This window comes from Nocardioides sp. JQ2195 (assembly GCF_012272695.1).
In the GTDB taxonomy this organism is placed as follows: Bacteria; Actinomycetota; Actinomycetes; order Propionibacteriales; family Nocardioidaceae; genus Nocardioides.
In genome coordinates this window covers 1,763,825-1,819,888 of the sequence record NZ_CP050902.1, presented here as the reverse complement: position 1 = coordinate 1,819,888, position 56,064 = coordinate 1,763,825, and the positions used below count along the sequence as shown (strand labels likewise).

The 56,064-nt window shown below is 69.0% G+C and carries 55 protein-coding genes (2 of these 55 only partly in view); 21 read left to right on the top strand and 34 right to left on the bottom strand.

Annotated elements, in window-relative coordinates:
* The 3 genes in view from ncot_RS08650 to ncot_RS08640 are tightly spaced (each overlapping or abutting the next) and all read right to left on the bottom strand, a layout consistent with a single transcriptional unit that may run on beyond the window.
* Positions 1-386 carry the 5' portion of an SDR family NAD(P)-dependent oxidoreductase gene (locus ncot_RS08650; protein WP_168617248.1) on the bottom strand. Its footprint begins 571 nt before the window's first position, so the window shows 386 of its 957 coding nt (coding positions 1-386); its start codon is at positions 384-386; the stop codon falls past the left edge of the window.
* Positions 386-829: an SRPBCC family protein gene (locus ncot_RS08645; RefSeq protein WP_168617247.1), complete on the bottom strand. Its 444-nt coding sequence runs from the start codon at positions 827-829 to the stop codon at positions 386-388. Before ncot_RS08645 ends, ncot_RS08650 begins: the two co-directional genes overlap by 1 nt.
* Positions 826-1,320: a pyridoxamine 5'-phosphate oxidase family protein gene (locus ncot_RS08640; protein WP_168617246.1), complete on the bottom strand. Its 495-nt coding sequence runs from the start codon at positions 1,318-1,320 to the stop codon at positions 826-828. Before ncot_RS08640 ends, ncot_RS08645 begins: the two co-directional genes overlap by 4 nt.
* 207 nt (positions 1,321-1,527) lie before the next feature.
* Between ncot_RS08640 and ncot_RS08635 the strand changes: the two genes are divergently transcribed.
* Both ncot_RS08635 and ncot_RS08625 read left to right on the top strand, forming a co-directional pair.
* The gene (locus ncot_RS08635; RefSeq protein WP_168617245.1) at positions 1,528-2,178 is read left to right on the top strand and encodes a methyltransferase domain-containing protein; all 651 of its coding nucleotides are present in this window, start codon (positions 1,528-1,530) and stop codon (positions 2,176-2,178) included.
* A 294-nt stretch (positions 2,179-2,472) separates the two neighbouring features.
* A complete protein-coding gene (locus tag ncot_RS08625) occupies positions 2,473-2,721 on the top strand; it encodes a GNAT family N-acetyltransferase (RefSeq protein ID WP_168619249.1) in 249 nt (82 codons plus the stop codon).
* Between the two features lie 113 nt (positions 2,722-2,834).
* Here ncot_RS08625 and ncot_RS08620 read toward each other — a convergent pair whose 3' ends face one another.
* Positions 2,835-3,323: a GNAT family protein gene (locus tag ncot_RS08620; RefSeq protein ID WP_240938173.1), complete on the bottom strand. Its 489-nt coding sequence runs from the start codon at positions 3,321-3,323 to the stop codon at positions 2,835-2,837.
* A 146-nt stretch (positions 3,324-3,469) separates the two neighbouring features.
* Here ncot_RS08620 and ncot_RS08615 point away from each other — a divergent pair, with 146 nt between their 5' ends.
* On the top strand, positions 3,470-3,925 hold the full coding sequence (locus ncot_RS08615) for an NUDIX domain-containing protein (protein WP_168617242.1): 456 nt from the start codon (positions 3,470-3,472) through the stop codon (positions 3,923-3,925).
* A gap of 15 nt (positions 3,926-3,940) precedes the next feature.
* Here the strand turns inward: ncot_RS08615 and mraY are convergent, their stop codons facing one another.
* Both mraY and ncot_RS08605 read right to left on the bottom strand, forming a co-directional pair.
* Positions 3,941-5,026: a phospho-N-acetylmuramoyl-pentapeptide-transferase gene (gene mraY, locus ncot_RS08610; RefSeq protein ID WP_168617241.1), complete on the bottom strand. Its 1,086-nt coding sequence runs from the start codon at positions 5,024-5,026 to the stop codon at positions 3,941-3,943.
* 325 nt (positions 5,027-5,351) lie between these two features.
* Complete coding sequence (locus ncot_RS08605; protein WP_168617240.1) at positions 5,352-6,389, bottom strand: FUSC family protein; 1,038 nt, start codon at positions 6,387-6,389, stop codon at positions 5,352-5,354.
* A gap of 68 nt (positions 6,390-6,457) precedes the next feature.
* Here ncot_RS08605 and ncot_RS08600 point away from each other — a divergent pair, with 68 nt between their 5' ends.
* Together ncot_RS08600 and ncot_RS08595 are read left to right on the top strand one after the other, a co-directional pair.
* Positions 6,458-7,276 (top strand): DUF1206 domain-containing protein, encoded by an 819-nt coding sequence (locus tag ncot_RS08600; protein WP_168617239.1) that lies wholly within the window; start codon positions 6,458-6,460, stop codon positions 7,274-7,276.
* Positions 7,277-7,444: 168 nt separating this feature from the next.
* A complete protein-coding gene (locus ncot_RS08595) occupies positions 7,445-7,918 on the top strand; it encodes a nicotinamide-nucleotide amidohydrolase family protein (RefSeq protein ID WP_168617238.1) in 474 nt (157 codons plus the stop codon).
* Between the two features lie 138 nt (positions 7,919-8,056).
* On the opposite strand, the gene ncot_RS08590 is transcribed toward ncot_RS08595, so the two are convergent.
* Complete coding sequence (locus ncot_RS08590) at positions 8,057-9,673, bottom strand: acyl-CoA dehydrogenase family protein (protein WP_168617237.1); 1,617 nt, start codon at positions 9,671-9,673, stop codon at positions 8,057-8,059.
* A gap of 85 nt (positions 9,674-9,758) precedes the next feature.
* Between ncot_RS08590 and ncot_RS08585 the strand changes: the two genes are divergently transcribed.
* Positions 9,759-10,484 (top strand): PaaX family transcriptional regulator C-terminal domain-containing protein, encoded by a 726-nt coding sequence (locus ncot_RS08585; protein ID WP_168617236.1) that lies wholly within the window; start codon positions 9,759-9,761, stop codon positions 10,482-10,484.
* Between the two features lie 286 nt (positions 10,485-10,770).
* Complete coding sequence (locus tag ncot_RS08580) at positions 10,771-12,357, top strand: hypothetical protein (protein WP_168617235.1); 1,587 nt, start codon at positions 10,771-10,773, stop codon at positions 12,355-12,357.
* 107 nt (positions 12,358-12,464) lie between these two features.
* On the opposite strand, the gene ncot_RS08575 is transcribed toward ncot_RS08580, so the two are convergent.
* On the bottom strand, positions 12,465-12,875 hold the full coding sequence (locus ncot_RS08575) for a hypothetical protein (protein WP_168617234.1): 411 nt from the start codon (positions 12,873-12,875) through the stop codon (positions 12,465-12,467).
* A 211-nt stretch (positions 12,876-13,086) separates the two neighbouring features.
* Between ncot_RS08575 and ncot_RS19645 the strand changes: the two genes are divergently transcribed.
* The 3 genes from ncot_RS19645 (at position 13,087) to ncot_RS08560 (ending at position 16,511) form a co-directional block, all read left to right on the top strand.
* The gene (locus ncot_RS19645; RefSeq protein ID WP_240938137.1) at positions 13,087-14,406 is read left to right on the top strand and encodes a GrpB family protein; all 1,320 of its coding nucleotides are present in this window, start codon (positions 13,087-13,089) and stop codon (positions 14,404-14,406) included.
* A gap of 192 nt (positions 14,407-14,598) precedes the next feature.
* The gene (locus ncot_RS08565) at positions 14,599-15,678 is read left to right on the top strand and encodes a methyltransferase domain-containing protein (protein ID WP_206065250.1); all 1,080 of its coding nucleotides are present in this window, start codon (positions 14,599-14,601) and stop codon (positions 15,676-15,678) included.
* 104 nt (positions 15,679-15,782) lie between these two features.
* Complete coding sequence (locus ncot_RS08560) at positions 15,783-16,511, top strand: M15 family metallopeptidase (protein WP_240938136.1); 729 nt, start codon at positions 15,783-15,785, stop codon at positions 16,509-16,511.
* 104 nt (positions 16,512-16,615) lie between these two features.
* Here the strand turns inward: ncot_RS08560 and ncot_RS08555 are convergent, their stop codons facing one another.
* From ncot_RS08555 to ncot_RS08540, 4 genes are all read right to left on the bottom strand, one after another.
* Positions 16,616-18,097, bottom strand: a complete 1,482-nt coding sequence (locus tag ncot_RS08555) for a hypothetical protein (protein WP_168617231.1) — start codon at positions 18,095-18,097, stop codon at positions 16,616-16,618.
* Positions 18,098-18,236: 139 nt separating this feature from the next.
* The gene (locus tag ncot_RS08550; RefSeq protein ID WP_168617230.1) at positions 18,237-18,833 is read right to left on the bottom strand and encodes a lactate utilization protein C; all 597 of its coding nucleotides are present in this window, start codon (positions 18,831-18,833) and stop codon (positions 18,237-18,239) included.
* On the bottom strand, positions 18,830-20,320 hold the full coding sequence (locus tag ncot_RS08545; RefSeq protein WP_168617229.1) for a lactate utilization protein B: 1,491 nt from the start codon (positions 20,318-20,320) through the stop codon (positions 18,830-18,832). Before ncot_RS08545 ends, ncot_RS08550 begins: the two co-directional genes overlap by 4 nt.
* The gene (locus ncot_RS08540) at positions 20,317-21,126 is read right to left on the bottom strand and encodes a (Fe-S)-binding protein (protein ID WP_206065248.1); all 810 of its coding nucleotides are present in this window, start codon (positions 21,124-21,126) and stop codon (positions 20,317-20,319) included. Before ncot_RS08540 ends, ncot_RS08545 begins: the two co-directional genes overlap by 4 nt.
* A gap of 164 nt (positions 21,127-21,290) precedes the next feature.
* Here ncot_RS08540 and ncot_RS08535 point away from each other — a divergent pair, with 164 nt between their 5' ends.
* Positions 21,291-22,016: a TIGR02206 family membrane protein gene (locus ncot_RS08535; RefSeq protein ID WP_206065246.1), complete on the top strand. Its 726-nt coding sequence runs from the start codon at positions 21,291-21,293 to the stop codon at positions 22,014-22,016.
* Entirely contained in the window at positions 22,010-22,723 is a 714-nt protein-coding gene (locus ncot_RS08530; protein WP_168617228.1) for a peptidylprolyl isomerase, read from the top strand. Before ncot_RS08535 ends, ncot_RS08530 begins: the two co-directional genes overlap by 7 nt.
* Before the next feature lie 30 nt (positions 22,724-22,753).
* Here the strand turns inward: ncot_RS08530 and ncot_RS08525 are convergent, their stop codons facing one another.
* Positions 22,754-23,650 (bottom strand): oxidoreductase, encoded by an 897-nt coding sequence (locus tag ncot_RS08525; RefSeq protein ID WP_168617227.1) that lies wholly within the window; start codon positions 23,648-23,650, stop codon positions 22,754-22,756.
* Between the two features lie 58 nt (positions 23,651-23,708).
* Entirely contained in the window at positions 23,709-24,134 is a 426-nt protein-coding gene (locus ncot_RS08520) for an OsmC family protein (RefSeq protein WP_168617226.1), read from the bottom strand.
* A 64-nt stretch (positions 24,135-24,198) separates the two neighbouring features.
* Here ncot_RS08520 and ncot_RS08515 point away from each other — a divergent pair, with 64 nt between their 5' ends.
* Complete coding sequence (locus ncot_RS08515) at positions 24,199-24,507, top strand: Fe-S cluster assembly protein HesB (RefSeq protein WP_240938135.1); 309 nt, start codon at positions 24,199-24,201, stop codon at positions 24,505-24,507.
* 273 nt (positions 24,508-24,780) lie between these two features.
* Here ncot_RS08515 and ncot_RS08510 read toward each other — a convergent pair whose 3' ends face one another.
* A complete protein-coding gene (locus ncot_RS08510) occupies positions 24,781-24,927 on the bottom strand; it encodes a hypothetical protein (protein ID WP_168617225.1) in 147 nt (48 codons plus the stop codon).
* 326 nt (positions 24,928-25,253) lie between these two features.
* On the opposite strand from ncot_RS08510, the gene pepN reads away from it, so the two are divergent.
* A complete protein-coding gene (gene pepN, locus ncot_RS08505; RefSeq protein WP_168617224.1) occupies positions 25,254-27,725 on the top strand; it encodes an aminopeptidase N in 2,472 nt (823 codons plus the stop codon).
* Positions 27,726-27,796: 71 nt separating this feature from the next.
* On the opposite strand, the gene ncot_RS08500 is transcribed toward pepN, so the two are convergent.
* Complete coding sequence (locus ncot_RS08500) at positions 27,797-28,606, bottom strand: MOSC domain-containing protein (RefSeq protein ID WP_240938134.1); 810 nt, start codon at positions 28,604-28,606, stop codon at positions 27,797-27,799.
* Positions 28,607-28,685: 79 nt separating this feature from the next.
* Between ncot_RS08500 and ncot_RS08495 the strand changes: the two genes are divergently transcribed.
* The 4 genes from ncot_RS08495 to ncot_RS08480 all read left to right on the top strand — a co-directional run bounded on the left by ncot_RS08495 (position 28,686) and on the right by ncot_RS08480 (position 35,044).
* Positions 28,686-29,855: an exonuclease SbcCD subunit D gene (locus ncot_RS08495; RefSeq protein ID WP_168617223.1), complete on the top strand. Its 1,170-nt coding sequence runs from the start codon at positions 28,686-28,688 to the stop codon at positions 29,853-29,855.
* Positions 29,855-32,863, top strand: coding sequence for an SMC family ATPase (locus ncot_RS08490; protein WP_168617222.1), 3,009 nt, complete (start codon positions 29,855-29,857; stop codon positions 32,861-32,863). Before ncot_RS08495 ends, ncot_RS08490 begins: the two co-directional genes overlap by 1 nt.
* A gap of 128 nt (positions 32,864-32,991) precedes the next feature.
* On the top strand, positions 32,992-34,023 hold the full coding sequence (locus tag ncot_RS08485) for a hypothetical protein (protein ID WP_168617221.1): 1,032 nt from the start codon (positions 32,992-32,994) through the stop codon (positions 34,021-34,023).
* A gap of 106 nt (positions 34,024-34,129) precedes the next feature.
* Positions 34,130-35,044 (top strand): alpha/beta hydrolase, encoded by a 915-nt coding sequence (locus ncot_RS08480; protein WP_168617220.1) that lies wholly within the window; start codon positions 34,130-34,132, stop codon positions 35,042-35,044.
* 66 nt (positions 35,045-35,110) lie between these two features.
* Here the strand turns inward: ncot_RS08480 and ncot_RS08475 are convergent, their stop codons facing one another.
* On the bottom strand, positions 35,111-36,496 hold the full coding sequence (locus ncot_RS08475; protein ID WP_168617219.1) for a wax ester/triacylglycerol synthase family O-acyltransferase: 1,386 nt from the start codon (positions 36,494-36,496) through the stop codon (positions 35,111-35,113).
* 85 nt (positions 36,497-36,581) lie between these two features.
* Here ncot_RS08475 and ncot_RS08470 point away from each other — a divergent pair, with 85 nt between their 5' ends.
* On the top strand, positions 36,582-37,871 hold the full coding sequence (locus ncot_RS08470) for an alpha/beta hydrolase (RefSeq protein WP_206065244.1): 1,290 nt from the start codon (positions 36,582-36,584) through the stop codon (positions 37,869-37,871).
* 13 nt (positions 37,872-37,884) lie between these two features.
* Here ncot_RS08470 and ncot_RS08465 read toward each other — a convergent pair whose 3' ends face one another.
* Complete coding sequence (locus ncot_RS08465) at positions 37,885-40,002, bottom strand: acyl-CoA dehydrogenase (protein ID WP_168617218.1); 2,118 nt, start codon at positions 40,000-40,002, stop codon at positions 37,885-37,887.
* Between the two features lie 108 nt (positions 40,003-40,110).
* Between ncot_RS08465 and ncot_RS08460 the strand changes: the two genes are divergently transcribed.
* Positions 40,111-40,761: a class I SAM-dependent methyltransferase gene (locus tag ncot_RS08460; RefSeq protein WP_168617217.1), complete on the top strand. Its 651-nt coding sequence runs from the start codon at positions 40,111-40,113 to the stop codon at positions 40,759-40,761.
* Here ncot_RS08460 and ncot_RS08455 read toward each other — a convergent pair.
* The 3 genes from ncot_RS08455 to ncot_RS08445 are packed head-to-tail and all read right to left on the bottom strand — an operon-like array spanning position 40,726 to position 43,823.
* A complete protein-coding gene (locus ncot_RS08455) occupies positions 40,726-41,832 on the bottom strand; it encodes a prenyltransferase (protein WP_168617216.1) in 1,107 nt (368 codons plus the stop codon). The two genes, ncot_RS08460 and ncot_RS08455, sit on opposite strands and share 36 nt — an antisense overlap.
* Positions 41,822-42,580, bottom strand: coding sequence for a class I SAM-dependent methyltransferase (locus ncot_RS08450; RefSeq protein ID WP_168617215.1), 759 nt, complete (start codon positions 42,578-42,580; stop codon positions 41,822-41,824). Before ncot_RS08450 ends, ncot_RS08455 begins: the two co-directional genes overlap by 11 nt.
* A gap of 4 nt (positions 42,581-42,584) precedes the next feature.
* Positions 42,585-43,823, bottom strand: coding sequence for a glycosyltransferase family 4 protein (locus tag ncot_RS08445; protein ID WP_168617214.1), 1,239 nt, complete (start codon positions 43,821-43,823; stop codon positions 42,585-42,587).
* 198 nt (positions 43,824-44,021) lie between these two features.
* Here ncot_RS08445 and kstR point away from each other — a divergent pair, with 198 nt between their 5' ends.
* Positions 44,022-44,627 carry a cholesterol catabolism transcriptional regulator KstR gene (gene kstR, locus ncot_RS08440; RefSeq protein WP_168617213.1) on the top strand — a complete coding sequence of 202 codons (606 nt, stop codon included), beginning with the start codon at positions 44,022-44,024 and terminating at the stop codon, positions 44,625-44,627.
* A 102-nt stretch (positions 44,628-44,729) separates the two neighbouring features.
* Here kstR and ncot_RS08435 read toward each other — a convergent pair whose 3' ends face one another.
* The 13 genes from ncot_RS08435 to ncot_RS08375 all read right to left on the bottom strand — a co-directional run.
* Positions 44,730-45,485: a glucose 1-dehydrogenase gene (locus ncot_RS08435; RefSeq protein ID WP_168617212.1), complete on the bottom strand. Its 756-nt coding sequence runs from the start codon at positions 45,483-45,485 to the stop codon at positions 44,730-44,732.
* 82 nt (positions 45,486-45,567) lie between these two features.
* A complete protein-coding gene (locus tag ncot_RS08430) occupies positions 45,568-46,470 on the bottom strand; it encodes a 3-oxoacyl-ACP reductase (RefSeq protein WP_168617211.1) in 903 nt (300 codons plus the stop codon).
* A gap of 5 nt (positions 46,471-46,475) precedes the next feature.
* On the bottom strand, positions 46,476-46,670 hold the full coding sequence (locus ncot_RS08425; RefSeq protein ID WP_168617210.1) for a ferredoxin: 195 nt from the start codon (positions 46,668-46,670) through the stop codon (positions 46,476-46,478).
* A gap of 6 nt (positions 46,671-46,676) precedes the next feature.
* A complete protein-coding gene (locus ncot_RS08420; RefSeq protein WP_240938133.1) occupies positions 46,677-47,171 on the bottom strand; it encodes a pyridoxamine 5'-phosphate oxidase family protein in 495 nt (164 codons plus the stop codon).
* Positions 47,171-48,166 carry an NAD(P)/FAD-dependent oxidoreductase gene (locus ncot_RS08415; protein WP_168617209.1) on the bottom strand — a complete coding sequence of 332 codons (996 nt, stop codon included), beginning with the start codon at positions 48,164-48,166 and terminating at the stop codon, positions 47,171-47,173. Before ncot_RS08415 ends, ncot_RS08420 begins: the two co-directional genes overlap by 1 nt.
* Before the next feature lie 152 nt (positions 48,167-48,318).
* A complete protein-coding gene (locus tag ncot_RS08410) occupies positions 48,319-49,143 on the bottom strand; it encodes a hypothetical protein (RefSeq protein WP_168617208.1) in 825 nt (274 codons plus the stop codon).
* The gene (locus ncot_RS08405) at positions 49,140-49,724 is read right to left on the bottom strand and encodes a hypothetical protein (RefSeq protein WP_168617207.1); all 585 of its coding nucleotides are present in this window, start codon (positions 49,722-49,724) and stop codon (positions 49,140-49,142) included. Before ncot_RS08405 ends, ncot_RS08410 begins: the two co-directional genes overlap by 4 nt.
* Entirely contained in the window at positions 49,721-50,995 is a 1,275-nt protein-coding gene (locus tag ncot_RS08400) for an MlaD family protein (protein WP_168617206.1), read from the bottom strand. The genes ncot_RS08405 and ncot_RS08400 overlap by 4 nt, the downstream gene beginning before the upstream one ends.
* Positions 50,995-52,356 carry an MCE family protein gene (locus ncot_RS08395; protein WP_168617205.1) on the bottom strand — a complete coding sequence of 454 codons (1,362 nt, stop codon included), beginning with the start codon at positions 52,354-52,356 and terminating at the stop codon, positions 50,995-50,997. Before ncot_RS08395 ends, ncot_RS08400 begins: the two co-directional genes overlap by 1 nt.
* Positions 52,356-53,546 carry an MCE family protein gene (locus ncot_RS08390; protein ID WP_168617204.1) on the bottom strand — a complete coding sequence of 397 codons (1,191 nt, stop codon included), beginning with the start codon at positions 53,544-53,546 and terminating at the stop codon, positions 52,356-52,358. Before ncot_RS08390 ends, ncot_RS08395 begins: the two co-directional genes overlap by 1 nt.
* A 1-nt stretch (position 53,547) precedes the next feature.
* Positions 53,548-54,531 carry an MCE family protein gene (locus tag ncot_RS08385; RefSeq protein ID WP_168617203.1) on the bottom strand — a complete coding sequence of 328 codons (984 nt, stop codon included), beginning with the start codon at positions 54,529-54,531 and terminating at the stop codon, positions 53,548-53,550.
* Entirely contained in the window at positions 54,531-55,598 is a 1,068-nt protein-coding gene (locus ncot_RS08380; protein WP_168617202.1) for an MCE family protein, read from the bottom strand. Before ncot_RS08380 ends, ncot_RS08385 begins: the two co-directional genes overlap by 1 nt.
* Positions 55,595-56,064, bottom strand: the end of a protein-coding gene (locus tag ncot_RS08375; RefSeq protein WP_168617201.1) for an MCE family protein. Its footprint extends 874 nt past the window's final position; the window shows 470 of its 1,344 coding nt (coding positions 875-1,344); its start codon lies off the right edge, out of view; it ends in the stop codon at positions 55,595-55,597. The genes ncot_RS08380 and ncot_RS08375 overlap by 4 nt, the downstream gene beginning before the upstream one ends.

Sequence of the window (56,064 nt, the reverse complement as noted above, 5' to 3'; positions counted from 1 at the left end):
ATCACCGCATGAATGCGCGAGACCTCAACCTGTGCGGCGAAGCGGCGTACGTCGTCGAGGTCCGCCAGGTCGCAGCGGGCGAGCCGCAGGTCGGCACCCGGCACCTCAGCCACCACGCGTTCACGGACGGCGGCGCCCTTCACCTCGTCGCGCACGATCATGTGCACGCTGGCACCCAACCGCGCCAACGACTGGACGCAACCGATCCCCAGACCGGAGCTGGCGCCGGTCACCAGCACATGCTTCCCCGCCAGGCAGCCCGGCTCGGGATCAGCCGGCCAACCGGGCAGTCGGCGCCGCACGGCGATCCCGATCCTGCTGTACCCCGGAACGAGGGTGCGGTCCATGACCGTGTCGAGTGCGCGGCCGGGCAGCGGGATCGTCATCAGTCCTCCACCAGGTGGTCGAGGCTGGCGCGCAGTTGTCGGATGGTCTTCTCCGCCAGACGGGGGAGGTAGGCCGCGACCAGTGGGGCTGCGAGCCTCGCTGCCCCACGGAAGGCGAACTCGGCGTGGTAGGTCACTTCGGCACCTTCTGCATGTGCTCTGACACCGAGCACGTCGTGTCCCTCGAACTGCTCATTTCGTCCGACGAGGTGGATCCGGGTCGGGCGCTCCAGCTCCGCGACGGTGTACTCGATCTCGGTCTCACGACCGAGGAAGACGGACACGTTCCGGTAGGTGCTGCCGACACCGCCGTCGCCGTTGGACAACGTGCAGGACTTGGTTCCGGGGTCCCACTCCTCAGCGTTGGTGAAGTCGGCGAGGTAGTCGTGGACGCGCTCCGGTGCGGCCTTGGTGATGAAGGTCCGCGTGACCGACGGCCTCATTCTCCGCCCATCTCCACCGTGCCCGAGTGCCCAGCCGGGCGGTCTCCGGTGATCTTGCTGCGTACGAAGGACAGCGCCGACGTGACCCGTCCACCCGGGGTGTCCCAGAACTGTGCGGAGACCGGTTCCACCCTGAGCAGGCGCACGTCAGGAGATTCCGCTCCCTCGGGGTACCAGGCTTCGACCATGGGGTTCCACAGATCGGCGATCTTGTCCCTGTCATCGAGCACGACGCCGCTTCCCGCCACCGAGAGCCACGTGGAGCTGTCACCGAAGGCCAGGTTGACGCGGATGTCCCTGATGAGGTTGGTGGCGCTCTCACTGGTGCCGTCGATGAAGCACCAGACGTCGCCGTCGTCGTCGATCCGCTGAGGAGTCATCGGATGGGAGTGCAGCTCTCCTTCAGGGGCGAAGGTGGTCAGCATGCAGAAACGCTGGTCGCGCATCATCTCGACGATGGTGCTCTGGTCCGCGGGCGTGTGCGTCGTCATGAGTTCTCCTCGTCGTCGCTTCGTGGTCGGGCGGTGGACGACCAGTCTGCTCGCCATGGCGCGAGCCACTGGGCGCTCCCGCCAGCGGTACCCACGACCGCCCAGCACAGCCCGACGTGGATCGGACGCGGTTCCCCGACAGCGCGCGACCGCTACGCGTCGATGGCTACGGCGTGTCTCGCAAGAGACGTGCCCTAGTGTGCGGTCATGAACGTGCCTCCGGGAGACCTCGATGCGGTACGCGAGTCCTATGACCGGGTTGCCGACAACTACGTGGATCTCCTGCAGACACAGGGAATGGGCGATGTGCGCACCCACCCCTGGTTGAAGGGATGCGTCGACGCATTCGCAACGCAGGTGCGTGGACTGGGTCCCGTGCTCGACGTCGGATGTGGTCCGGGCCAGGTGACGGCGTACCTGCGCGACCTGGGTGTCGAAGCCTCAGGTGTGGACCTGTCTCCGCGCATGGTCGAGCACGCCCGGCGACTGCATCCCGACTGTTCATTCGCGGTGGCCGCGGCGACCGAGCTCGACCTCGAGCCCGAGTCGCTCGGCGGCATCCTGGGCTGGTGGTCACTCTTCAACCTGCCGCGCGAGTTGCTGCCCTCCGTGCTCACGTCCTTCCATGACGCGCTGGTGCCTGGGGGAGAGGTGCTGGTGGCCACGCACGTGGGCGACGACGACGTGCCCAGGACCGAGGCGTATGGCGGAGTTCCGGTGTCATGGACGACGCACAGATGGCAGCCCGATCAACTCGCGACCTTGCTGGAGCAGGCAGGATTCACCCTCGTCGCAGAGTTGCGGCTACCAGCCGACGGACAGCAGGGACCGGGCGTCGTACTGGCCGGACGACGCTGAAGCCGCCTACGGTGGGGGACTGGCCGGACGACGCTGAAGCCGCCTACGGTGGGGGACTGGCATTCGGATCACGACGCTTCGGTCGAAGCATCGGCCGCGCGATGATGCGAGCGGCCCAGGAGTCCCTGCGCAAGAAGCGTGAGAAGCAACAGTGACGCGAGACGGAACGGCGTCGCGGAGAACAGCCCGCCGACAAGAATTGACTCCGGAAACTCGGCGACTTTCACGTTATGTCAAGTTGAATTACACTGATGTCATGTCGGCTCTGACGGCAGCCGGCACCTCCAGGCTGACATTTCGACGCATGACATCTGCACCTGGCAGCAGGTCGACGGCAAGGAGGACCTGGAGGTCGGCTATCACATTCTGCCGGAGTACCAAGGATGCGGCTTCGCCACAGAGGCCGCTGGGGCAAGCCTCGAACTGGCAAGACGGTCACCAGTGGCGGCATGGACTACCTGGTGCACGGCATACGCCTGCAGTGAGGCGTGCACCAGCGCTCAGAAAGGGGTTCTGGGCCAGACTCGGAAGAGTCGCCGATAACGTACATTATGTCAATTAGCAGTCTGGGTATTGCGCCAGCCGAATCATCCGGTCTGGCCTGGCCCCCTACCCCGCCGACAATCCACGACTGGGCGCTGACGTGCCCGGCCTCGTCAGTCCGACGACGAGTGCCAGTCCGAGCGCAGAATGGAATAGAGATGACCGTCGCGGTAGGACCCGTCGCGCCACTGGGCGCCACGGGTGGTGCCTTCTCGGGTGAAGCCGGCCTTCTCCAGAGCGCGTTGCTCCGCAAGGTTCTCCACATCCGTGTGTGCCTCGACCCGGTTGACGGCCGTGTGTCTGAAGAACAGGTCAACCATCTCCCGTTGCGCGGCCGTGCCCAGTCCTTGACCGCGCGCCCGTGGCGACAGCCAGATCCCGATCATCGGGTTGCGTGACTGCACGTTCGGCCCCCACCTCTGCCACACCCACGACACGTCTCCGACAACCTCGCCGCCGCCGTCGAGGACACCGAAGGCGCCCTGCTCGTTGAGGTCCGAGGGAGGGACCGACTGCCGTGACGGTCGGGGTCCGAAGTAGTCGAAGCCGTCGTCGTCGCCAGTGAGCACGGACAGGTCGGCCTCGGTCAACGGGCGAAGCATGGAAGTCACCGTTCCAACCTATCCGCGGCTGGTTGCCTCGGACCACCCTCAAGAACTCCTCACGCGAAGGACTTTCGCGGGGAACCGGTCCCGTGGTGTCGAACGGCGCGTCTTCGGGCAGGAGACCACGCACTAATCTCGGTCGCATGGCACCAGGAGTCCGCGTCGCCGTACGCATCGTCCTCCTCGACCCCCATGGCCGTGTGCTCCTGTTCGAGGGCAGGGACCTGTCTGACCCTGATGACGCCGTCCGCTTCTGGTTCACCGCCGGCGGTGGTGTCGACGAGGACGAGACCCTCGAGCAGGCCGCCCATCGCGAGCTGCTGGAGGAGACCGGCATGACGGGCCTGCAGCTGGCCGGCCCGTTCCACCGACGGGAGGTGGACTTCCTCAACCACGGCACTCCCCTGCGCCAGGTCGAGCACTTCTTCGCGGCCCGGACGATGGACACGTCCCTTGAGGACCGTGCATGGACCGAGCTGGAGCTGGAGGCGATGACCACATGGCGTTGGTGGAGCACGGACGAGCTCATGAGGGCAGGGATCGTCCACTTCCCCGAGGAACTCGTCGACCTCGTGCACCGCGCAGACTCCCTCGTCTGAGGGACCGGGCGCGGATCAGCCCAGGCTCCCCAGCCAGTCGCCGTAGAAGATCCCCAGGGCTGCTGCCGCGCAGACTCCGGCAATGATCCAGAAGCGGATCACGATCGTCACCTGCTCCCACCCGAGCAGCTCGAAGTGATGATGCAAGGGCGTCATCCTGAAGACTCTCCTGCCCACGCCGGTGGTTCGCCTGGTGAACTTGAACCACGACACCTGGATCATCACCGAGGCGGTGACGGCGACGTACAACCCGCCCAGGACGACGAGGAGGAGCTCGGTCCGGGTCACCAGGGCGAATCCGGCCATCGCAGCCCCGAGCGCGAGGGACCCGGTGTCCCCCATGATGATCCTCGCCGGCGAGGCGTTCCACCACAGGAACCCGAAGCAGGCGCCGGTGAGGGCGGACGCAACCGTGGCCAGGTCGAGCGGCGAGGCCACTGCGTAGCAGAGACCGTTCACATCGGAGGCGGCTCCGCACAGGTGGTTGTTCTGCCACAGGCCGACGATGGTGTAGGCCCCGAACACCATCGCCGCGCTCCCCGCGAGCAGCCCGTCGAGTCCGTCGATGAGATTCGTGGCGTTGCTGGTCCCACTCACCATGAACCAGACGATGATCATCACGATCACCCAGGGCAGGGCTGGGCCGACGTCGCGGACGAGCGACAACCTGTGCGAGACCACGTCCTCCCCTCCCCCGTGGCTGGGTCGGAGAGCGAGGAAGCCGAAGACCAGGGCGACAGCGGTCTGCCCCAACAGCTTGGCCTTGCTCCGAAGGCCAAGACTGCGCTGCATCCTGACCTTGATGAAGTCGTCGACGAATCCGACCGTGGCCATGCCCACGAGCAGGAAGAGCACCAGGACGCCCGCGCGTGACGGTTGCTCCCAGGTCACCAGCTTGGCAACTGCATAGCCGGCGACCACGGCGACCACGATCGCGGCGCCGCCCATGGTCGGGGTGCCTCGCTTCACGTGGTGCGTCGTCGGGCCGTCGTCCCGGATCAACTGGCCCAGGCCCCACGCAGCGAACTTCGTGATCGCCCATCGGGTCAGGAACAACGACAGGACGAGCGAGCATGCCCCGCTCAACAAGATGGCCTTCAACCCGAGCCCGTACCGATCGTGTCAGGGCGTGCCTTCCAGACCGTTGGGGTCAAGGTCGAGCTCGCCGCGGGCAGAACCGTGACAGAAAACCATTTCGACAGGTGCCTGGCAAAGGCATCGACCCGTGTCGCGGCCGAACCTGCGCGTCCGATCTCAGAGGAGAGAGTTCGGTGCGAAAGTCGGCCGCCTGTCGACCGATTCCAACGCCGCCACAGACCCTGCTGAGGGCGCCTTCGGTGACTCGACGAGGATCGAGCTCTCGGTCCGGTCCCGAGGGAGCGTCGGGCGAAGGAGGCCCCCTCCGCGCCAACCCACAGGGTCTCACTCATCCGCGGGCGCCGAGCTCCTCACGGATGCGGCGCAGGTCTTCCATCAGCGAGCCCACCAGGATCCAGCGCATGCCCTTCGGGGCTTGGAACACGAGTGGCGCGGTCAACGCCGGGGCTGTCTCCGCGAACGTCTCGTAACGAGTGGCCAGGGTGATCCGCAGCTCACGCCGCGTGTCATGGGCGGCGCGACGGAGCTCCTCGGCGATCGCCTGGACCGCGGGCTCGTTGCTGACGCTGTCGTCGTACTGGTCGACGTAGGCCCGCGTCATGCCGAGGACCTGGGTGACGATGAGGCTCAGGTTCTCGACGCTGTCGCGCATCGCGGCCAGGTCCTCGCGGTGGTGACGACCACGTGGGTTGAGCGCCAGTGAGTCCTCGGCCTGGTCGAGTGCCTCGTCCGTGGCCTCGCACAGCGCATGCAGCTGACGGGCCTCGGTCATCAGCTCGCGCAGCTCACGCGACGAGTGCTTCCTCGTCAGTGCGTGCGCCAATCGCTCCAGGGATACGGCGATCTCCTCCCCCAGCGCGTCCAGTGCCCGGTGGGCCGGCACCAGCGCGACCGGTGGAACCAGGACGAGGTGGACGATGATGCCGATGACGGCGCCGAGGAACGTCTCCAGGATCCGGTACGTCGCATAGCCCGACGACGAGGACCCGATGGCCAGCACCAGCAACGCGCTGATGGCGACCTGGTTGGCCGACCCGGTCGTCATGCGCAGGCCCCAAGCGAGGGCAAGTGAGGCGGAGACCGCCAACAGGACCACCCACGAGGCACCACCGAACGCGATCGACAGACCCGAGGCGAGCACCACTCCCGCGATCACTCCGACACTTCGCTCGATGCCCTTGAACAAGGACTGGTTGAGGCTCGGTTGCACCACCAACATCGCGGCGATCGCGGCGAACACCGGAGGCGGCCCGTCGGGGATGGCCAGCCCGGCGACGATCCACGCCAGCATGGTGGCCAGCGCGGTCTTCACCATCTGGAGGAGGGGCGCCCGTTCGGAGGCGCGAAAGGCGTCCGTGAATCGCATGTCGTCAGCGTAGGGCCAGACCGGGCGTTCGGGCCGCGCACGCCACGGCCCGCGCCTAGACTCTCGCCATGACGACTGGAGGGGCGCGCGCCACGGCACGCGCGGTCGATGACCACCCGGCTCTCGACCACGTGGCGCGCCTTGGCCTGGTCACCTTCGGGGTCGTGCACCTGGTGCTGGGCTGGCTCGCCATCTCGCTCGCCTTCGGGGACCGCGAGGGCAAGGCCGACAGCAGTGGCGCGATCCGGCAGCTCGCCGAGCAACCGTTCGGCACGGTCATCGTCTGGGCCGTCGCGATCGGCATGGTGCTGCTGGTCGTGTGGCAACTGATCGAGGCGTTGGTCGGACATCGTCGCCACGACGGCATCACGCGGCTGCGCAAGCGCCTGACCAGTCTCGGCAAGGCCATCGTCTATGCGGCGGTCGCGACGAGTGCGTTCCGGGTGGCCGCGGGCGCGGGGTCCTCGAAGGAGAACGGCACGGACTCGGCCAGCGCCCGACTGATGGACCTGCCAGTCGGTCAGCTCCTCGCCGGTCTCGTCGCCCTGGGTGTCGCCGGCGTCGGAGCCTTCCTGATCTTCAAGGGCTTCACCGATCGCTTCCTCGAAGACATCGAGGCCGACGGCACCCGCGGGCACACCGGCACCGTCTATGTCTGGCTCGGAAGGATCGGCCATGTCGCGAAGGGCGCTGCCGTCCTGGGCGTGGCTGCCCTCTTCGGCTATGCGGCAGTGAGCCATGAGCCGAAGAAGTCGGGAGGCCTCGACCAGGCCCTCCGCGTCGTGCTGGATCAACCCTTCGGTCCTGTCCTGACGGGCTTCTTCGGTGCGGGCTTCGCTGCATTCGGCCTGTTCTGCTTCGCCTGGGCACGCCACATCGACCGCTGACCCTCCGGCGCAGCCCTTGGGCGGGCAGGCCCCCCGCTCTCACATGAGCGCGACGCCTCCGCACGTTCGAGCGGTTCTCGTCGCCGGGGAACCACGCAGACGCGCAGAGGCACGTGGCGCGAGCGATGTCCGCCCGGCCGGCGAGAACCGTGGACCTACGATCACCCCATGACCACCCTCGACGAACGCCTGGCCGCTGCCCTGCTCGCGCGCGAGGCCACCGTGGCCACGGCGGAGTCCTGCACCGCAGGCCTCGTCGCGGGTCGTCTGGCCGACAGACCGGGCTCCTCGGCCTACCTGATCGGCGGGTTCGTCACCTATGCCAACGAGGCCAAGACCGCCGAGGTCGGTGTCCCGGAGGACCTGCTCGCACGGGTCGGCGCGGTGAGCGAGGAGGTCGCCGTCGCGATGGCCCAGGGCGCACGCGCGCGGCTCGGGACGACGTACGGCGTCTCCACGACCGGCGTGGCCGGACCCGGCGGCGGTACGCCGGACAAGCCGGTCGGCCTGGTCCACGTCGCGGTGGCCTCCGCGGGCGCCGTCCGGCATCGCCGGCTGCAGCTCGACGGCAACCGGGCCCAGGTGCGCGCCGACTCCGTCACCGCGTCACTGGAGCTCCTCCTCGAAGCCCTCGGCGACTGACCGTCGGCACCAGCTCATCGCTCCGCGGAGCGATAGCGTTCATTTGGACAGGAAGTTCAGTGCGCCGTGGGTGCGGCCGAACGCCCACGGCGGAGAACGGGCCTCAACTTCCTGCTCAAATGAGCGCCTGCGGGCAGGTCAGGCGCGAGCGAGGATCGGGTCCAGGTCGAGACGCGGCGGCAACGTGCCGAACGCACCGCCCCAATCGCGATCGAGACGTGAGGCACAGAACGCGTCGGAGACCGCGGCCGGCGCATGCCGCACCAACTGGCTGCCCTGGAAGACCAACGCCATCTGCTCGACGATGCGCCGGGCCCGCATCTCGAGGTCGTCGAAGGAGGTGAACTCCTTCTTCAACCGGGCCACGGCCTCGTCATAACGGGTGTCGGCACCGCTGGCCAGCTCGGCCTCGGCGAAGAACGCGTCCAAGGTGTGCGGTTCCTTGCCGACCGCACGCAGCGCATCGAGGGCGGCGACGTTGCCGGAGCCCTCCCAGATGGAGAGCAGGGGCATCTCGCGATAGATCCGGGGCAGCCCGGAGTCCTCGATGTAGCCGTTGCCGCCGAGACACTCGAGGGCCTCCCCCGCAGCCATCGGCGCGCGCTTGCAGACGTAGTACTTCGTCACCGCCACGGCGATCCGTCGCAGCGCTGCCTCACCTTCGTCGCCACGGATCGCGCGGTCGTTGGCGCCGGCCAGTCGGAGCATGGCGGTCGTGGCCGCTTCGGACTCGACGGTGAGGTCGGCCAACACGTTGCGCATCAGTGGTTGATCGACCAGCGCCCTGCCGAAGGCCTCGCGGTGGCGGGTGTGGTGGGCAGCCTGCACGAGGGCCGAGCGCATGCCCATCGACGATCCGATGATGCAGTCGAGGCGGGTCATGTTGACCATCTCGACGATGGTGCGCACACCGCGCCCCTCCTCCCCCACGAGCCAGCCGACGGCGCCGTCGTACTCGATCTCGGAGGACGCGTTGGACCTGTTGCCCATCTTGTCCTTGAGCCGCATCAGGTGCAGCGGGTTGAGCTCTCCACCGGGCAGCACGCGCGGCACCAGGAAGCACGAGAGGCCGCCGGGCGCCTGAGCCAGGGTCAGGAACAGGTCGCTCATCGGAGCCGAGGTGAACCACTTGTGGCCGACCAGCTCGTAGGCACCGTCGCCGACCGGCGTTGCGGTCGTGGTGTTCGCGCGTACGTCGGAACCGCCCTGCTTCTCGGTCATCGACATGCCGGCGATCAGGCCGCGCTTGGTGGAGGGATCGCGCAACCCGAAGTCGTACTCGCGGTTCGTGAGCAGGGGCTCGAAGGTTGCGGCCAGCTCGGAGTTGGCGCGCAGGGCCGGCACGGCTGCATACGTCATCGAGATCGGGCACCCGTGGCCGGCGTCGACGTTCCACACCATGAACTTCGCCGCGCGCGCCACGTGGGCACCGGGACGTTCGTCGGCCCACGGCGCGGCGTGCAGCCCGTGACCGACGGCGACCTTCATCAGCTCGTGGTAGGCCGGGGTGTACTCGACCTCATCGACCCGGTGACCGAACCGGTCGTGGGTGTGCAGGATCGGCTTGTCCCGCTCGGCGACGCGCGCCCACTCCTGGGCCTGTGCCGAGCTGGCCAGCCTGCCCAGCTCGGCGATCTCCCCCATCGCCCAGCCGGCACCCTGACGCTCGATGCCCTCGCGCAGGGCGGCGTCGTCGCTGGTGTCGTGGCCCTCCAGGAGAGGTGCCTGGTTGAAGACGTCGTGGGTCGCGGTCATCTCGTTCACCTTCCGTTGGATCCACCTCCACATTACAGTTCATACAACAGTTGTGTCGACATCTGTAGCGTGCCAGTCTTCTCGCATGCCACGCCCTGCCACCCCCTCGACCACTGCGGCCCCGCTGCTCTCGGCCCGGTCGGTGGTGCTGAGCATGCTCCTGGGCTCGCACCCGGACCGACTCTCGTCGGCGCAGCTGACCCGGGCCGGCACGTTCTTCGACATACCGGTCCCCACCCTGCGGGTCGCGTTGACCAGGGCTGTCTCGTCGGGTGACCTGCTGCGCGAGGACGGTGACTACGTCCTCGGCCAGCGGCTGCTGGCCCGGCAACGACGACAGGACGAGGCGGTCGAGGACGCCGAAGGCGACTGGGCCGGTGACTGGGAGATGGCCGTCGTGGTGGTGACCGGTCGACCCGGGTCGGAACGCGCGGCTCTCCGGGACACCCTTGCCGCGGCCCGGCTCGCGGAGCTGCGCGAAGGCGTCTGGACCCGGCCCGACAACCTGCGCCGCCCCCCGGTCAATGATCCGGTGCTGAGCACCTTCTCGGCTCGCCCCGACGATCCCGCGGCGTTGACCGACCAGCTCTGGGACCTGACTGACTGGGCCTCACGAGGTCGCGCACTGCTGGAACGACTGACCCAGAGGGACAGCCCGGCACGGCGTCTGGCCACGGCTGCCGAGCTGGTGCGTCACCTGACCACCGATCCGTTGCTGCCGGTCTCGCTGTTGCCTGCCGACTGGCCGGGACGCGAGCTGAGGACGGCGTACGCCGCCTACCAGGCCGAGCTGCGCGAGCTGACCCACTAGCGGCAGCCACTCCATCGTCCATGCGAAGCAGGCCCACCCCGACCACATGGAGTTCGGCGATGCGCCGCCGGTTCTCGGTGCGAGGAGATCCTCGACGAGTCGCTGGCTGGTCCGCAACCGACGCGGGCAAAGCTCGCTGACCGGATCCTCGGCCCACCACCGAGCCAGACCTGTGCGGCCGCGGCGACCTCGCGCGGTGGAACCATTTTCCGCAGTTGTCCGCATGCTGAGACCAGGGGGTGGTTTCCGGGCTGCGTTGTCGGTGGTCAGGTGTTGGGTCGAGGACATGACGACAGCGATGGCAGGTCTCGGCACCGGTGAGACGCTCACTGTGGTCGATGCTGCCGTGGCTGCGCGTCGCGGTGCCGAGGTGAGCGTGCTGCACAGCGCGGCCCACTGGGCGGACCTGCACGGCGACCACGAGGGCGTCACCCGTGGGCATGGTGCCACCGATGAGCCCGGTGCGCGGCGGGAGCACCCAGTGTTCCGGCGCTGGGGCGGTGAGGGCACTCCGGTGGTGGCACAGTTCGCCACGGCCGAGCTGGCGGTGTCCTTGGGGGTGCACCCGGAGTCGGCGCGCAGGCTGATTGCCGATGCCCTCGACCTGCGTCACCGGTTGAGCCCGTTGTGGCAGCTGACGTGCACCACCACCACGGTCGAGGTGTGGGTGCTGCGCCGCATCGCCGCGCTCACCCGTCACCTCACGCCCCAGTCGGCTCACCTGATCGCCACCGACCTGGTCGACCTGGTCGGGTCGCTGCCGACCGGCCGTCTGCTCGAGCGGCTCGAAGCACTGGTGCTGCTCGCCGAGACCGCCGAGGCCGAAGCAGCCGCGGATGCGGGGTCCGGCGACTCCGGCCCTGAAGGCTCCGGCACTGAAGGCTCCGGGGGTGATGGTGCCGGGGGTGGGTCCTCCTCCGGGGACGAGCGCGACGAGCCGGACCCGCGTTTCGTGACGTTCAATCCCTCCACCCGGCGCGGCTTCAAGGGCCTGTATGCCAAGCTCACCGCGGCCGAGGCCATCGTGGGTGATGCCCAGGTCCAGCGGCTGGCCGAGAAGTTGCTGGCCACCGACCTGGCCGCCGGTGTTCCCCGCCGACACCTCGACTCCATCTCGGTGGCCCGGTCCCGGGCGTTGGGCCTGCTGATCGGCAGCCCGGAGTCCGCGCTGGCCATCCTGGCCGACTCGACCGAGCCGGTGCCGTCGCGTGCCAGGGCCACCACCATCGTCCACCTGCACCTGTCCGAGGATGCGGTGCAGGCGATGGCCCGGGCGAGCACGAGCGGCACCGTTGCTGGGGGTGTGGCCAAGATCGAGGGCCACGGCCCGACCACCCTGGCCGAGGCACTGGCGGTGCTGCGGCTGACCGAGGTGAGCATCCGACCGGTGCTCGACCCCTGGGCAACCCGACCGGTCGACTCCTACGCGTTCACCGGGGCCCTTCGTGAGGCCGTGCTGACCCGGTCGCCCGCCGATTGCTACCCGCACGCGGTCAACACCACCCACCACATGGACATCGACCACACCATCCCCTACGACCCGCACGGCCCGCCGGGCCAGACCCGGATCGACAACGCCGGCCCGATGAGCCGACACCACCACCGCATCAAGACCGCCGGAGTCCTGGCCCTGCGACAACCCGTGCCCGACCTCTACGTCTGGCGCACCCGACATCACCGCTACCGACTGGTCGACCAGACCGGCACCCACCACCTGCCCGCGTGGCTCGGCGCACTGGTCTTCTCCGACCACCACGACGACCACGAGCTCGCCATCGACCTGCTCACCACCGGTGACGACCACGGCCTCGGAGCAGACCTCGGCCTCGTCCACCCCAACCAGCCACCGACCTCCTTCACACTCACGGCCTGATCGCACGACCTGCGACACGAGACGTCAGTGCTGGCCACCGGCCGGCGCTCAGCTCCCCCTCGACCACACACGACCCGAGCTCGGTCAGACAGGTGGGGCTCGCCGCGTCACGCGATGGTGAGCGTGATCGTCGTCCCTGCATCCATGGTCGTGGTGGTCAGCTCGAGCGGCACACCGTTCTCGAGCTCGAACTCGTCGTCCGCATCGTCGAACCCGTCGTCCTTCCGCATCAGGTCCTGGTCGGTCTCGATCCACATGCCCTCGTCATGAACCTCGGAGACCCTGACCACGACGTCGTCCCCGATCACGGGCACGCTGAACGTGTCCCCCTGCGAGACGCTGACCCGGGTGTTCTCCGGGTCGGGCTGTTCCTTGCTCCAACCCGACCAGTCCTGGCTGACGACCTCGAGCGTCACCGGTCCGACCCGTTCCTCGACGTCCGTCCGGCCACCCGCGCAGGCGCCGACGAGGAGGCCGGCCACGGCCAGGAGGGTCACGACCACGCTGTGCTTGTTCATGCCCGTGGGACGCACCAGCCTCGGATCCGGTTCCCGATGGCCCGGACCCGGGTGCCGGGATCCGGTTCCCCGGACCGGGTGCCGGGGCGCGGTTCCGGGAGCGGTGCCCAGCAGCGGTTCCGGGAAGCGGTGCCGGGAAGACCGACCCGCGCCCGGGCACCGATCAGCGACTGACAGGATGACGAGCGCACGTCGATCGAGAGCTGAGGCCATGTCCTACTTCCAACGCCTGGGACCGAGCACCTTTCGCGCCACCGAGCACGTCAGCGGCGCCTGGGACATCGAGACCCAACACATCGCCCCGGCGCTCGGCCTGCTCGCCCACGCCCTCGAGCTCGACCACGCGGCGCGTCGGCCCGGTGACAGGCTGCGCATCAACCGGCTCTCCTACGACATCCTCGGCACACTGCCGGTCGACGTCGTCGACATCGAGATCGAGGTGCTCCGACCCGGGCGCACCATCGAGCTGGTCCAGGCCACGCTGTCCCACGATGGCCGCGCTGGCGTCATCCTCCGGGCCTGGTTCCTCCAGCCCGGATCCACCGCCGACATCGCCGGTGGGGCACTCCCCGGCCTCCCCGGACCTGACGAGATGGCGCCCTGGGATGCGGGCGCCGTCTGGCAGGGCGGCTTCATCGCATCCGCCGACGTCAGGCGCGACCCGATCGAACCCGGTCGCGGGCGCTACTGGGTGCGCACTCCCCTGGCACTGGTCGAAGGGGAGGTCACGAGCCGGTTGGCCGCCTTCGCCGGACTCTTCGACATCGCCAACGGCATGAACGTTCGCGCGGACCCTGGTGAGGTCGCGTTCCCGAACGTCGACCTGACGGCCCACCTCTTCCGCCAGCCGCGCGGTGAGTGGGTCGGCTTCGACACCACGGTTTCCTTCGGCGTCACGGGAGTCGGGCTGACCAGCAGCACGCTCCACGACGTGCACGGTCCGATCGGCACCCTCGCCCAGGTGTTGACCGTGCGCCCGAACGCCGCGACCCCGATCGAGGTCGTGGCCCACGACGACTCGTGGTCCGACCAGTTCGAGTGCGTCGCTGCCGAGCTGCACGCCGGACTCGAAGGCATCGCCAGCGAGGTCGAGCACGTCGGCTCCACCTCGGTGCCGGGTCTGGCTGCAAAACCGGTCCTCGACATCGACGTGGTCGTCGACGCGGACGACGTGTCGCGAGCGATCCGGGCCATGGAGGACCTCGGCTATCAGCACCGCGGCGACCTCGGGGTGAAGGATCGTGAGGCCTTCTTCGCTCCCGATGCGGATCCGCGTCGCAACGTCTATCTGTGTACGGCCGGCACCCTCGGCGTGCGCAACCACCTGGCCGTGCGTGACGTGCTCCGCCGGCGAGCTGACCTGCGTGATGCGTATGCCGCGGTGAAGCGGCAGCTCGCGGACCACCCGGACATGGACATCGAGACCTACACAGCGCGCAAGTCGCTGGTCCTCCAGGAGGTCCTGGCCGAGTCGGACCTGACGGCCGAGGAGCTGCGAGAGATCCATCGGCTCAACGACCCTGACGCCTGAGCCGCGCCCTGCCTCGCGGCGGGCTGCTCTCGGCACGTCGTCTCGTGCCTCGCCGCCACCCGACCGACGAACGCGGGGCCTGCTCGGGTAGCGAGCGCCACAGACGGCGCGGCGTCCCGGGGCACGTCCCCGTATCGTGTGCGCGTGCAGTGTGGCTACTTCGACGCGGGTGTGTGCCGATCGTGCACCCACATGGGTGAACCGTATGGCGACCAGGTGGCGCGCAAGCAGCAGGAAGTCGCTGCGGCACTGGGTCCGGGCATCACCTGGGACCTGCCCACCGTGGGCCCGGAGGCGGGCTTCCGCAACAAGGCCAAGCTCGTGGTCGGCGGGAGTCGCGGCGAGCCCACGCTGGGCATCCTCGACGGCCACCTGCGTGGCGTCGACCTGACCGGTTGCGGGCTCTACGAACCCGGGCTCGCCGACATCGTGCACCGACTCCCGACCCTGGTCGCCGACCTCCAGCTCACGCCGTACGACGTGGCGAGCCGCAACGGCGAGCTCAAGCACCTGCTGGTGACCCACTCACCCGACGGCGACGCGATGCTGCGCTTCGTGCTCCGCTCTCCCGGGCAGCTGCGACGCATCGACCTCGGCGCCATCCGCCAGCACCTGCCGGAGGCACGCGTGGTCAGCGTGAACCTCCAGCCCGAGCACAAGGCAGTGCTGGAGGGCCCGGACGAGCAGATCCTCACCGACCACGACACCCTGCCGATGCGGGTCAACGACGTCACCCTGCACCTGCGGCCGCAGAGCTTCTTCCAGACCAACACGGCCATCGCGGCCGCGCTCTACGCCCGCGCCCGCACCTGGGTCGAGGGGTTGCAGCCGGCCACCGTGCTCGACCTCTACTGCGGCGTCGGCGGTTTCGGACTGCATGCGCTCGGCCACGGTGCCCAGCACGTGGTCGGCGTCGAGTCGTCGTCGGAAGCCGTTCGCAGTGCCGAGCTCAGCGCCACGGCGCTCGCTGCGGCGGGCACCAGCGAGTGGCTCGCCGGCGATGCCACCCAGCACCTGATCGAGACCACCCCCGATCTCGTGGTGATGAACCCGCCCCGGCGCGGCATCGGCCCCGAGCTCTGCCGGCGGCTCGAGGACGGCGGACCGGCGCACCTCGTCTACTCCAGCTGCAACGTCGCCACGCTTGCCCGCGACCTCGCCGCGATGCCGGCGTACGCCGTCACGGCCGCGGGCCTGTTCGACATGTTCCCGCAGACCCGCCACCACGAGGTGATGGTGCTGCTGGAGCGGCGCGGTGTCCCGCGCACCTGACCGTTCACCCACCGGGTCTTCACAAGTGGCCCGGGAACCGCTGGGATGGGCGGAAGGGCCCTCGGGCCGTTCTCGGGAACAGGAGAGATCCCATGCTCACACGCATGTCCAGTCTGGTCGCGGCCCTCGTGCTGGCGATCTCCAGCATCGCCCTCCTCGGCGCTGCACCAGCCAACGCTGACGCCTGCTACACGTGGGACCGCACCCTGCGTTCCGGCAGCAGCGGCTCCGACGTCGCCGAGCTCCAGGAACGCGTTGCCGGCTGGGCCGGCTACGGAGTCAACATGGCCATCGACGGAAGCTACGGACCCCAGACCACGCAGGCGGTGAAGAACTTCCAGGCTGCCTACGGACTGAGTGCCGACGGTGTCGCCGGACCCAACACGTTCGCCCAGATCCATGCCCTGCAGGACGCGGACTGCTCGCCCCTGCACTTCAGCTGGGCCGAGGTCGACGGGGGATGCGGCGCGGGCGGCTACAGCGGCGGTTCGGTGAGCGCGACCACCGTGAGGACCAACCTGCTGCGCTCGATGTGGCGTGCCGAGGCACTGCGTCACCGCATGGGCGACAAGCCGGTGCGGGTCACGTCGGGCTTCCGCTCCCAGTCCTGTGACCGGGCCGTCGGCGGCTCCGGCACCGGCCAGCACACCTACGGTCGCGCGATCGACATCGTGCCCGTCAACGGCAACAACACGTTCTGCAACATGGCCAGGACCGCCCGCTACATCGGCTACGGCGCGATCTTCGGTCCCGGCTATCCCGGGCACAACGACCACGTGCACGTCGACATCCGCTCCGGTCGCACGTGGAGCGCACCGAGCTGCGGCATCTGACCCACCCCAGTCGACCTGGGCGAGCGTGGAGCCCGGCGGACCGTCGCGTCCGCGAGCGACGGCCCTCCGGTGTTCACGCCCGCACAACCCGGGCGAGTCGACGCTCAGCGGGGTGCGGACCAACCCATGGTCCAGGCGCCGGAACCTGACCACGCGTCGATCCAGTAGCGGTAGTAGCCGCTGTCGCCCTGGTAGTCGATCGCCTCGTCCGAGGTCTCGGTCGCGCTCTTCTGCACGGTCACCCAGCTCGAGCCGTTCCACTTCTGGAAGTAGAGATCGAAGTCGGTGCCGTCCGGACCCGCCAGGCAGGCAGTGTGCCGGCCGGCATACCGGCTCCAGTAGTAGTTGCCGTCCGGGACCCGGGCGTCCCCGCCCTGGTCGAGGCGACCGGTCTGGGAGTTCCCGAAGCCGGTGCACTGCTCCGGGTCGGGGTCCGGGTCGGGGCCAGGGTCGTCGCCATCACTGCGCTCGAGGAAGACGCTGTCGGCCATGTTCCAGTAGTTCGCCAAGTAGGAGCCGGCCGGCGGGCTGGTGTTGAAGTAGTCGTTGTTGCCGCAGTCGAGCAGGCTCTCCTGGCTCGCCGCGCAGACGAAGCGCATCGGCGGGTAGTAGGGCGAGTCGGAGTAGCACATCACGTCGTACTCGTCGGTGCAGTGCGCACCGCCAGTGGAGCTCGGGGCGTTGTTGTTGACCGCGCCCAGGTTGTGGCCGAGCTCGTGGGCGATCACCTGCGGACCCCAGCAACCCGCGTCAGTCCGGGCGAAGCTCGGCCCGAAGTTGGAGTGGTTGTCCGCAGTCTTGCGGGTGTCGCCGGCGAACTCACCGATGCCGCAGTAGACGTTGGCATCACCGAAGACGGTGTACTTCCGATCGGTGCGGTCGAAGCCCCGGTTGCGCAGCTCGTCGATCATCCAGCCGAAGTCGCCCATCGCACCGCTGCTGACCTGGACCGGCGTGACCGTCGGGACGCAGTCCTCGTCCGTCACGAAACGGATGTGCCGCTCTCCCCCGGTCTTGGCGGCAGAGTCGTTGTAGATGTCGTCCATACCCCGGGCCCACGTCTGGAACGACGCGAGGTACTGCTGGTAGCGGCTGGTGCCCGAGTAGACGTAGAGCACCTGCACCCGGTTGCCGTCCGTGCCGTTGCCGAAGCAGTTCACCGCGGTCGCCGCCGACTGGGTGTCCAACCCGGCCACGGGCTGGACATCACGTCGTACGTCGTGACCGGCGGGGGGCGCGTCGGGTCCGTGCGAGCACGCACCCTTGCCCTTGACGGCGTAGAGACCCTTGCAGGCTCCGGACCTGGCCACCGTCAAGCTCGCGTAGACCATCCCGCGCGAGGGTTGCGCCTGCGGCTTCGAGGTGATCGAGCCGTGGCTGTGCGGGTCGGACCCAGCACCGTGGTCGTGCGTCGAGTGATCGTGCACGCGGTTGGGCACGGTGTCACTCGTCAGGGCCGTGCGGGCCGTCTCCCACCTGGCCATCTCGGCATGGCCGTTGCTCATCCCGAACGTGGCCGCGCCGACCGCCAGCAGTGCCGATGCCCCGGCCAGCGCGATGCGCAACTGTCTCCTCACGCCAGCCATGGCGCCTCCTCGGTGTCCGCGGCCTCCCTGGGCGGTGGCCACCGACGGCAAGGTAGTCAGCCGACGCCCGGTTGCGCAGCGCCGGGAGCGCGGATCGAGCAGTTAACTTTTGACTGGTTCTCCCAACGTGGGTTGGGGATCACTCCACCAGCAGCACGTGGAGCGTGCGTGGGCCGTGCACACCCTCGACCCGCGACAGCTCGATGTCGCTCGTGGCACTGGGGCCGCTGATCCAGGTCTGTGGCTGGAGCGGGTCGAGCATCCCGACCGCTTCGTTCACACCGGCCACGACCTGATCGGCGTGGATCACACAGACATGGAGGTCGGGCACCAGCGACAGCGCCCGACGCCCTTGGCCCGGACCGTGGCTGAGCACCACGGTTCCGGTCTCCGCGATGCCGACCGAGGAGGTGGTCACCACCGCGTCCACGTCGTTCAGCTCCGCGGCCGACTTCGCGTTGTCGGGCTCGCCGCCGGGCACCGACCACGGGAAGCCGTCAGGAACCACGACCCGGAGGACTCCGTCGAGCAGTCGCTCGAGCTCGCGGGGCACCTCCGCCTCGGTGCACCGGGTGACGGTGGCGCGGTAGTCCTCGACCCGTTCGACGAACTGGGCGAGCAGGTCCTCCCCGGCCAGCTCGGGCGCACGACGGTAGTCGCGGGGCGGCTCGGCCACCTCGGGCGCGTCGCTCACCGCTTCGCGGACCCTGGCCAGGATGTCGTCACGGGCGCTCACGACTCGTCCTCCCCTCCGTCGGTCCGCGACCACCAGTCACGGAAGGACTCCGTCGCCGGCACCGGCACGTCGCGGGCCTGCGACCACGCGCTTCCTGCGCCGGGCATCGGGATGCTGCCGAGGACCCGTCGATCACCCTGCCTGCGGCCACCGGGCAAGCGGTTCAGCAGTCGGCCGGCGAACGCGGCTGCGCGCTCGGACCGCGCCGTACGCGCGGATGACGAGAGCACCCAGCCGGCACCTCGCATCGCCACTGCCTCGGGCTTCGGCACGCCGCCGCGATGTGCATCGACCACCTGACCACGGAGCTCGACCAGCACGGAAGGTATGTCGATGCGCACCGGGCAGGCCTCGAAGCAGGCACCACACAGGGACGAGGCATAGGGCAGCGAATCGGTCTGCTCGTCGACACCGGTGCCCTTCAGCAGCGGGTTGAGGATCGCACCGATCGGCCCGGGATAGACGGAGCCGTAGGCATGGCCGCCGGTGCGTTCGTAGACCGGACAGACGTTGAGGCAGGCCGAGCACCGGATGCACCGCAACGCCTGGCGGCCCATCTCGTCGGCTAGGGCCCGGGTGCGGCCGTTGTCGAGGAGCACCACGTGCACCTCCTGGGGACCGTCGCCGGGCACCGCACCGGTCCAGGTCGAGGTGTAGGGATTCATTCGCTCCCCGGTCGAGGAGCGCGGCAACAGCTGCAGGAACACCTCGAGGTCCTGCCAGGTCGGCACCACCTTCTCGATGCCGACCACCGACACCAGGACCTCGGGCAGGGTCAGGCACATGCGACCGTTCCCCTCGGACTCGACGACCACCAGGGTGCCCGTCTCGGCCACCGCGAAGTTGGCGCCGGAGACCGCCATCCTCGCGCGCAGGAACTTCTCGCGCAGGTGCAGCCGTGCGGCCCCGGCGAGGTCCGCCGGGTCGTCGCTCAACGGGTCGGGTGCCGGCCGGCCGACCTCTCCCATCGCCGAGCGGAAGATCTCCCGGATCTCCGAGCGGTTGCGGTGGATCGCGGGCACCAGGATGTGGGAGGGCAGGTCGTCGCCCAGCTGCACGATCAGCTCGGCCAGGTCGGTCTCCCACGCGGAGATGCCCTCCGCCTCGAGCGCCTCGTTGAGGCCGATCTCCTGGGTGGCCATCGACTTCACCTTCACGACCTCGTCGACGTCGTGGGCGCGAGCCACGTCGGCGACGATCCGACAGGCTTCCTCGGCGTCGCGTGCCCAGTGCACCGTGGCCCCACGCTCCTGGAGCGCGGCCTCGAGCGCGACCAGGTGGTCGTCGAGGTGGCGCAGCGTCTGGTCCTTGATCGCGGCACCCGCCAGGCGCAGTGCCTCCCAGTCGTCGACCTCGGCGACCACCGCAGCCCGCTTGTCACGGATCGTGCCCGTGGCGTGGGCCAGGTTGTGCCGTTGCTGGGTGTTCTCCAGTGCCCTGCGGGCGGCTTCCGGAAAGGCGGGCATGCCGACGAAGGTCGCACTCATGGCAGCATCTCCTCGGTCTTCGCCGGGCCGGCGTCCCCGGTCTGCCCGGCGTCGCCCTCCGTGCTGGCCAGGACGTCGGCCAGGTGCATCACCCGGATCCCGGATCGCTGTCTCGAGAGGATCCCCCCGATGTGCATGAGGCACGAGTTGTCACCGGCCACCAGAACCTCCGCCCCCGTGTCCAGCACGTGACGGGCCTTGTCGGAGCCCATCGCCACCGAGGTGTCGGCGTTCTTGACCGCGAACGTCCCACCGAAGCCGCAACACTGCTCCGCCGCCGGCAGCTCGACCAACCGGAGGCCCCGCACCGCGCCGAGGAGGCGGGTCGGTCGGTCACCGACCCCCAGCATCCGCAGGGAGTGGCAGGTCGGGTGATAGGTCACCTGGTGCGGGAAGTAGGCGCCCACGTCGACCACGCCGAGCACGTCGACGAGGAACTCACTGAGCTCGACGACTCGTGGCGCGACCTCCTCCACTGCCCGGACCAGACCCGGGTCACCGGATCGACGGGCCACGATCTGGTGCTGGTGACGAGCGCTGCCGGTGCAGGACCCGCTCGGCGTGACCACGTAGTCGTAGCCGGCGAACGCATCCACGAAGTTGCGCACCATCGGCACCGCCTCGTCGAAGTAGCCGGTGTTGACCATCGGTTGTCCGCAACAGGTCTGGGCCGGTGGGAACTCCACCTCGACACCGAGACGACGCAACAACCGCACCACGGACTTCCCCGTGTCGGGGAACATCGCGTCATTGATGCAGGTGATCATCAGTCCGACCCGCACCCCGGCCGCCTCCTGGGTGTCCATGTGGCGACACTACGACTCCGCGTCGTGGGGTGCACGCACCGAGACTGCGAGACGCCGGACGTCCCGCCGGGTCCAGTGGAGCGGTCAGCTGAGCACCAGCTGGGTGGTCGAGTTGAGTACCTGTACGCAGGTGGTCGCGGTCAGCAGTGGGCACGCTGGATGTCATGACCTTGATGACTGCCTCCACCTTCGTGACCATCGGTCCGTCTCACGTGGCGATGCTGGCCCTGTTCGTCGCCGGCATCTGGCCGGTCGTCGCACTCGGGCGTGCCCAGCGTGGCGCAGCGGACCCGCGGCGGGCCAGCCGGTGGTTCGCCGTCGCGATCATGGCCTTCACCGTTCCGATGCAGATCGTCGACTTCATGCCGGGGCAGTATGCCTTCGACACCACCCTTCCCCTGCAGCTGTGCGACTTCGCCTGGATCGCCGCGGTGGTCGCGCTGCTGACCCACCACCGGTTCTTCGTGGCCCTCACCTACTTCTGGGGACTCGTGCTGACCACCCAGGGCCTGTTGACCCCTTGGCTGACCGCCGACTTCCCGAACCCGAAGTACATCGGTTTCTGGGGCATGCACATCCTCATTGTGTGGGCCGCCATCCACCTGACCTGGGGCCTGGGCCTGCGGCCCGCCTGGCGCGACTACGCCAGCACGGTGGCCGCCACCGCGACCTGGGCCGTCTCGGTCTTCACGTTCAACGCCGTCACCGGCACCAACTACGGCTTCCTGAACCGCAAGCCCAGCACCGGCTCCTTGCTCGACCACCTCGGTCCGTGGCCGTCGTACGTCGTGCTGGAGGTGCTGATCGTGGCCTCCGTGTGGGCGTTGATGACCTGGCCATGGGTCGCCCGGGGCCAGCGCGACGGGGCGGCTAGCATCGCCGCATGCTGAAGCGAAGCCTGGCCCTGGCCACCGCACTGACCCTCTTCTCCTTCGCCGCGTGCTCGAACGACGACGGGGGCGGCAACGACGACGTGACGGCCGAGAACTCCGCCACCTCGGCGGCGCCGGCGGAGTCGACCTCACCGGAGGCAGCAGCCGGCGCGGGCTCGTGCTCGTACCCAGCGGACGGATCGCCTGCCAAGGAGGCGACGCCGCCACCGGCGACGGCACCGAGGGCCGCTCGCATCCCCGTCACCCTCGAGACCAGCGTCGGCGACCTCAAGGCTTCGCTCGACGCGAGGCGCACCCCCTGCACGGTCAACTCGTTCCTGTCGCTGGCCGACCAGGACTACTTCGACGACACCGAGTGCCACCGACTCACCACGGAGGGCATCCATGTCCTCCAGTGCGGAGACCCCACCGGCACGGGGATGGGTGGTCCCGGTTATCGCTTCGACGACGAGCTCACCGGCAAGGAGACCTACCCGGCCGGCACCCTGGCCATGGCCAACGCCGGGCCGGGCACGAACGGGTCACAGTTCTTCATGGTCTACAAGGACTCCCCGCTGCCGGCGGCATACACCGTGTTCGGCAAGGTCGACGTCGCCAGCATCCGCATCCTCCAGAAGGTGGCGGCCAAGGGGTCCGACAATGCCAACGGTCCCGGGGACGGCTCCCCGAACACGAAGGTCGTCATCGACGAGGTCGACGACTGAGCGCTGCGGCCAGACACACGGCGGCCAGACTCACAGCGGCCAGTCGACGCCCGTGAGCGACTCGGACCGCCGCCACAGCGCCGCAGCCAGGTCGGAGTCGTTCGCCCGCGGCGAGCGTCCGACCAGCGTGGGATGCCCGAAGAGCTCACCCGGGCCGCTCGGGCCGACGTAGCTGTTGCCGGGCAGGTCCTCGGTCGCGGCGAAGAGGATCGGCAGCGCACCCTGCGACGGCTTCATCCCGAACAGTGCGTTGCCGAGGTTGCTCAGCCCGGTGAAGGCCCGGCTCCCGGTGCCACCCTGGATGCCGGTCGCGGTGTAGCCGGGATGGGCGGCGGTGGCCCGCAGTGACGACCCGCAGTCGTCCAGTCGTCGTTGCAGCTCCGCCACGAACAGCAGGTTCGCCAGCTTCGACTGCGCGTAGGCGCCGTACGCCGAGTAGCCGCGCCGCTCGAAGTCGAGGTCGTCGACGTCGAGGTCCCCGCTGCGGTGGGACGCCGAGCTGACCACGACCACCCGGTCGGTCAGCCGCGGCAGCACGAGGTTGGACAGGGCGAAGTGGCCCAAGTGGTTGGTGCCGATCTGGGACTCGAACCCGTCGACGGTCCGACGCTCCGGCACCGCCATGATCCCCGCGTTGTTGACCAGCACGTCGACACGGTCGAGCTCCTCGGCGAAGGTGCGCACCGACCCCAGGTCGGAGACGTCCAGCAGGCGCACCTCGACCCGGCCACGCGCACCGGTTCGGCGTACCCGCTCGGCGGCAGCCTCGCCGCGCGCCACGTCGCGCACCGCCATCACCACCTCGGCGCCGGCGACGGCGAGCGCGCGGGTCACCTCGAGGCCCAGACCGCCGGTGGCGCCCGTGACCACGAAGCAGCGCCCGTCCTGGGCGGCCATCCGGTCGCGGGTCCATGCAGTTCGCGGCATGGCGGGATCGTAGGCGACAGGCGGTCCCGCGCCGTCGTCGCGGGCCACCCGACTGGGATCAGGCCCGGTGGTACTCCACCTCGGTGGGCAGCGCGACCGTGCGGCTGACCGTGCACAGCCGGTCGCGTGACATCTCGATGGAACGCGGCAGGAACTCGCGAGCCGCGTCGCCCGCGTCGCCTTCCGGGAACACCACGTTGAAGGTGATCTGGACATTGGTCAGGTGGTTGCCGTCGTCGTCGCGGACCTTGTCGGCCGAGCAGTGCACGTCGAACGACTCAGGCTGGGCGCGCTTGCCGGTGATCGCGTCGACGTCGATCGCGCTGCAGCCGGCAATCGCCGCCAGGAGGAGCTCCACCGGGGTGAAGTCAGGGTCCTCGCCCGACCCGATCGGCAGCACGCCGCCTCGCTTGTTGGTGGCCTTGTAGCGCGCATCCCCGATGCGGGTCAGGTCGATGCTGCGCAGGGTCTCCGAATCGCTCATGCCCCGAGCCTGCCAGATGGCTGCGTTTGCGTCAGCGCCCCGGCCGCGCAAGGGTGGGTGAGTCATGCACGCAATCGACGAAGGAGAGCACATGCTCAACCTGACCGAGAATGCCAGCACGATCGTCAAGGACATCGCCGACCAGGGCGGTCCCGAGACCGCGGGACTCCGCATCAGCAGCGACGACTCCTCCGAGCAGGCCTTCGCCGTGAACGCTGCGGCCCAGGCCGAGCCGGGTGACCAGGTCGTCGAACAGGATGGCGCGACCATCTTTCTCGACGAGAACGCCGCGCTCCAGCTCGACGACAAGGTGCTCGATGCCGCCGTCGACCAGCAGGGTGGCGTCCAGTTCGCCCTGGCCCAGCAGGCCTGAGCGCAACGGTCCGCCGAGGCGGCACGAACTGAACAGTTCGTGCCGCCTTGCCGTTTCCGGGTGCCCGCGCGTCAGGCACCGGTCAGGGTCGAGAGCAACCTTCTGGTCGGTCCTCGCACGAAACCCAGCCCGAATGTCGTTCTCGGCGGTGCGGCGGAACCGGCCGCCCCTCTCGGCCACCGACCACGACCCGTCGCTGACAACAACCCGGCCCAAGAGACGCAAAAGGGCCCGGGGAGCTGACTCCCGGGGCCCGATGGGTGCGCTGCTGGCTCAGAAACCACGCAGGCGACGACGCTCCCGACGTGCCTCCGCGCGGGCCTGCTTCAGCTCGCGACGGTATGCCGCGTCCTCACCCTGGTGGGTCCGTCCGGCGACGATGCCCTGGGCGATGTACTGGCCGATGTACTGGTCCTGCATGGTGGCTCTCGGTTCCTCTCGCGTCGTCGTTGACGCTGCTCGATCGGTAATGTGCAGCTCAGGCGAGCTGCCTCTTACATTCTAGGGCGTCCCGAACACCCCTCCTGACCGTTTCGAGGGTGATCTCGGGCACCATTCACGGGCACTCGGCGTCGTCGCCCTCCACACGGTCTCGCTGGTCGGGCGCACGCCCTCCTCGACGAGGTCAGGGCTCGCAAGGCCGACACCACTGCCGTCCCGCCACGGCGCCGGCACCGTGATCGGTCGCGGGGAGCTCCCCTTTCCCCGGGTACCCGGGGCAAGGACTCAACTCGTAGGGTGCTGGCGTGGACTCCCCCCATCGCAGCCTCCAGCTGACCGAAGCCCGTGCCCGGTTCGACCTGCTCGACGTCACGGCGTACGACGTGGTGCTCGACCTGGCCGGTGACGAGAAGACGTTCACGTCGCTGACCACCATCGACTTCACCAGCCGCGGCGGCGAGACCTTCGTCGACCTGAAGGCGAGTCACGTCAACCGGATCACCTTCAACGGCCGCCACGTCGACCCGGACCTGGTCGTCCGCGGACGACTGCCGTTGGTCACCGACACCGGTGAGAACCGGCTCGTCGTCGATGCCGTGATGCCGTTCCGCAACGATGGCGAGGGCCTGCACCGCAGTGTGGACCCGGCCGACGGGCGCCACTACGTCTACGGCATGTCGTTCATGGACGCGGCGCCGACGATCTTCGCCTGCTTCGACCAGCCCGACCTGAAGGCGCCCTACACCTTCCACGTCACGGCGCCGAAGGACTGGACCGTCATCGGCAACGCCCCCGGCACGCGCGTGGAGACCGGTCCCGAGTCGTCCACGTGGGAACTCGAGCAGACGCAGCCGCTGTCGACGTACTTCGTCACGCTGGTCGCGGGTCCTTACCACGTGATCCACGACGAGCACGCCGGCATTCCGCTCTCGCTGAGCTCGCGCCGGTCGATCGCGAAGGCCCTCGATGAGGACGCCGACGAGCTCTTCACGATGACCAAGCAGTGCTTCGACGAGTTCCACCGCCTGTTCGGGATCCGCTACCCGTTCGGCAACTACCACCAGGCCTTCGTCCCCGAGTTCAACGCGGGTGCCATGGAGAACCCCGGCTGCGTGACGTTCCGCGACCCGCTGCTGTTCACCAGCAGGGTCACCCGCGGCGAGCGGATCCAGCGGGCCACCACCGTCGCCCACGAGATGGCCCACCAGTGGTTCGGCAACATCACCACACCGAAGTGGTGGGACGACCTGTGGCTCAACGAGTCCTTCGCCGAGTACATGGGCAACCGGGTCGCTGCCGATGTCACGCAGTACGACGACGCGTGGATCCATGCCGGTTATGCCCGTCGGCAATGGGGTCTGGTCGCCGACCAGCGTCCGAGCACGCACCCGGTGGCCGGCAACGGTGCGGTCGACGCCACCGCAGCCCTGCAGGACTTCGACGGCATCTCCTACGCCAAGGGCTCCACCATCCTGCGTCAGCTCAACACCCGCCTGGGTGACGAGGTGTTCTTCGGCGGCGTGATCGACCACTTCGAGCGCAACCGGTTCGGGAACGCGACGATGCACGACCTCTTCGCCTCCTGGGAGCGCGCGGGCGCCGGCGACCTCTCCGCGTTCACCGACACCTGGCTGCGCACGACCGGCGCCGACACCCTGACGCTCGACCGCGACGCGGGCGTCGTACGCCGTACTCCCCCGGCCGGTCAGACCGCGGCCCGGGACCACGCGATCCGGTTGGCCGTCGGCACGACCGGGGGTTGGCAGCTGCGCGACCTGGTCCTCGACCGCGAGGAGACGCCGGTCGAGGTTCCGGCCGGCGCACCCGTCGTCCTCGATCCCGATCTCGTCACCTGGGCCCTGCCGATGCCCGACGACCTCTCCCTCTCCGGCTTCCAGGAGACCATCGGTGCCACGGACGACCCGGCCATCCGACTGGGGATCTGGAACGCGGTGCGCTCGGGCTTCCACAACGCGCGCATCGACCCCGAGGACGTGATCCGCCTCGCCGAGCAGTCGCTCCCGAGCGAGACCAACGACGATGCGCTCCGGATGACCCTGCCCTTCCTCAACGGGCAGGTCACCGCCGTGAGCAGTGATCCGGTGGCGACGAGCGGGCGTGTCCATGCGGCCTGCCGCGCCCTGCTCGAGAGGGCAGCCGCGGGCAGCACCACCCAGCTGGCGGCCTTCCAGGGGGCAGTGGCGTCGAGCCACGACGTCGCCGACCTGCGCGGATGGTTGGCCGGCACGGCCCTGCCCGCAGGCCTCGAGGTCGATGCCGACCTGCGCTGGCGCCTGTTGATCCGGGTCGCCACCCTCGGCGGGACCGATCGACCGGCCCTCGACAAGGAGCTGCAGCACGACCCGAGCACCAAGGCCCGGGTCGACCACGCTGCCGCGGTGTCCAGCCTGCCCGACCACGAGGCGAAGGCCTGGGCCTGGTCCCACTTCGACGGCACCGAGGCCGCCGCCAACTACGAGCTCCTGGCCTGCGGCACCGGCCTCTGGCGCGCCGGCCAGGAGGAGTTCACCGCGCCGTACGTCGAGCGCTACTTCGCCGAGCTCCCCGATGCCGGGTCGGTCCACTCGGGATGGGTGCTCGGCAACGTGACGGAGTTCTTCTTCCCGATCTCCTCGCTCGAGGAGTCGACGGTCGAGCGGGCCAAGGCGCTCATCGAGCGGGACGGGCTGGACCTCACCATCCGTCGCAACCTCGTCGACATGACCGACTCCCTCGAGCGTCTCCTGGCGATTCGCCGGGCCTTCCCCCCGCGCTGATCCCCCGCGCAGATCCGCCCGATAGTCCCCAACGTCTCGCAGGTGATCCGGTCGAATCCACCTGCCAGACGTTAGGGAGTATCCAAGAGGGTGACCGGGTCGCCGGGCCGGATCGTGCCAGGGCGTACGACGGCCGCGTCGACCGCGAGGAACGGCTCGCCCGCCTCGTTGCACGGACGGAAGCCGGCCAGCGCCTTGAGGATCGGGGTGTCGGCACGGCCGGTCAGCGGGTGCTGGTTCGGCACGCCGCAGCGGCCGATGCGACCGTTCACGCGGACCACGACCTCACCCACGACCAGCTCCCGTCCGAGCCAGCCGTCCTCGACCCACGGCTCCGCTGTCTCGATGACCAGGGTGCTTCGGAACCGCTCCGGCTGGAGCACCGGCTCGGGACGCCCCATCCGCTCGGCGAGGTCCTGCAGCGAGGCGGTCCCGACCACGCTCACCGGCGCTCCGTAGACCACGGCGCCGCGTGCCGCCCTGGCGAGGAACACCGGTCGCCCGATCCGCTCGGCCAGCAGCCGCGCCGGCTCCCCGTCGTACGGCGTGACGAGGGCCGGGCGCCCCCAGTAGTCGACCTCGACCGGGGGGCCGCTGGCGGAGACCCGCCCGGAGACGAGGCGTCCGTCGGCGAGCGCCACGCGGAGGGACTCGCCGTCGGCCTCGATCGACAGCTCCATCAACGGGTTCGCGACAGTGCGCACGACCTGCAGTCGGGCCGCGTCCACCAGGCACCAGACCCGGTCACCCAGGGGCCCGTGGGCATCGAGGGTGACCTCGTCCAGGGACAGGTGCCGGGTGCCCTTGATCGCGGCCAGGCCGACGCGACGCACGACCATCGGTGGGATGGCTGCAGGATCGGGCTCTGGCGGCGTGCTCATTCCCGAAGAATAGGCGCCGAACCGGCATCGCGGGCGTGGGAGGCCAAGGACTGTCGGTGGTCCGTTCTAGGTTCTTCCTGTGCGCATCCTCCACACCTCCGACTGGCATCTCGGGCGTTCCTTCCACCGCGAAGGCATGCTCGAGCACCAAGCTGCGTACGTCGACCACCTGGTCGAGGTCGTCGAGTCGGAGAAGGTCGACCTGGTGGTGGTCGCCGGAGACATCTACGACCGGGCGTTGCCGCCGGTCGACGCCGTCCGCCTCGCCAACGAGACGTTCACCCGGATCGCGCGCTCCCGGGCGAAGCTCGTGGTCACCAGCGGCAACCACGACTCCGCACAACGACTCGGCTTCGGGGCGGAGCTGATGGATGCTGCCGGCGTCTTCGTCCGCACCAGCTCCTTGTCGATCGGCGCGCCGATCATGCTCGACGACGAGCACGGACCGGTGGCGGTCCACGGCCTCCCCTACCTCGACCCCGACCTGGTCCGTGAGCCGTGGGGCCTGGCCGAGCGCAGCCACGAGGCCGCGCTCACCGAGGCGATGCGGCGGGTCCGGGCCGACCTGGCCACCCAGCCCAAGGGCACCCGCTCCATCGTCATGGCCCACGCGTTCGTTGCCGGCACCAAGCCGGTCACACCCAGCGAGTCCGAGCGCGACATCAGCGTCGGTGGTGTCAGCATCGTGCCGACCGATGTGTTCGACGGCATCGACTACGTCGCCCTCGGCCACCTGCACGGTCGCCACACGCTGAGCGAGTCCATCCGCTACAGCGGCTCACCGTTGGCCTACTCGTTCTCCGAGACCGGGCACCGCAAGGGTTCGTGGTTGGTCGAGCTCGACGCCAGCGGTGTGTCCGCCGCCGCGTTCATCGACGCACCGGTCCCCCGCGCCCTCGCGCAGATCCGTGGCGACATCGAGTCGCTGCTGACCCGCACCGACCTCGACTCCCATGAGTCGGCCTGGGTGCAGGCGACGCTGACCGACGACGTCCGTCCGGTGCGCGCGATGGAGCGGCTGCGCGAGCGGTTCCCCCACACCCTGGTGCTGGCGTTCGAGCCGGCCAACGGACGCACGGCGCGACTGCCGTCCACCCGCCCCGCCGCCGGCACGTCAGACCACGCCATCGCCGTCGACTTCCTCGCCGAGATGCGCGGCCGTCCGGCGAGCCACGAAGAGGCCGCGCTGTTGCGCGACGCGTGTGACTCCTGCAGTCCCGACCACGACCTCGACCGGGTGGTGAGCTGATGCGGCTCCACCACCTCGAGGTCACCGCGTTCGGGCCCTTCGCCGACACCTCCTCCGTCGACTTCGACGACCTGTCCTCGGCCGGGCTCTTCCTGCTGAGCGGCCCCACCGGCTCCGGCAAGACCTCCATCCTCGACGCGGTCTGCTTCGCCTTGTACGGCGACGTCCCCGGCGACCGGAACACCGCCAAGAGGTTCCGTTGCGACACCGCGGCCCCGGGGGTGGCGCCTCGGGTGCGGCTCGAGGCAACCCTGGCCGGACGCCGCTTCCGACTGACCCGATCACCCGCATGGAGCCGTCCCAAGAAGCGCGGCACCGGCACCACGACCGAGAACGCATCCGTGCTGGTCGAGGAGCGCATCGAGGGCGAGTGGGTCAGTCAGTCGACCCGCCTCGACGAGTCCGGTCACCTCGTCACGGGACTGCTCGGCATGACCATGCCGCAGTTCTGCCAGGTCGCGATGCTGCCCCAGGGTCGGTTCCAGATGTTCCTGAGGGCCAAGTCAGAAGATCGCCACAAGCTGCTCCAGCAGCTCTTCAGCACCCAGCGCTTCGAGGACATCGAGCGGTGGATCCGGGACCACGCCCGACGGCTCCACCGGCAGAGCCAGGAGCTGCAGGGTGCGGCCGCCCGCGTCGTCAGCAGGATCCTCGAGGCCACCGGAGAGGGCCTCCCGGAGGCATGGTCGAGCGACGACCTGACCCCGCAGATGGACAACGACGAGCTCACTGCATGGGTGACCTCACTCGTCGCCGTGCAGCAGGAGCAGGCAGCTGTCGCGAGCACCGCACTCGACGAGGCCGAGCGGGCGGAGCAGGTGGCCCGTGAACGGCGCGACGCGGGGCACCGCACCGCAGACCTGCAGGCTCGGGGGGCCAGCGCCCGAGCAGAGGTGCAGGCCCTCACCGAGGCCGACGACCAGCAGCGGGAGCGTCGTCTCCGGCTCTCCTCGGCCCGTCGAGCCGCCCCGGTCGTGCCGCTCCACCGCCTCGTCCGGGCCTCAGCCCAGCAGCGCGACCGTGCCGTCGAGCAGGCCCGGACCGCACGCGCTGGTGTCGACGAGCTGCTCGGTCTGCACGACGCGACTGACGAAGCCCTGCGCCACCTGGTCCGCGACCTGGTGGCCGCAAGGACCCTGGCGATGAATGCGCTCCCCCGTGAGACCGAGCTCATCGGCCTCCGTCGGCGCATCGATCGCGGGCGCACGGAGCTGCAGGACCTGTCCGCCCAGGAGGCCCGGGACCTGGCAAGCACCGAGGAGCTGCCGCCCAGGATCGACGAGCTGCGCGCCCGACTGGGCCAGGCCCGTGAGGCCGCCGCACACGCCGAGCGGCTGTCCGGCGACGTGGCCGGCCTCGACCTCCGCCTGAGCGCCCGTGCGCGCGCGGACGGTCTCCGGGTCGAGCTCGAGCGGGCCACCGAGCAGCGCCGCGTTGCCGTCGACACGTGCCAGGGCCTCAAGGAGACGTGGCTCGAGCTCACCGAAGCACGCATCCGCGGCATGGCGGCCGAGATCGCCACCGAGCTGGCCGTCGGCGCCTCGTGCCCCGTCTGCGGCTCCGCCGAGCACCCGCACAAGGCCGAGCCTGCCGCGGGCGCACCCACGGCCGAGTCCGAGAAGGCCGCTCGCAAGGCGTTGGAGGATGCCGAACCGGCCCGAGTCGCCCTGGAGGACAAGGTCCGCGAGCTTACCGCGACCCTCGAGCACGCAGAGAGCGACGCCGGCGACGAGCCCGCCGACGAGCTGCGAGCCCAGCGCGCCGAGCTGGAGGCCCAGCGCGCCGCAACTGCCCGGGTCGGGCGCACCACGGGTGAGCTCGAGTCGTCGCTGACCCTCGCCGAGCGCACCCTCCAGTCGGCGACCGAGAACCTCGCCGCCACCCGCATCAGGCTGGCCGAGACCCGGACCCGCCTGGAGGCCGACCAGGCCGCCGCCCGGGAGATCGACGACGACCTGCGTGGGCTGCTCGACGGCACGGGCCACGACCACCTCAGCCAGCTGATCGCCCACCACCAGCAGGCGATCGAGGTCTGCGAGACCGCGGTGCGCCTCGACGCCGAGGTCGCGGCAGCCACCGAGCGTGCAGACGAGTCCCGGGCTGCACTCGACGGCTGGCTGGACGAGCACGCGTTCACCGACCTGGGGACCGCGCTCGACGCCGTGCTCACCGATGCCGCGTTCCAGTCCCTCGAGCAGGAGGCGTCGCGCCACGAGACCCGGCTCGCCGCTGCTCGAGCCGTGCTGGCCGAGGCCGACGTCGCAGCGGCGCTCGAGCTCCCCGCACCCGACCTGGCCGTCCTCGACCAGGAGACCACCCGATCCCGCAACGAGCTCGGCAGCGCGCGGACGCAGGCCCAGGTTGCCCGCACCCGCGCCGCCCGGCTCTCCGCCTTGTCCGACGGGCTCGCCACGGCTCTCGCGAGCTGGCGTCCGGTGCACACGTCCCACGCGGTCGCCGCTGAGCTGGCCGCCTTCGTGGAGGGCAAGTCGGCCGACAACGAGCTGCGCATGCGACTGTCGGCCTATGTCCTGGCCTGGCGCCTCACCCAGGTCGTGGCCGCGGCCAACGAACGACTGCTGCGCATGAGCGACCAGCGCTACACGCTCGAGCACACCGGCCGTCGTGGCGCCGGGGAGAGCCGCGGTGGGTTGAGCCTGCTCGTCCTCGACGAGTGGTCGGGCGAGCTCCGCGACCCTGCCACGCTGAGCGGTGGCGAGACGTTCGTCGTCTCGCTCGCCCTCGCCCTGGGCCTGGCCGACGTGGTCACCCAGGAGGCCGGTGGCGTCGAGCTCGACACGCTCTTCGTCGACGAGGGCTTCGGCTCCCTCGACTCGCAGACCCTCGACGACGTGATGGACACCCTCGACGCGCTCCGCGACGGTGGCCGAGTGGTCGGCGTGGTCAGTCACGTCGCCGAGATGCGCAGCCGGATCCCCACCCAGCTCCGGGTCGGCAAGGACCGGGGCTCGGGTTCCTCCACGGCGGTCGTCCGCGACGCCTCCTGATCGTCGACCGTGCCCGAAATGGGGCATTTTGCGCGCTCGGCCACCGTGGCGTCCGAGTCCCTCATAGATTCAGGCACCGGCGAGAGTCGCCGCACTCGGGAACCAGCGTGCACAAGGGGATCTCCTCCATGAACTCACACCACGGGGCCCGACGCAGGGCCGTAGCCATCATCGGAACGCTGGCCACGGGCGCTGCCCTGGCCCTCACCTCAACGCAACCGTCCGTCGCCGAGTCGGCGTCGGCCCCGGGCAGCTCCGCTCGTGCCGCCGCCATCTCCTCGACAAGCTTCTACGCCACCGGCATGGCGAGGACGTCGTCGGGCAAGAAGCTGCGGGTGAGCCTGAGCGCCTACAAGTCGACCAGCGCGTCCTTCAGCATCTCGCTCTCCGCCCCCGGGGAATACCACTCATGGTCGTTCCGGGCGCCGAGGTCCGCGGTGAAGATCAACTCCAAGGGTGCCGGCGTGGTCAAGCTGACCTCGACGCAGACAGGCGGCCTGGGCAAGGTCAAGCTCCGGCTGAAGCCGGACGGGAAGTTCAAGGCCGCCAAGTGCGGCGGCAAGGTCTACTCGAAGTCGCGCAACGTCAAGCTCTCCGGCCCGTTCTTCTTCAACACGAAGACGAAGGCCTGGGGCAAGGTCGGCAGGAAGACAGGGAGCTTCTCCTTCAAGGACACCCGGCGGGTCAGCTTCTCCTACAACGTCGACTGTCCCGATCCGGAGTACCAGAACCCCTGCTTCACCAGTCTCAGCTGGTCGGCGTACAAGTCATCGGCCAGCTCCTTCGTCAGCATCAGCGGCAGCAAGTCCGGCAGCACCACCAGGGTCAGCGCCAGTCGCAGCGTCGCGCTGAAGCCGAACGGCGCCTATCGCTACGACTCGGTGTCCAAGAAGGCCAAGGCGCCGGTCCTCACGGTGGCTCCGGACGACAACGCCAAGATCAAGGTCTACGGAACCGGCGGCTCGGCCACGGGGAGCTCCAGCTTCCCGTCCACGCCCTCCACGAGCGCCTGCGACAACGGGACCCAGCACCGGGTGACCTGGTTCGGCACCTTCACCAACGGGAGCCCGTCGCTCGTGGTCAAGGCCCAGGTCTTCGGCAACTTCAAGCTCGGCAACACGGCGAGCATCTCCTTCGGCAGGAGCTGGCGCACTGACTGACGCCCCCTCGGAGCCGGCCGGCGCTGCGTCGGCCGGCTCCCGCGCGCCCAACCCGCGACGGAGCCTGATTCTGTAACCTGTTCCACCTGAGGACAGGAGAGCACGGATGTTCACCACACCCCGCCAGCTGGTCCGCACCCTCGTCCCGATGCCCGGGGCGAACGTCCCCGAGGGCCGCATGGTCGAGCTGCCCGGTCGCGGCAGCACGTTCGTCACCGACACCCCGGGCCCGACCCCGGACTCCCCCGTCGTCGTCCTCCTCCACGCTGTCGGCACCACGGGCCTGCTCACCTGGTTTCCGTCCGTCGCACCCTTGGCCGAGAAGTACCGCGTGATCACTCTCGACCAGCGCTGGCACGGCCGCGGCGTCCAGTCCGAGGAGTTCTCACTGCGCGACTGTGCCGATGACGCCGTCGCCCTCCTCGGTGTGCTGGGCGTGCAGCAGGCGATCTTCGCCGGCTTCTCGCTCGGGTCGATCGTGGCCCAACGAGTCTGGCGCCAGCACCCTCGACGCGTGGCCGGACTGGTGCTGTGCGCGACCACGGACCGCTTCCGGTCCACGATCACCGAGCGCCTGTTCCACGAAACGATGGAGCTCTCCATGGGTGGTCTGCGAGGCATCGCCCGGTCGAGGGCAGGCAACACCGCGGCACGGGTCGCCGGCCGAGTGCTCGACATCGATCCACCTGACGTCCACGAGTGGGCGCTCTCCGAGCTCGGCTCCACCAACCCATGGGCGGTCGCCCAGGCCGTCGCAGCCCTCGGCCGTCATCACTCGCGCCCCTGGCTCGGGCGCATCGACGCACCCACGGCCGTGGTGGTCACCCTCCACGACAAGGTGATCCCGCCTGCCCGCCAGCTCGACCTGGCCCGCAGGATCCCTGGTGCGACCGTCCACGACATCCCGGCAGGGCACGCCAGCTGCGTGCTCGAGGCCGAGGTCTTCGTCCCGGCCCTCGTCGAGGCGTGCGTCACCGTCTCGGCCCGCGTCCACGACGTCCCGCGCACGGCCAGGCGTTGACGCCCGAGCCGGACCTCCCTCAGTCGACCCGTCCAGCCCTCTGCGAGCCCGGATGCTGCGTGGGACTCAGAGGGCAGAGCTGCGGAGCCGCTCGAGCTCGCGGGGGAACTGGGAGACCAGTGCATCGACGTCGCTCACGGACTCCGAGCAGGCGATCACACCGACGTGCAGGCGGCCGTCGTTCGACATCACGGTGATGTTCACACCGGCTCCGTGGAAGACCGGTCCGAGCGGATAGAGGCCGTCGACCCGGGCTCCGGCGAGATAGATCGGGATCGGCGGTCCGGGCACGTTCGAGATGACCAGGTTGTGCACCACCGGATGCTTCTCGGCGAGCCGCAGCCCCGCGTAGGCCCGCACGGCGAGACCGAACGTGCGCGGGGCGGCGAACTCGGCCCAGTCCTGCAGGGCGTCGGCACTGATCGCCTGGTGGTGCTCCTTCGCATGGCGGTTGCTCAACGACATCGCCTGCAGGCGCTCGAGCGGGTCCTCGACGTCAGTGCCCAGCCGGGCGAAGAGGGCCGAGACCTTGTTGGCACCCGACGAGCGCTTGCTCTTGCCGCGCACCGAGACCGGCACACTGGCCACCAGCGAGGTGGCGGGCAGCTCTCCCCGGTCGGCGAGGTAGGAACGCAACGCTCCTCCGGCGAGCGTGAGCACGACGTCGTTGACGGTCGCACCCGTCGCGGTCTTGAGCTCCTTGACCTCGTCCAGGTCGAGGTCGGTGAAGCCGATCGAGCGGTGGCCCGTGATGGTGCCGTTGAACGAGGTGCGCGGAGCACTGAAGGGGGCGGCCATGGCGATGCCCTGGCGCGCCCGGTCCACGGTCTTGGACACCAGCTGGGCCGACGGCTGCAGCAACCTGGTGATCGCGAACGGCTTGGTCGCGTTGGACAGCACGCCCCGGCCGAGCAGCTCCAGCCCGCCGGGCGTCCGGGCGTGCGGCTTCGGATCGGTCGCCGCCAAGGGCTCCGCATCCGGCTCGAGGCTGCACAGGTGGGAGATCAGGTTCGATCCGGACGCGCCGTCCACGGTCGCGTGGTGCATCTTGGAGAACACCACCACCTTGTCGCCGTACCCCTCGATCACCCACATCTCCCACAGGGGCCGACTGCGATTCATGGTCAGGCCGGCGAGGTGCCCGCACAGCTCCACGAGTTCGTCGTACCCACCCGGGCTGGGCAGGGCCAGACGGTGCAGGTGGTTGTCGATGTCGAAGTGGTGGTCGTGGACCCAGACGGGGTGGTCGAGGTCCAGCGGCACCCGGCGCAGCCGACGGGTGAACTCCGGGACGTCGATGACCCGGTCGCGCAACGTCTCGCGCAGGCCGGCGTACGTGTAGCCGCCCGGGATCGTGCTCGGCTCGAGGACGATCAGCCCGCACACGTGCATGAGCTGCGCGGGCGTCTCCAGATAGAGAAAGCTCGCGTCGAGGCCACTGAGTCGTTCCATGCCGACATTCTAGACCTAGAATTGGAACACGTTCTAGTTTGGCCGGCCGTCCCGGTCGCTCAAGGCCCCGGCTAGCATCGTCGTCGTGGCCTTCCTACGTCGTCAACTCGTGACCGCAGCTCTCACCGTCAACGCCATCCGGCCCCTCCCCGGGCTGCGCGCGGGGATCCCGTCCTTCGCGGCCGGCTGGATGACCAACGAGCTGGCCCCACACCTGCTGGCACTGACCGCAGCCGACACCGTGGCCCATCTCGGACCCAAGCGCGGCAACAAGGCCGGCCTGGCCGTGGCCGCGCTCAGCATGGCCGGTCTGGGCTACCTCGTGCGTACGGCGAACCAGGTCCAGAAGGGCGTGGAGGAGGCGCTCTCCGAGGGCATCGGCGTGGACTACGTCGAGCGCCTCGACGCCGCCCCGACCCCGGCCGAGCTGGCCACCGACTGGCGGTCGTTGGTCAACCCGTTCAAGCTGCTCAACCCCGAGGTCGAGGTGATCCGTGACATCGCCTACACCGACGCCGGGCGGCGCGGGAAGCTCGACATCTACCGGGCGAAGGGACAGGAGCTCAGCGATGCCCCGGTGCTGCTGCAGGTCCACGGTGGCGGCTGGACCATCGGGGACAAGCGCGAGCAGGGCCTGCCGTTGATGATGGAGCTGGCCGCCAAGGGATGGATCTGCGTGGCGATCAACTATCGCCTCTCACCCAGGAACGCATTCCCGGCCCACATCATCGACGTCAAGAAGTCGATCGCCTGGATCCGGGAGAACATCGCCGCCTACGGGGGCGACCGGGACTACCTCGCGATCACCGGTGGCTCCGCAGGTGGGCATCTCGCTGCCCTGGCCGCCCTGACCCCCCACGTCAAGGAGTTCCAGCCCGGCTTCGAGGACGTCGACACCAGCGTCCAGGTCGCGGTCCCCCACTACGGCCTCTACGACTTCGCCGGTGCCACCGGTCTCAGGTCGATGATCCTGATGCGTGACAAGTTCTTGGCACCGAGGATCATGCAGAAGCGTTGGAAGGACGACCCCGAGGCCTTCGAGGCTGCCTCGCCGATCCTGCAGATCACCCCCGAGGCACCTGACTTCTTCGTCATGCACGGCACCAACGACACGCTGGTGCCCGTCGAGCAGGCCCGACTGTTCGTGGCCAGGCTGCGCGAGATCTCGAAGAGCTCGGTCGTCTACGCCGAGCTCCCGGTCGCTCAGCATGCCTACGAGATCTTCAAGTCGATCCGCGCCGGCCACGTCACCAAGGCCGTCGACCGGTACCTGCACTGGCACTGGAACGGCTACCGCCAGGGCGTGGAACCCTCCGACGTCGACGCCGACCAGCTGATCGACAGGGCGCAGGACGACGCCGACACCTCGAGCTGACTCACCCCGCAGGTCACCGAGGCAGTCCGAGGATCCGCTCCGCCGCGACGTTGCGCAGGATCTGTGTGGTGCCCCCGGCGATCGAGAGGCAACGGGTCAGCAGCATCTCGTGCACGGCGTCCTCCGCCAGCTCACCACCGAGCACCACCCGGTCACCGAGCAGGTCCACGACCAGCTCCGACGCGTCCTGACGGTTCCGCACGGTGAGCAGCTTCGCGACGCTCGACTCGGCCCCCGGGCCCTGTCCGGCGAGCGACCGGAACGTCGTGCGCAGTCCGAGCAGGGTGCACACCGTGGACATCGCCACAGCCTGGCCCACCCGCGCCCGTTGGGGCCCACCCAGGTCCGCGGCCAGGCCGATGGCGCGCTCGACACTCAGGTCGAGCTTGCTCCCGGCCATCGCCACCCGCTCGTTGGAGAGGGTCGTGCGAGCCAGGCGCCAGCCGTTGTCGACCTCACCGACCACCAGGTCGTCGGGAACGAAGACATCCTCGAGGAACACCTCGTTGAACAGGGCGTCGCCGGTCATCTCCCGCAACGGACGGACGTCGATCCCGTCGGCGGTCATGTCGACCAGGAAGTAGGTGATCCCCTGGTGCTGGGGGACGTCCGGATTCGTCCGGGCCAGGCAGATCGCCCAGTGCGCGTCCTGGGCGAGCGAGGTCCAGACCTTCTGCCCGGTCAGTCGCCAACCACCGTCGACCCTCACGGCACGGGTGCGCAACGAGGCGAGGTCCGAACCGGCACCCGGCTCGCTGAACAGCTGGCACCAGACGAGCTCACCCATCAAGGTCGGCCGGACGAACCGCTCGCGTTGCGCGTCGGTGCCGTGGGCCAGGATCGTCGGCACGGCCCAGGCTCCGATCTTGATGTCGGCCCGGGTGACCCCCGCTGCGGCCAGCTCCTGGTCGATGACGAGCTGCTCGAGGGGCGCAGCGGCCAGGCCGTAGGGTGCCGGCCAGTGCGGCATGAAGAGCCCACTGTCGACCAGCGCCCTGCGTTGCGACCGGGCGTCGAGCCCGGCGAGCTCGTCCAACCGGGGACGGAGCCGTTCACGGACCGCCGCGTCCTTCCCCGCGAAGTCGAGCCGCACCGATCGGCGTACGCCGTCGCCGGCAGCCGCAGCCAGGGCGGTGGCGAACCCGTCAGCGCCCCCGAAGAGGGCGCGCAAGGAAGCCGCGCGGCGCAGGTGGAGGTGCGCGTCGTGCTCGAAGGTGAAACCGATCCCGCCGAGGACCTGGATGCAGTCCTGAGCGACCCGGACGGCACCGTCGAACGCGATCGTGCCGGCCACATCGGCGGCGAAGGACCACTGGCCGTCGTCTCCGAAGGCCACCGAGGCCGCGTCCCAGGCGACGGCAGTGACGGCCTCCGAGGTCTCGAGCATGCCCGCGCAGAGCTGCTTGACCGCTTGGAAGGAGCCGATCTTCGCGCCGAACTGCTCGCGGACCCCGGCGTGCTCCACCGCGGTCCGCAGGCACCAGCGTGAGATGCCGGACGCCTCGGCGGCGGCCAGGGTCACCGCCGTACGCCGCACCAGGGTGGCCGAGAGGTGGGCCACCTCCACGACGTCCGCGAGGGGTACCTCGGTCAGGGTCACCGTGCCGAACCGGCGGGAGAGGTCCGGACCTGTCGCAGCCGTCACCTCGACGCTGGAGGTGGGCACGACGAACCACCGGTCCTCGGCCCCGACGAGCAGGTGGGTGACCGAGGGCGCGTCCCACACCACGTCCACCCGTCCCCCCAGGCACTGGCCGACGACCCGGAGCGACGGGAGCAGCCCCACGCCGACCGACATCTCGCCCGACGACAACGCAGTGGCGACCTCCGGCACGTCACGCAGGACGCAGGCGGCGACCGACGTCGCGAGCAACGGGCCGGGCAGCATCTCGTGGGCGCAGGCCTCGAGGGCCACCGCGACGTCGAGCACGGACCCCCCGCCGCCGCCGTGCTCCTCGGGGATCGCGATGCCGATGAGGCCCATGTCGCCGATCGCCGCCCAGGTCTCCTCGAAGCGGGCCGTGGCGTCGCCCTCGGCAGCACGAACCTGGTCGGCGGCGCCGAGCGAGGCGCCCCACTTGCGCAGGGTCGAGGCGAGCTCGACGTGGTCCGCGGTGATGCCGATCGACACAGCGACTCCTTGAAAGGGAACGGGATGGTGGGCGACCAGGTCGGGAGGGCGACCTCGTGCCGACCTAGAACGTGTTCCAATATTGCCATGAATAGGCTCTCCGGTGTGATGCCCATCGACCTTCTGGACCATGCCCTCGCCGCCAAGGGCTTCATGCCCGAGGACGAAGGCCTCCTCCTGCACCGGATCGCCCGCCAGCAGCTGCCGACCGGGCCAGCGCTCGAGGTCGGCACCTATTGCGGCAAGTCCGCGATCTATCTCGGCGCCGCCGCGCGCGAGGTGGGCGGCACGGTCTTCACGGTCGACCACCACCGTGGCTCCGAGGAAAACCAGGCCGGATGGGAGCACCACGACCCCGAGACGGTGGACCCCGAGCTCAACGAGATGGACACGCTGCCGTTCTTCCGACGCGCCGTGCGCCGTGCCGGCCTCGAGGACGTCGTGGTGGCCGTGATCGGCCGCTCGACGACCGTCGCGCAGCACTGGCGCACTCCCCTGTCGATGCTGTTCATCGATGGGGGCCACGCCGAGGAACATGCCCAGAACGACTACACGGGCTGGGCGAAGTGGGTCCAGCCGGGCGGCATGCTGGTCATCCACGACGTCTTCCCCGACCCGGCGGACGGCGGGCAGCCGCCGTACCACGTCTTCCTGCGCGCTCTCGAGAGCGGCGCCTTCACCGAGGTGGAGGCCCTGGGCTCGATGCGTGTCCTGGAGCGGACCTCAGGAGAGGCCGGAGCGCTCCAGGGCGTCGGCTGAGGCGCAGCCGCACTCCAGGGCGATCTCACGGAAGTGCGGTCCGAAGGTCGCCCCGCGCATGATGTCCGAACCGCCGGTGCCGTGCCCCAGGGCGTCGACCGCAAGGATCACCGCCGCCGCTGTGTACGTCGTGTGCTCCGGCGGCCAGTTCACCTTGTCCGGGAACACGTAGCCGGTCCAGTACTTCCCGTCGTCGGACCGGAGGTGCTGCATGTCGGCCAGCAGCTGCAGGGCACGGTCACGATCGCCGAGGGCGTCGAGCGCCATCACCAGCTCGCAGGTCTCCGCGCCGGTGACCCACGGGTTCTTGCTGACGCACCGGATCCCGAGGCGGTCCTCGACGAAGGTGTCCCAGCGCGCATCGATCAGGGCCTTGCCGTCCTCGCCGCGCACGGCGCCACCCAGGACCGGGTAGTACCAGTCCATCGAGAACTCGGACTTGTCGAGGAACTCACCGCGGTGCTGCCGCAACGCGTGGCCGAGCCGACCGCCGGCCAGTTCCCACTCCGGCTGGGGATCGTCCATCAGGTCCGCGAGCGCCACGCCGGCGCGCAGTGCCTGGTAGATGCTGGAGGAACCGGCAAGCAGCGCCTCTTCGTTGACCTTCGCCGGCACCCCGTCGGCCCACTCCTGCGACCAGGAGATCCCACCGAAGGGAAGCTGCAACGACACCACGTAGTCGAGGGCGCGCTGCACCACCGGCCAGAAACGGCGCACGAACCTGACCTCACGCCGGACCAGCCAGTGGTGCCACACACCGACTGCGAGATAGGCGCACATGTTCGTCTCACCGCTCGCGTCCTCCACCGAGCCGGCGACGATCTTCATCGGCCAGGAGCCGTCCTCGCGCTGCCACTCGAGGCACCACTCGTAGGCTCGCTCGGCCGCCTCGACCTGGCCACCGACCAGCAGGGCCATCGCGCCCTCGACGTGGTTCCACACGTCGACGTGCTCGCCCACGGTCCACGGGATCGCGCCGTCCGCCTCCTGCATGGCCGCGATCGACGCGGCCGTCTCGGCGACCTCGGCGGCACTGAGGATGCCGTGGACTGCGGGGACCTCAGGCAGCATCCGGCTTGGTGAAGTAGAGGACCATGCTCTTGCCGATCACCGGGTTGAGCACCTTCTCGGCGAGGCGGGTCGCGACGCTCCAGCGTGGCGTCCTCATGATGTCCCACACCAGCACCTGGTGGTAGGCCCTGACCAGCGGGTGCTGGTCGTTGTCCACGCCGACCGCGCACTTGATCCACCAGTACGGCGAGTGCAGCCCGTGGGCGTAGCCCTTGCCGTCGAAGATCATCGCGACGCCGGGTTCACCGTCGTTGTCACGACCACCCTTGGTCACCTTGTCGATCAGCTCGTGGTCGGTGTAGATGCGGATGTGGCCCCCGGTCGCGTTGTGGTAGTCGTCGGAGAGCCTCCAGTTGATCACCTCGGGGAGCCAGCGCGGCACCGAGACGGCCAGTGTGCCACCGGGACGCAGGACCCGGATGAGCTCCTTGATCGCCTCGACGTCCGCGGTGATGTGCTCGAGGATCTCGGCGGCCACGATGCGGTCGAACTCACCGTCGGCGAAGGGCAGCGCCAGCGCGTCGCCCTCCTTGATGTCGGCCTCGGCTCCCTCGGGCACCTCGCCGGCATCCTTCATCGCGGCGAAGAGCTCGCGCACGTTGGCCAGCTCGTCGCCGTCGCGGTCGAAGGCGATGACATCGGCGCCACGGCGGTACATCTCGAACGCGTGACGCCCGGCGCCGGCCCCCATGTCGAGGACCCGCTCGCCGGGACGCAGCCCGAGGCGGTCGAAATCAACGGTCAGCATCGCTTCACCTGGCACCTTCGTGGTTGTCGATCACTTCTTCGTACGCCGCGGCGGTGGCCTTGGCGACCGCACGCCAGCTGAACTTCTCGAGGACTCGTTCACGACCGGCACGTCCCATCCGCGCTCGACGCTCGGGGTCGTCCAGCAGGGCAGCGATCGCCGCGCGCAGCTCCTCGACGTTGCCCGGCTCCACCAGGTCGGCACAGAGACCGTCGGGGCCGACCACCTCGGGGATGGCACCGGCGCGGCTGACCACGAGCGGTGTCTCGCAGGCCATCAGCTCCGCCGTCGGCAACGAGAAGCCCTCGTAGAGCGACGGGACCACGGCGAGCTCGGCCGAGCCCATCACCTCGACGAGCTCGGCGTCGGAGATGCCGTTCACGAAGCTCACGGCATCGCCGATGGCGAGCTTGTCGATGAGTTTCTCCGTGCGTCCACCGGACTCCGGCTTGGTGACCATGACCAGCTCCAGGTCACGCTCGGTGCGCAGCTTCGCGAAGGCCTCGAGCAACGTGTGCACGCCCTTGATCGGGGCGTCGGCGCTGGCCATCGCAACGATGCGGCCGGGGACGCGTGGCTTGGTCGGCGGCGCGAAGACGTCGTCGGCGCCGAGCGGGATCACCTCGATCCTGCCGGGGTCGACACCGAAGTCCGTGACGATGTCGCGCGCCGAGGACTCCGAGGGCGAGAGGATCTTCACCGCACGCCGGGCCACCTTGCCCTGCATCTTGAGGAAGGCGTACCACCGGTGCAGGCTCAGCTTCTTGCGCCAGTTGGGCGCAGCCGCCAGGTCGAGCTTGCGGTCGAAGGTGATCGGGTGGTGCAGGGTGGTGATCAGGGGAATCCCGGCATCCATGATGTCGACCATCCCGTGGGCCAGCACCTGGTTGTCGTGGACGATGTCGAAGTCGTCGCGACGCGCCTTGATCAGCTTGGCCACGCGCATGCCGAAGGTCTTCGGCTCGGGGAACCCGGCCGTGCACATGGTCAGGAACTCCTCGACATCGATCAGGTCCCGGAACTCCTTGAGCTTGGGGATCCGGAAGGGGTCGGGCTCGCGGTAGAGGTCGAGGCTCGGCACCTTGGTCAGCTTCACCCCGTCGTCGAGCTCGGGGTAGGGCTGGCCGGAGAACACCTCGACGTCGTGGCCGAGTGCCACCAGCTCGCGGCTGAGGTGTCGGATGTAGACACCCTGGCCACCGCAGTGGGGCTTGCTTCGATAGGACAGCAGTGCCACTCGCATCACTGTCACCTTCTTCCTGTTCGGCCTGTCCCACGACGCGCGTAGTGGAACGTGTTCCTATTATGGTCCACGAGGCAGTAGCGTATGCGTTGAGTCCAACGCCGAGCGCACCGGTTTCGTTTCCGATCAACCGGCACGGTTCCCCCAAGTTACCCGTGGGTTGCCTCACGCGAGTATCCCTGACGAGAGAGGAAAGCCATGAATGCACTGAACTCCCTCACCCAGGAAGAGCTCGGATCCGCAGCCCAACGCGACCGTCGCAAGCGCATCCTGGACGCCACCATCGCCCTCGCCTCGCGCGGCGGTTTCGATGCGGTGCAGATGCGCGCGGTCGCCGAGCAGGCCGATGTCGCCCTCGGCACCCTCTACCGCTACTTCCCCTCCAAGATCCACCTGCTGGTCTCGGCGTTGGGTCGCGAGTTCGAGCGTTCCCAGGCGGCGACGTCGGGCAAGCCGATCCCGGGTGACTCCGCCGAGGCGCGGGTCAACTTCGTGCTCGGCCGCACCACCAAGATCCTGCAGAAGGACCCCAACCTCACCGAGGCACTGACTCGCGCCTTCATGTTCGCCGACGCCAGTGTCTCCGCCGAGATCGAGCACGTCGGCATGATGCTCACCAGCGTCCTCACCGAGGCGATGAGGGCCAGCAGCGACCACACCGAGCCCACCGAGGAGGAGATCGCCATCGCCCGTGTCATCGGCGACGTCTGGCTCTCCTCCCTGGTCGGCTGGGTCACCGGCCGCTCGTCGGCGACCGACGTGGAGAAGTCGATGTCGGTCGCCGTGCGCCTGCTCCTGCGCTGACAACCCCAGCGCGCCGAGTCGGCACGTGTTGACGACCCAGCACGCCGAGTCGGCACGTGTTGACGCCTCGACGCGTCAACACGTGCCGACTCGGCGTTGGGACTAGCCGCCGAAGGCGTGGGTGGCCGTGACGCCACCGTCGATGGCGATCTCGGCCCCGGTCACGTAGCCGCTCTCGTCACTGGCCAGGTAGACGTACAACGGCGCGATGTCCTCGGGGGTTCCGACCCGTCGCATCGGCACCTTGCTGGCGCCGTACTCCATGGCCGCGTCACCGCCGTGCTCGCGGGTCATTCCGGTGTCGATCATGCCGGGATGCACCGAGTTCACCCGGACGCCGCGGCCGCCGAGCTCGAGCGCCGCCGCCTTGGTCATGCCGCGGATGGCGAACTTGGTCCCGGTGTACGCCGCCAGGCTGCCCATCCCGGCAAGCCCCTCGACGGAGGACGCGTTGACGATGGAACCCTGCTTGTTCCTGCGCATCGTCGGAGCCACCGCGCGCATGCCGAGGAAGGTGCCACGCTGGTTGATGCGCACGAGCAGGTCGAACTCGTCGAGCGCCATCGTGTGCAGCTCACCGAAGCGCAGCACGCCGGCGTTGTTGACGAGCACGTTGACGTCGCCGAACGTGGTGCTGGTGAAGTCGACGATCGAGTTCCACGACTCCTCGTCGCTCACGTCGTGACGTTGGAAGCGCGCCGCATCGCCGAGCTCCGCGGCCAGCTCCTCACCGGCCTCCTCCGCGATGTCCCCGATGACGACCTGTGCGCCCTCGGCCACGAAGGCGCGCGCAATGGCCGCGCCCTGTCCTTGCGAACCGCCGGTGACGATCGCGATCTTGCCGGCCAGTCGGCCCATGGTGAATCCTCTCGAGCAGGGTGAGTCGGCGGCGTGGGTCACGCCGCCAGGAGAACGTCCCGGAGCCGGGACCAGTGCGGGGTCAGACGGACAGCTTCATCACGGAGTCGGCGGAGAAGCTGAGAGAAGGATCCCGATCCACGAAGTAGCCACCGAGCTGCTTCGACAGGTCCTCGAGGTCCCAGGTCGCCCCGCTGGCATCGAAGCGTTGCTCCACCACCGGCGGGGCCAGCAGCGCCACCATGCCGCCGTAGACCACGAACACCTGGCCGTTGATGGCCTCGGCAGCGGGCGAGGCCAGGAAGGCGACCACGGGGGCCACGTGGTCGGGCGAGTAGGGATCGACGTCCTTGCCCGACTCGTCCTCACCGAAGACCGCCTCGGTCATCGCCGTCCGGGCTCGCGGGCAGATGGCGTTGGCGCGGACACCCAACCTGGCCAGGCCGCGGGCAGCCGAGAGGGTCAACGCGCTGATCCCGGCCTTGGCCGCGGCGTAGTTGGCCTGGCCGGGCGATCCGGAGAGGAACGCCTCGGACGAGGTGTTGACGATGCGTCCGTAGACCGGTCCACCCGTCTCCTTCGACCGGGCTCGCCAGTGCGACGCCGCGTTCCGGGTGAGCAGGAAGTGGCCACGCAGGTGCACCTTGATCACCAGGTCCCACTCGTCGTCGCCGAGGTTGAACAGCATCCGGTCCCGGGTGATCCCGGCGTTGTTGACGACCGCGTCCAGGCTGCCGAACTCCTCCAGGGCGGTGGAGACCATCAGGTCCGCGGTGGCCCGCTCCCCCACGTCGCCGGCCGCGATGCGCGCTTCTCCCCCGAAGCCACGGATCTCCTCCGCCACCTCCTCGGCCGCCCCGGGGAGGTCGTTGAGCACGACGCGGGCGCCGGCTCGCGCCAGGGCGACGGCTTCGGCCCGCCCCAGGCCGGCTCCCGCACCGGTGACGACGGCGACGCGGCCGTCCAGGTCGAGGTCGTGCGACATGCGGTTCAGTCCTCCACGATCGAGATGGCCGACCGGGGGCAGGACGCGACGGCGCGCTCGATGTTGCCGCGGTTCTCGTCGGTCACGTCGTCCTGCAACACCTGGAGGTAGTCGTCGTCGTCCAGCTGGAACGTGTCGGGAGCCAGTGCCTCACAGAGCGCGTTGGACTCACAGAGATCGAAGTCGACCTTGACCTTCATGACATTTCATCCTTCCTTCGGTGCTGACGATTGCTCGAGCATCTTGCGGTGGTCCCACGAGCTGACCTGCTCGGGAGTCACGATGACTGCGACCCGCTTGGCCGCCTGGCGGCGTACTTCCCGGGCGCCCAGGTCGCCCAGCTGGTCGAACGAGGACGCGCCGACCATGCGGGTGGCCACGGCGGCACCGATCTCGAAGATCCGCCCGGGTTCGCGGACCAGCTCCGCGGTTCCCTTGATCGAGGCACCGCGCAGCTCGAAGTAGTCGGTGCCGTCCTCGACCAGGCAGGTGATCCGTGGATCACGTTCGAGGTTGCGGATCTTCTGCGACCGGCCGTAGGTCCAGAACGCGATCCGGCCGTCGTCGAGGACCACGTAGAACAGCGTGGTGAGGTGGGCGGTGCCGTCGGTCCCGACGGTGGCGACCTGCACCTTCACGTTCTCGCCCAGGAACGCCGCCAGCTCGGCGTCGTCGAGGCGAATGGCGTCGCGACCTGACATCAGCTTCCTTCACTTGAGTGGCCCGGGAACACGTGGGCAGACGGGTCGATGGCGACAGCGGCGTTGTTGACCGCGGTCGCGGCCTCGCCGAAGCCGACGGCGATCAGTCGCACCTTGCCGGGGTACTCGGTGATGTCCCCGGCGGCGAAGACCCGGGGCAGGTTGGTCCGCATCGCGGAGTCCACCACGACGTGTCGCTTCTCGAGCTGGAGGCCCCACTCCTTCATCGGCCCCAGGTCCGCGATGAAGCCCAGCGCGGCGACGACTGCCTGGGCGGGCCGCGTGGTGGCCTCGCCGTCCACGGTGACCTCGACCTCCTCGAGGCAGTCCTGGCCTCGCAACGCGCTCACCTCTGCCCTGGTGATGATCTCGACGCTGGACTGCCTGACTCGCTCCACGCTGCGCTCGTGGGCACGGAACGCGTCACGACGGTGCACCAGGGTGACGGACTTCGCGATCGGCTCGAGATGGATCGCCCAGTCGAAGGCGCTGTCCCCGCCGCCGACGATCACGACGTCCTTGTCGGCGTAGGGGGCGAAGCTGGGCACGAAGAACTCAACTCCACGGCCCGTCCATCCGTCGGCGGCCGGCAGTGCCCTGGGGCTGAACTTGCCGATGCCGGCGGTGATCAGCACGGCCGCCCCCCGGACAGTGGTCCCGTCGTCGAGCCCGACCGTGACGACGTCGCCGTCGACGGAGAGGCTCACCGCGCTTCGTCCCAGGACGTACGTCGGGTTGGCGGTGTTCGCCTGCTCGACGAGCCCCGTCACGAGGTCGCGACCCTTCACGTGGGGGAAGCCGGCCACGTCGAGGATCGCCTTCTCGGGATACATCGCGCTGATCTGGCCCCCGAGCTCGGGCAGCGAGTCGATCATCGCGACCCTCAGCCCGCGAAACCCTGCGTAGTAGGCGCTGAACAGGCCGGTCGGCCCCGCGCCGATGATGATCAGATCGGTCTCGACGGTGGCGACGGAGGAGGTCTCAGTGGGCGACATGGCCTGATCCTTCCCTTCCCGGCGCACAGATCTCAAGCAACACGTCCAGCCATCCTGCTGGAACGTGTTCTAGTTTTCCGCAGAATCGTCGGAACGGGAAGTCCGCGTCCACGATCCGAACCCGCCGGGAGGACCGGCTCGACCGACAGGGGTCAGAGTGCCTTGAGCTCGTCGATCAGCCATCCGCTGTCGCTGCGCACCATCCGGACCATGACCCGGACCGGATAGATCTCGGGGCCGGTCCGCTGCTTGCCCTCACCCTTGTAGACGTACTGGTTGAGGAACAACAACGTGGCGACCTCGTCGGGTGTCGCTTCCACGACCGAGGTGCCGACCACCGCGAAGTCATACTCGGCCTTGCTCTTCAGGAAGAGGTCACGACTGTCCTTCGTGGTGCTGGCGTACTCCTTCTCGAAGTTGTCGGTGATCAGCTTCCGGGCATCCTCGAGGTTCTGGTCGTAGTCCTTCCAGGACACGTTCAGGATCTCGGTGACGCTCTTCATCGCGACGTCGTTGGCATCACGCCAGTCGGCCATCGGCACGATGATCGGGTCGTCGTGGACCACGTAGTCCTCCTCGAAGGAGAGCACGTGCTGCCGGTCGTCACCACCGCTGTAGCGGGACCAGGCCCAGACGCCGGACTCGACCACGCCGACCACCAGCAGGGCGACCAGCAGGCCCAGCAGCACCCGAGTCGTGCGGGGACTGCTCAACGCTCCCGGCTCGCGGTCGACCGCGTCCTCAGCGCGCCGCGGTCGTCGACCGGTGGCCGGCGTGCTCGCAGCTGGGGCGGCTTCCGCCGGTGCACGGTCAGGCGCCTGCACGGCTCCCGCGGTCCGCACCGGGCGAGCCTGCTCGCCCTGCTCCGGGTCGGGACGAACGGAACGTCCTGCCACGCGACGCGGGGCGGTCGAGGGACTGCGCGATCCCGCAACCGGGCGCCGCGACTGCTTCTTGTCGTCTGTCATGTCGTTCACCCCACGAACTGGACGTCGTTGACCAACCACTGGTCATCGGTCTTGGTGAGGTCGAGCTGGAGTCGCAGGTTGCGTTCCACCTTCTTGTTCTTCGTGCTCTTGTTGCGCACCGTTCCGTTGGTGGCCACCAGCACCCGGGCCGTGTAGTCCGAGGCCGCGACGACACCGGCCGACAGGACGGTGCCCTCCATGACGGAGTGGTTGCGCTTCATCAACGTGCGCAGACCCTTCTCCGACTTGCCGTACTGCTTGGCGAAGGCGCCGGTCGACTTCTCCTCGACCGAGGTGATGGCTTCGTCGATCTCCCGGTAGTCGAGGTTGACGAACGCCGTCGCGTGTCCGGTGGCCGCGGCCAGGATGGCGCGGTAGACCCCGGGTGCGATGTCCTCCTTCGTCGGTTCGGATGCCTCGTGCGAGGAGGCGATGCCGTCCACGCGCTGCTGCACCTCGGGCCACACGACGAGCACGCCGGTGAGCACGGTCGCGAAAGCGAGCACCAGCACGCCGGCGTACAGCGCCACGTTGGTGCGCAGCCGGTCCGGGGCCGCGGTGTCGCCCATGGTCTTGTGTTCTTCAGTCACTGTTGTGCCACCGGCCCCACGAGGAGCCACTTCCAGGAGTCGTCGCCGAGAATGGAGAGATTCTTCGGCGAGTGTACGGAGACGGGGTTGCCGTCCTGGTCGACGGCGCCGTCGGTCAGTCCCGTCATCGGGTCGTAGGCGCCGCGGTAGGCACGCCCGGTCGAGTTCGACCCGGCGCCCTTCTCGGGTGAGAACTGGCTGCCGCGCTGCACGGACTTGCCCGGGTTGGCACACCTGGCCGGGTAGATGGCACTGTCGGACAGGTCGTTGCCCTGTCGCCACTCCCCGACCGGCTTGTAGCCCGCGCCATGACACGGACCGGGCGTCTGGGCCAGCTGGATGTTGACGTGGCCCCACCCGTCGCCGGGGGTTCCGGTGAAGCCTCCTGCCACCGCCAGGGGGAACGAGACCAGCAGCGTCTCGATCCCGCCCAGGTGGTTGACCGCGACCTGGTTCGTGGTGATCAGGTTCGCCAGCAGGATGGGCAGGGTCGGCTCGAGGTCCTTGAGCAGGGCGTCGATCTCGCGCACCGCTCCCGGAGTGGTCTGCAGGACGGTGCGCACGTCCTTGTCACTGGTGCGGAGAGTGTCGGTCAGGGCGGCCAGGTCCCGGCTGAACGCCTTGATGTTCTCCCCCTGGCCCTGTTGGGTCCGGAGCACGGTCAGGCCCTGGTCGAGCAACCTGATCGTGTCGTCGGTGTGCGCAGCCGCCTCGTCGATGAACCTGGTGCCACCGTCGAGCAGCTCCTGCAGCGGGCGTCCCGTGTCGTGGAAGAGGACGCCGAGCTCCTTGACCACCGACGACAGGTGCTTCTTGTCCACCGACGACACGAACTCGTCGAGCGCGATCAGGACCTCGTCCTCGCCCACGGGCAGCGACTCGGGCCCACCGCTGAAGGTGTAGCCGTCCTCGGCGTACGGCGGTCGCTCGCTCTCGGGCTGGAAGTCGACGTACTGCTCTCCCACGGCGGACAGGTTGTGGACGTAGAACGCGGATCCCTCGGGGATCTCCGTGCCCTCCTCGAGGGCCATGTCCAGCTTCAGGCCGTCACGGGTCACGTGCATGCCCGAGACCTTCCCCACCTTCTTGCCCCGGTAGGTCACCTCGCTGCCCACGAACACTCCGGCCGAGTCAGGCAGGGTGGCATGGACCGTGAGTCCCCGGCCGAGGACCTTGTCGACGAAGCCCAGGTAGTTGGCGGTCACATAGACGATGCCCACTGCGCTCAGGATGCAGAACGCGACGAGACGGACCTTCACTCCGCGGGTCATCAGGCCAGCCCCTTCCCGTAGAGATCGGCGTCGCGCGTCCCGAAGGGACTCGTCGCAGCCTGTCGCAAGCCGGACAGGGCCGACAGGCCGGGGAGGTCGGGCAGGCTCGGCAGGCCCGGGAGACCGAGCAGGTCGGTCAGGTCGGCCAACGAGGGAAGCTGGTCACCGGGGAGCAGTCGCAGGATCCGGCACACGTCCTTGGTCTCGTTCTCCTGCTTCTTGCAGGCTGCCCGGAGCTCGCGGAAGAGGTCCAGGTTGGTCAGGAACTTGAGGCACGCCGGGCTGGTCAGGTCACCACTGCCCAGGCACTTGCCGAGGGCCTTCACCAGTTCACCCGGGTCCGGCAGTGAGATGACCGGCGCATCGGTGAGGTAGTTGTCGAGGTTGATGTCCAAGCGGATCTCGGTGTTCCCGTAGTCACCCTTGACGATGTCCTGGGCCTCGTCGGGGAAGGGGAAGCTGAGCATCAGCGACAGCCCGGCCGGCAGTGACTTGCCCGCCTCGTTCAGCTTGGTCATGATCGGCTTGAGCGACCGCAGAGAGGCAACCAGGTCATCCTTGGTCGCACCGATCACGCGTGTCCCGACCCGTCCCAGCTCGTCGAGCCCACCCAGCATCTTGACGAGCTCGTCGTGCTGGTCGGCGATCACCTTGACCGCCGGTCCCATCGTGTCGAGGGCCTCGCCGATCACGTCGCGCTCGTCGTTGAGGGTGCTGGCGAGGTCATTGAGCGACTCCATCGCACGGATGATGTCCGCCTTCTGGTCGTCGATCGTGCCGACCACGGAGTCCAGGCTGGACAACAGCGACCTGAGCCGGTCCGTGCGGCCGCTCATCACCTTGTTGAGCTCGCCGGTGATCGTGCCGAGCTGCGCCACTCCACCACCGCTGAGCAGGAAGGACAGCGCGCCCAGCACCTCCTCGACCTCTGGGTTGCGACCGGTCGACGCCATGTCGATGTTGTCGTTGTCCTCCAGTCGGCCGACCGCTGGCTTGGCAGGATCGGGCTCGAGGGAGACATACTTCTCGCCGAGCAGGCTGGTCTGGCGGATCATCGCGACGGCGTTGCTGGGCAGCTCGACGTCGTCGCGCACACGCAAGGTCACCTTGGCGTGCCAGCCGACCCGCTCCACCTCGGTCACCTGCCCGACCGGCACGTCGTCCACCATCACCGGCGAGCGCGGGACCACGTTGAGGACGTCCTCGAACTCAGCGGTCACCTCGTAGGACTCGTCCTCGTCCAGGCCACCGGAGCCCGGCAGCGGCAGGTCGTAGGCGCCGTCGAACTTGCAGCTCGACAGGAGCACGGCCAGGACCACGGCCATCACCACGAGGACGCGCGCCTTCAACCGTCGCCTCATCAGCGTGCTCCCGTCAGGTCGGCGAGCGTGGTGCCGGAGTCGGGCGCGTACTGCCCCACGGACTGCGGGCCCGACCGGTCGTCGGCCGGGGTCCGGCTGGCGGCGGGCTGGCCCTGGCTGGCCTTGGACACGACCGGTTCGAGGATCTGCTTGAACAGCTTGCAGGCCAGGTCCTTGCTCACCTTCGGGAGCTCCGACTGCTGGACGACCGCGCAGAGGAAGCCGTCCGAGTCGGCGACGTTGCCCTGGAACCCGAACCGTGAGCCGATCGACCCGGACTTCTCGTCGAAGGCGAGGATCAGGTTGCTGATGCCGACCGGGCCGGCGGTCAGCGCCAGGTCGAGGGCGTCCTTCTCCGAGGCGATGTTCTTGGCCACGCGCGTGAGCTTCTCGACGTCGGTGCTGATCGCCTGACGGTTGGTCTTGATGAATGTCTTCACCGATCCCACTGCCTTGGCGACGGAAGAGAGCGCCTGCTCCAGCTCCTCGCGTTCGTCGGCCAGGTCGGCGGAGACGCCAGCCAGGTCCTTCATGAACGCCACGACGTACTTGTCGTTCCTCGCCAGCGTCTGGGTGAAGTTCGCCAGGTGCTCGACCGTGTCGAACAGGTCACCGCTGCCGTTGCCGAAGGTGACGGCGGCGCGGGCCAGGTCGTTGATCATCTTGTTGCCCTTGGCCCCCTTGCCCTTGAGGTTCTGGTCCGCGACCTTGAGCAGGTGGTTCAGCGTGCCGTCGGAGTTGGCCCCGTTGGGGCCCAGCGCCGTGGTGAGGTCGCGCAGGCCGGAGTAGATCCGATCGAGCTCCACCGGCACCCCGGTGTCGGCCAGCTTGATGTCTGCCGCATCCGCCAGCACCGCACCCGAGGTGTAGGCGGGCGTCAGCTGCACGAAGCGGTCGGCCACCAGGGTGGGGGTGATGATCACTGCCTTGGCGTCGTCGGGCAGCTTCACCTCGGCGTCGTACTCCATGTCGACCCGCACGGAGTTGCCCTCGGGAACCACCGCGGTGACCTTGCCGACGGTCACGCCGAGCACCCGGACGTCGGTGTTCTCGAAGATGCTCACCGCACGCGGGAAGTGTGCCGAGACCGTCTTGGTCTCCTCGGAGTCACGGATCGTGAGGAAGGTCGCAGCGAGCAGCAGCAGGGCGACCGCGACCGCCAAGAGCTTCACGTTGATCTGTCGGAGCACGTCAGCCCACCGTCCCGACCTGGGAGAACTCGCCGGTGGCCAGGCCGGCCAGGTTCACCACGTAGGCGTCGAACCAGGGACCGGTGCCGATGATGTTCCCCAGGATGTCGGCATAGGGGCCGTAGGCGTTCAGCGTGGCCTTGAGCTCCTTCTCCTTGGAGTTGAGGAAGTCGAGCAGGTCGTCCACCTCCTTGAGCGCGGGTGCGATCTGGGCCTGGTTGTCGTCCACCACCCCCCGCAGCTCCTTGGCCAGGATGTTGGCGTTGACCAGCAGTCGGTGCACGGCCGCCTTGCGCGAGCGCAGCTCCTTGAACACCAGGTCCGCGTTCTTCATCAGGTTGACGACATCCTTCTTGCGGTCGTCGAGGATCTTGCTGACCGATGCCGATCCTTCGAGCAGGGTCTGCAGCTCCTTGTCACGACCGGCGACCGACTCGGAGAGACGCGAGATCCCGGTGAAGGCCGCGTCGACCTCGGGCCCGGCGGACTCGATGGTCGAACCGACCGTGTTGAGGGCCTTCTTCAGCTGGGGGATATCGATCCGCTCGCTGGTCGAGGTGAGGTCGCCGAGCACACCGACGATGTCGTAGGCCGACTCGGTGCGCGAGACCGGGATCACCTCGTCGCCCTCGAGCTGGCCCTTCCCCGCCGGGGTCAGCTCGAGGTACTTCTCGCCGAGGAGGTTGAGCACCTCGACCGAGGCACGGCTCTCCTTGCCGAACTCGACGCCGTGGTCGACCTCGAAGGTGACCAGGACCCTGTCACCCCGCAGCTCGATGTCCTGGACCCGCCCGGCGCGGATCCCGCCGACCTGGACGATGTTCCCCTTGCGCAGCCCTCCGGCGTCCTTGAACTCGGCCTGGAAGCTGTCTCCTCCGAAGCCGGGGAACTTCGACAGGTTGAACGCGGCGGCCACGATCAGCAGTGCGATGACGAGAGTGATCGCACCCATGCGCAGGATCTGCGCCTCGGAGTACTTGCGCATCACTGACACCTCGCAGCGTTGGACTTGATCTTGAAGTTCCCGATCTGGTCCTGGAGCTTGTCGAGGAGCGGGATGTCGCTGACGACGGGGAGCTTGATCCGCACGGAGGCCGCACAGAGGTAGTAGTTGTACCAGGATCCGTAGGTGCCGGTCCGGGTCTGGTCGGTCATGCTCTCCGGCAGCCGGTCGAGGAGGTCACCGAGCATCTTCTCGCTCGCCGGCTGGGTCAGGAGGTCGGCCAGCTTCCGCAGCTCGGCCACGTCTGCCTTGAGCCACGGTCGGGACTCCTTCAGCAGCCCGGCCACTACCTCGGTGAGGTCTGAGATGTTGTCCAGGGAGCTCCCGATCGTCTTGCGGTCACGGGCCAGGTCGGACATCCAGCCCTTGAGCTCGACGATCAGGTCCTTGAGCTCGGTGTGCCGGTCGTTGACGGTGTCCATGGTCTGGCTGAGATTGGTGATCACGTCGCCGATCAGCTTGTCGCGGTCGGCGAGGCCGTTGGTCAGGGAGGCGGTGTTGGCCAAGAGGCTCTGGACCGTTCCACCCTCGCCCTGGAGCACGCGCACCAGGTTCAGCGAGAGCTCGTCGACCTGATCGGGCTGCAGGGCGGTGAACAGCGGCTTGAACCCGTTGAACAGGACGGTCAGGTCCAGGGCCGGGCTCGTGTTGCTGATCGGGATGACATCGTCCTCGTCGAGCCCGGGCGCCTCACCGTCCTTGCCCTCCTCGATGGCCAGGTAGCGATCCCCCACGAGGTTCTTGAAGCGGATCTCGGCCCTCGTCGAGGTGGTCATCGGGACGTCGGCCTTCACCCGGAAGGTGACCAGGGCGTGGTTCCGCTCGTGGTGCTCCACCTCCTTCACCTCGCCCACGGAGACGCCGGCGATGCGCACGTCGTCGCCCTTCTCCAGCATCGAGGCGTTGGAGAACACCGCCTGGTAGGTCTTCCCCGCGCCGAATCCGACGTTGCCCATGATCGCGGCCAGCAGGCCGGTGACCAGCAGGCTCACAAGGGTGAAGATGCCGAGCTTGATGCCGGCGGCGATGGTGGTGGAGTTGCGACTCATCCGGTCACCTCCGAGCCACGGACCAACGGACCGTAGAGCAGGGACGGCATCGAGCCGTAGCTGTCGGCAGCTCGCCCCGAGCTCGCCGCCAGGAGGGCGCCGGTCACCTTCTGGTCGGCCTTCGTCCCGACCTCCCCCATGGTCGTGTTGCGACGGGACGCGGCGCTGATGCCGAGGAGGTCGAGGAGCTTGGCAGGGTCCTGCAGGAACGAGGTCGGCGAGTCGTCGAGGGTCCGGTCGTCACCGTCGTCGAGGGGGATCTCCTGGATGGGCACCGGCGGGTTGGGCAGCCCCGCACACCACGGCCCGTGACCAACCTCGCCGTAGACGGGGCGGTCGGCTGCCGTGTAGCCGGCGTACTGGGTGGCGCCCAGCTCGACGTACTGCTTGACCCGGTCGCCGGAGAACATGTCACCGAGGTAGTCGTCGTACTTGTCGAGGCCCTCCAGGAGGCAGGGGAACTCGG

Bases quoted from the DNA above. Each gene is read 5' to 3' on its own strand.
- ncot_RS08525 (WP_168617227.1), bottom strand. From the start codon at position 23,650: ATGCCGCGAACTGCATGGACCCGCGACCGGATGGCCGCCCAGGACGGG.
- ncot_RS08560 (WP_240938136.1), top strand. From the start codon at position 15,783: ATGTCCAGTCTGGTCGCGGCCCTCGTGCTGGCGATCTCCAGCATCGCC.
- ncot_RS08565 (WP_206065250.1), top strand. From the start codon at position 14,599: ATGGGTGAACCGTATGGCGACCAGGTGGCGCGCAAGCAGCAGGAAGTC.
- ncot_RS08515 (WP_240938135.1), top strand. From the start codon at position 24,199: ATGCACGCAATCGACGAAGGAGAGCACATGCTCAACCTGACCGAGAAT.
- ncot_RS08590 (WP_168617237.1), bottom strand. From the start codon at position 9,673: ATGACCGCGACCCACGACGTCTTCAACCAGGCACCTCTCCTGGAGGGC.
- ncot_RS08545 (WP_168617229.1), bottom strand. From the start codon at position 20,320: ATGAGTGCGACCTTCGTCGGCATGCCCGCCTTTCCGGAAGCCGCCCGC.
- ncot_RS08480 (WP_168617220.1), top strand. From the start codon at position 34,130: ATGTTCACCACACCCCGCCAGCTGGTCCGCACCCTCGTCCCGATGCCC.
- ncot_RS08455 (WP_168617216.1), bottom strand. From the start codon at position 41,832: ATGCTGCCTGAGGTCCCCGCAGTCCACGGCATCCTCAGTGCCGCCGAG.
- ncot_RS08615 (WP_168617242.1), top strand. From the start codon at position 3,470: ATGGCACCAGGAGTCCGCGTCGCCGTACGCATCGTCCTCCTCGACCCC.
- ncot_RS08540 (WP_206065248.1), bottom strand. From the start codon at position 21,126: ATGGACACCCAGGAGGCGGCCGGGGTGCGGGTCGGACTGATGATCACC.
- ncot_RS08600 (WP_168617239.1), top strand. From the start codon at position 6,458: ATGACGACTGGAGGGGCGCGCGCCACGGCACGCGCGGTCGATGACCAC.
- ncot_RS08510 (WP_168617225.1), bottom strand. From the start codon at position 24,927: ATGCAGGACCAGTACATCGGCCAGTACATCGCCCAGGGCATCGTCGCC.
- ncot_RS08385 (WP_168617203.1), bottom strand. From the start codon at position 54,531: ATGCGCAAGTACTCCGAGGCGCAGATCCTGCGCATGGGTGCGATCACT.
- ncot_RS08435 (WP_168617212.1), bottom strand. From the start codon at position 45,485: ATGGGCCGACTGGCCGGCAAGATCGCGATCGTCACCGGCGGTTCGCAA.
- ncot_RS08460 (WP_168617217.1), top strand. From the start codon at position 40,111: ATGCCCATCGACCTTCTGGACCATGCCCTCGCCGCCAAGGGCTTCATG.
- ncot_RS08585 (WP_168617236.1), top strand. From the start codon at position 9,759: ATGCCACGCCCTGCCACCCCCTCGACCACTGCGGCCCCGCTGCTCTCG.
- ncot_RS08640 (WP_168617246.1), bottom strand. From the start codon at position 1,320: ATGACGACGCACACGCCCGCGGACCAGAGCACCATCGTCGAGATGATG.
- ncot_RS08620 (WP_240938173.1), bottom strand. From the start codon at position 3,323: ATGCTTCGCCCGTTGACCGAGGCCGACCTGTCCGTGCTCACTGGCGAC.
- ncot_RS08430 (WP_168617211.1), bottom strand. From the start codon at position 46,470: ATGTCGCACGACCTCGACCTGGACGGCCGCGTCGCCGTCGTCACCGGT.
- ncot_RS08490 (WP_168617222.1), top strand. From the start codon at position 29,855: ATGCGGCTCCACCACCTCGAGGTCACCGCGTTCGGGCCCTTCGCCGAC.
- ncot_RS08555 (WP_168617231.1), bottom strand. From the start codon at position 18,097: ATGGCTGGCGTGAGGAGACAGTTGCGCATCGCGCTGGCCGGGGCATCG.
- ncot_RS08500 (WP_240938134.1), bottom strand. From the start codon at position 28,606: ATGAGCACGCCGCCAGAGCCCGATCCTGCAGCCATCCCACCGATGGTC.
- ncot_RS08395 (WP_168617205.1), bottom strand. From the start codon at position 52,356: ATGAGGCGACGGTTGAAGGCGCGCGTCCTCGTGGTGATGGCCGTGGTC.
- ncot_RS08520 (WP_168617226.1), bottom strand. From the start codon at position 24,134: ATGAGCGATTCGGAGACCCTGCGCAGCATCGACCTGACCCGCATCGGG.
- ncot_RS08380 (WP_168617202.1), bottom strand. From the start codon at position 55,598: ATGAGTCGCAACTCCACCACCATCGCCGCCGGCATCAAGCTCGGCATC.
- ncot_RS08450 (WP_168617215.1), bottom strand. From the start codon at position 42,580: ATGCTGACCGTTGATTTCGACCGCCTCGGGCTGCGTCCCGGCGAGCGG.
- ncot_RS08595 (WP_168617238.1), top strand. From the start codon at position 7,445: ATGACCACCCTCGACGAACGCCTGGCCGCTGCCCTGCTCGCGCGCGAG.
- ncot_RS08635 (WP_168617245.1), top strand. From the start codon at position 1,528: ATGAACGTGCCTCCGGGAGACCTCGATGCGGTACGCGAGTCCTATGAC.
- ncot_RS08580 (WP_168617235.1), top strand. From the start codon at position 10,771: ATGACGACAGCGATGGCAGGTCTCGGCACCGGTGAGACGCTCACTGTG.
- ncot_RS08535 (WP_206065246.1), top strand. From the start codon at position 21,291: ATGACCTTGATGACTGCCTCCACCTTCGTGACCATCGGTCCGTCTCAC.
- ncot_RS08420 (WP_240938133.1), bottom strand. From the start codon at position 47,171: ATGTCAGGTCGCGACGCCATTCGCCTCGACGACGCCGAGCTGGCGGCG.
- ncot_RS08645 (WP_168617247.1), bottom strand. From the start codon at position 829: ATGAGGCCGTCGGTCACGCGGACCTTCATCACCAAGGCCGCACCGGAG.
- ncot_RS08605 (WP_168617240.1), bottom strand. From the start codon at position 6,389: ATGCGATTCACGGACGCCTTTCGCGCCTCCGAACGGGCGCCCCTCCTC.
- ncot_RS08530 (WP_168617228.1), top strand. From the start codon at position 22,010: ATGCTGAAGCGAAGCCTGGCCCTGGCCACCGCACTGACCCTCTTCTCC.
- kstR (WP_168617213.1), top strand. From the start codon at position 44,022: ATGAATGCACTGAACTCCCTCACCCAGGAAGAGCTCGGATCCGCAGCC.
- ncot_RS08425 (WP_168617210.1), bottom strand. From the start codon at position 46,670: ATGAAGGTCAAGGTCGACTTCGATCTCTGTGAGTCCAACGCGCTCTGT.
- ncot_RS08415 (WP_168617209.1), bottom strand. From the start codon at position 48,166: ATGTCGCCCACTGAGACCTCCTCCGTCGCCACCGTCGAGACCGATCTG.
- ncot_RS08485 (WP_168617221.1), top strand. From the start codon at position 32,992: ATGAACTCACACCACGGGGCCCGACGCAGGGCCGTAGCCATCATCGGA.
- ncot_RS08575 (WP_168617234.1), bottom strand. From the start codon at position 12,875: ATGAACAAGCACAGCGTGGTCGTGACCCTCCTGGCCGTGGCCGGCCTC.
- ncot_RS08400 (WP_168617206.1), bottom strand. From the start codon at position 50,995: ATGACCCGCGGAGTGAAGGTCCGTCTCGTCGCGTTCTGCATCCTGAGC.
- ncot_RS08475 (WP_168617219.1), bottom strand. From the start codon at position 36,496: ATGGAACGACTCAGTGGCCTCGACGCGAGCTTTCTCTATCTGGAGACG.
- ncot_RS08445 (WP_168617214.1), bottom strand. From the start codon at position 43,823: ATGCGAGTGGCACTGCTGTCCTATCGAAGCAAGCCCCACTGCGGTGGC.
- ncot_RS19645 (WP_240938137.1), top strand. From the start codon at position 13,087: ATGTCCTACTTCCAACGCCTGGGACCGAGCACCTTTCGCGCCACCGAG.